44 protein-coding genes, 2 tRNA genes and 2 pseudogenes (1 of these 48 running past the window's edge) are annotated in these 57,671 nt (G+C 68.4%); 19 read left to right on the top strand and 29 right to left on the bottom strand.

The annotated features are described in order from the left end of the window. A protein-coding gene (locus AC1DXI_RS03205) for a diacylglycerol/lipid kinase family protein (protein ID WP_476937407.1) crosses the window boundary here: on the bottom strand, positions 1-316 show its beginning. It extends 578 nt beyond the left edge of the window; 316 of the gene's 894 nt are visible here — the first part of the coding sequence; it begins with the start codon at positions 314-316; its stop codon lies beyond the left edge, outside the window. Between the two features lie 141 nt (positions 317-457). On the opposite strand from AC1DXI_RS03205, the gene AC1DXI_RS03200 reads away from it, so the two are divergent. From AC1DXI_RS03200 to AC1DXI_RS03185, 4 genes are all read left to right on the top strand, one after another. Further along, a complete protein-coding gene (locus AC1DXI_RS03200) occupies positions 458-1,441 on the top strand; it encodes a J domain-containing protein (protein WP_476937406.1) in 984 nt (327 codons plus the stop codon). Between the two features lie 82 nt (positions 1,442-1,523). Continuing rightward, on the top strand, positions 1,524-1,991 hold the full coding sequence (locus tag AC1DXI_RS03195) for a tRNA (cytidine(34)-2'-O)-methyltransferase (protein WP_476937405.1): 468 nt from the start codon (positions 1,524-1,526) through the stop codon (positions 1,989-1,991). Between the two features lie 309 nt (positions 1,992-2,300). Beyond that, on the top strand, positions 2,301-2,906 hold the full coding sequence (gene sigK / locus AC1DXI_RS03190) for an ECF RNA polymerase sigma factor SigK (RefSeq protein WP_018775186.1): 606 nt from the start codon (positions 2,301-2,303) through the stop codon (positions 2,904-2,906). 10 nt (positions 2,907-2,916) lie between these two features. Next, entirely contained in the window at positions 2,917-3,816 is a 900-nt protein-coding gene (locus AC1DXI_RS03185) for an anti-sigma factor (RefSeq protein ID WP_476937404.1), read from the top strand. A 138-nt stretch (positions 3,817-3,954) separates the two neighbouring features. On the opposite strand, the gene AC1DXI_RS03180 is transcribed toward AC1DXI_RS03185, so the two are convergent. The 6 genes from AC1DXI_RS03180 to AC1DXI_RS03155 all read right to left on the bottom strand — a co-directional run bounded on the left by AC1DXI_RS03180 (position 3,955) and on the right by AC1DXI_RS03155 (position 10,587). Further along, on the bottom strand, positions 3,955-5,349 hold the full coding sequence (locus tag AC1DXI_RS03180) for a GntT/GntP/DsdX family permease (protein WP_026538400.1): 1,395 nt from the start codon (positions 5,347-5,349) through the stop codon (positions 3,955-3,957). 53 nt (positions 5,350-5,402) lie between these two features. Further along, positions 5,403-5,933 (bottom strand): gluconokinase, encoded by a 531-nt coding sequence (locus tag AC1DXI_RS03175; protein ID WP_028277966.1) that lies wholly within the window; start codon positions 5,931-5,933, stop codon positions 5,403-5,405. Positions 5,934-6,008: 75 nt separating this feature from the next. After that, a complete protein-coding gene (locus AC1DXI_RS03170) occupies positions 6,009-6,788 on the bottom strand; it encodes a PIG-L deacetylase family protein (RefSeq protein WP_476937403.1) in 780 nt (259 codons plus the stop codon). Positions 6,789-6,792: 4 nt separating this feature from the next. Further along, a complete protein-coding gene (locus AC1DXI_RS03165; RefSeq protein ID WP_476937402.1) occupies positions 6,793-7,743 on the bottom strand; it encodes an electron transfer flavoprotein subunit alpha/FixB family protein in 951 nt (316 codons plus the stop codon). 17 nt (positions 7,744-7,760) lie between these two features. Further along, positions 7,761-8,561: an electron transfer flavoprotein subunit beta/FixA family protein gene (locus tag AC1DXI_RS03160; RefSeq protein WP_476937496.1), complete on the bottom strand. Its 801-nt coding sequence runs from the start codon at positions 8,559-8,561 to the stop codon at positions 7,761-7,763. Between the two features lie 298 nt (positions 8,562-8,859). After that, positions 8,860-10,587, bottom strand: coding sequence for a S1C family serine protease (locus tag AC1DXI_RS03155; protein WP_476937401.1), 1,728 nt, complete (start codon positions 10,585-10,587; stop codon positions 8,860-8,862). Positions 10,588-10,883: 296 nt separating this feature from the next. Between AC1DXI_RS03155 and AC1DXI_RS03150 the strand changes: the two genes are divergently transcribed. The 4 genes and pseudogenes from AC1DXI_RS03150 (at position 10,884) to AC1DXI_RS03135 (ending at position 16,260) form a co-directional block, all read left to right on the top strand. Next, positions 10,884-12,941, top strand: a complete 2,058-nt coding sequence (locus AC1DXI_RS03150; protein ID WP_476937400.1) for a TPM domain-containing protein — start codon at positions 10,884-10,886, stop codon at positions 12,939-12,941. Positions 12,942-13,086: 145 nt separating this feature from the next. Continuing rightward, a pseudogene (locus AC1DXI_RS03145) lies at positions 13,087-13,803 on the top strand (PspA/IM30 family protein); the annotation flags it as partial. 105 nt (positions 13,804-13,908) lie between these two features. Further along, positions 13,909-15,333, top strand: a complete 1,425-nt coding sequence (locus tag AC1DXI_RS03140) for a cryptochrome/photolyase family protein (RefSeq protein ID WP_476937495.1) — start codon at positions 13,909-13,911, stop codon at positions 15,331-15,333. A gap of 345 nt (positions 15,334-15,678) precedes the next feature. Then, on the top strand, positions 15,679-16,260 hold the full coding sequence (locus AC1DXI_RS03135) for a dihydrofolate reductase family protein (RefSeq protein WP_476937399.1): 582 nt from the start codon (positions 15,679-15,681) through the stop codon (positions 16,258-16,260). A gap of 213 nt (positions 16,261-16,473) precedes the next feature. On the opposite strand, the gene AC1DXI_RS03130 is transcribed toward AC1DXI_RS03135, so the two are convergent. The 4 genes from AC1DXI_RS03130 to AC1DXI_RS03115 all read right to left on the bottom strand — a co-directional run bounded on the left by AC1DXI_RS03130 (position 16,474) and on the right by AC1DXI_RS03115 (position 21,601). Then, a tRNA-Met gene (locus tag AC1DXI_RS03130) sits at positions 16,474-16,547 on the bottom strand. 342 nt (positions 16,548-16,889) lie between these two features. Continuing rightward, a tRNA-Met gene (locus AC1DXI_RS03125) sits at positions 16,890-16,963 on the bottom strand. A 277-nt stretch (positions 16,964-17,240) separates the two neighbouring features. Continuing rightward, the gene (locus AC1DXI_RS03120) at positions 17,241-20,240 is read right to left on the bottom strand and encodes a UPF0182 family membrane protein (RefSeq protein ID WP_476937398.1); all 3,000 of its coding nucleotides are present in this window, start codon (positions 20,238-20,240) and stop codon (positions 17,241-17,243) included. A gap of 212 nt (positions 20,241-20,452) precedes the next feature. Beyond that, entirely contained in the window at positions 20,453-21,601 is a 1,149-nt protein-coding gene (locus AC1DXI_RS03115; protein WP_476937397.1) for a YlbL family protein, read from the bottom strand. Between the two features lie 257 nt (positions 21,602-21,858). Here AC1DXI_RS03115 and AC1DXI_RS03110 point away from each other — a divergent pair, with 257 nt between their 5' ends. After that, positions 21,859-23,358, top strand: a complete 1,500-nt coding sequence (locus AC1DXI_RS03110) for a zinc-dependent metalloprotease (RefSeq protein ID WP_476937396.1) — start codon at positions 21,859-21,861, stop codon at positions 23,356-23,358. 7 nt (positions 23,359-23,365) lie between these two features. On the opposite strand, the gene AC1DXI_RS03105 is transcribed toward AC1DXI_RS03110, so the two are convergent. The 3 genes from AC1DXI_RS03105 to nudC form a co-directional block, all read right to left on the bottom strand. Beyond that, positions 23,366-24,028 (bottom strand): M48 metallopeptidase family protein, encoded by a 663-nt coding sequence (locus AC1DXI_RS03105; RefSeq protein ID WP_476937395.1) that lies wholly within the window; start codon positions 24,026-24,028, stop codon positions 23,366-23,368. After that, the gene (locus tag AC1DXI_RS03100) at positions 24,028-26,130 is read right to left on the bottom strand and encodes an ATP-dependent DNA helicase UvrD2 (protein ID WP_476937494.1); all 2,103 of its coding nucleotides are present in this window, start codon (positions 26,128-26,130) and stop codon (positions 24,028-24,030) included. The genes AC1DXI_RS03105 and AC1DXI_RS03100 overlap by 1 nt, the downstream gene beginning before the upstream one ends. Positions 26,131-26,290: 160 nt before the next feature. Next, positions 26,291-27,394, bottom strand: a complete 1,104-nt coding sequence (gene nudC, locus AC1DXI_RS03095; protein ID WP_476937394.1) for an NAD(+) diphosphatase — start codon at positions 27,392-27,394, stop codon at positions 26,291-26,293. A 187-nt stretch (positions 27,395-27,581) separates the two neighbouring features. On the opposite strand from nudC, the gene AC1DXI_RS03090 reads away from it, so the two are divergent. Beyond that, positions 27,582-29,168 carry a macrolide 2'-phosphotransferase gene (locus tag AC1DXI_RS03090; protein ID WP_476937393.1) on the top strand — a complete coding sequence of 529 codons (1,587 nt, stop codon included), beginning with the start codon at positions 27,582-27,584 and terminating at the stop codon, positions 29,166-29,168. A gap of 77 nt (positions 29,169-29,245) precedes the next feature. On the opposite strand, the gene AC1DXI_RS03085 is transcribed toward AC1DXI_RS03090, so the two are convergent. Genes AC1DXI_RS03085 through AC1DXI_RS03075 form a run of 3 tightly spaced genes read right to left on the bottom strand, consistent with a single transcriptional unit; the run spans position 29,246 to position 36,701 of the window. Further along, positions 29,246-32,908 (bottom strand): ATP-dependent helicase, encoded by a 3,663-nt coding sequence (locus AC1DXI_RS03085; protein ID WP_476937392.1) that lies wholly within the window; start codon positions 32,906-32,908, stop codon positions 29,246-29,248. Then, on the bottom strand, positions 32,905-36,246 hold the full coding sequence (locus AC1DXI_RS03080; protein ID WP_476937493.1) for an ATP-dependent helicase: 3,342 nt from the start codon (positions 36,244-36,246) through the stop codon (positions 32,905-32,907). Before AC1DXI_RS03080 ends, AC1DXI_RS03085 begins: the two co-directional genes overlap by 4 nt. A gap of 38 nt (positions 36,247-36,284) precedes the next feature. Further along, positions 36,285-36,701: an MGMT family protein gene (locus AC1DXI_RS03075; RefSeq protein ID WP_476937391.1), complete on the bottom strand. Its 417-nt coding sequence runs from the start codon at positions 36,699-36,701 to the stop codon at positions 36,285-36,287. Between the two features lie 97 nt (positions 36,702-36,798). On the opposite strand from AC1DXI_RS03075, the gene AC1DXI_RS03070 reads away from it, so the two are divergent. The 4 genes from AC1DXI_RS03070 (at position 36,799) to AC1DXI_RS03055 (ending at position 40,355) form a co-directional block, all read left to right on the top strand. Continuing rightward, entirely contained in the window at positions 36,799-37,509 is a 711-nt protein-coding gene (locus tag AC1DXI_RS03070; protein ID WP_018773857.1) for a 3'-5' exonuclease, read from the top strand. A gap of 408 nt (positions 37,510-37,917) precedes the next feature. Then, positions 37,918-38,853: an ABC transporter substrate-binding protein gene (locus AC1DXI_RS03065; RefSeq protein WP_476937492.1), complete on the top strand. Its 936-nt coding sequence runs from the start codon at positions 37,918-37,920 to the stop codon at positions 38,851-38,853. Positions 38,854-38,856: 3 nt separating this feature from the next. After that, the gene (locus AC1DXI_RS03060; RefSeq protein ID WP_476937390.1) at positions 38,857-39,621 is read left to right on the top strand and encodes an amino acid ABC transporter permease; all 765 of its coding nucleotides are present in this window, start codon (positions 38,857-38,859) and stop codon (positions 39,619-39,621) included. Then, a complete protein-coding gene (locus AC1DXI_RS03055; RefSeq protein WP_018773854.1) occupies positions 39,618-40,355 on the top strand; it encodes an amino acid ABC transporter ATP-binding protein in 738 nt (245 codons plus the stop codon). The genes AC1DXI_RS03060 and AC1DXI_RS03055 overlap by 4 nt, the downstream gene beginning before the upstream one ends. A gap of 85 nt (positions 40,356-40,440) precedes the next feature. On the opposite strand, the gene hemL is transcribed toward AC1DXI_RS03055, so the two are convergent. The 10 genes from hemL to hemE all read right to left on the bottom strand — a co-directional run bounded on the left by hemL (position 40,441) and on the right by hemE (position 51,816). Continuing rightward, on the bottom strand, positions 40,441-41,772 hold the full coding sequence (hemL, locus tag AC1DXI_RS03050) for a glutamate-1-semialdehyde 2,1-aminomutase (RefSeq protein WP_476937389.1): 1,332 nt from the start codon (positions 41,770-41,772) through the stop codon (positions 40,441-40,443). A gap of 45 nt (positions 41,773-41,817) precedes the next feature. Continuing rightward, on the bottom strand, positions 41,818-42,918 hold the full coding sequence (locus AC1DXI_RS03045) for an LLM class flavin-dependent oxidoreductase (RefSeq protein WP_476937388.1): 1,101 nt from the start codon (positions 42,916-42,918) through the stop codon (positions 41,818-41,820). Further along, complete coding sequence (hemB, locus tag AC1DXI_RS03040) at positions 42,915-43,898, bottom strand: porphobilinogen synthase (protein WP_476937387.1); 984 nt, start codon at positions 43,896-43,898, stop codon at positions 42,915-42,917. The genes AC1DXI_RS03045 and hemB overlap by 4 nt, the downstream gene beginning before the upstream one ends. Continuing rightward, on the bottom strand, positions 43,895-44,863 hold the full coding sequence (locus AC1DXI_RS03035) for a uroporphyrinogen-III synthase (protein ID WP_476937386.1): 969 nt from the start codon (positions 44,861-44,863) through the stop codon (positions 43,895-43,897). The genes hemB and AC1DXI_RS03035 overlap by 4 nt, the downstream gene beginning before the upstream one ends. Before the next feature lie 19 nt (positions 44,864-44,882). Next, on the bottom strand, positions 44,883-45,881 hold the full coding sequence (gene hemC, locus AC1DXI_RS03030) for a hydroxymethylbilane synthase (RefSeq protein WP_476937385.1): 999 nt from the start codon (positions 45,879-45,881) through the stop codon (positions 44,883-44,885). Next, entirely contained in the window at positions 45,878-47,173 is a 1,296-nt protein-coding gene (locus AC1DXI_RS03025) for a ferrochelatase (protein WP_476937384.1), read from the bottom strand. The genes hemC and AC1DXI_RS03025 overlap by 4 nt, the downstream gene beginning before the upstream one ends. After that, positions 47,170-47,916, bottom strand: a complete 747-nt coding sequence (gene hemQ, locus AC1DXI_RS03020; protein WP_028277195.1) for a hydrogen peroxide-dependent heme synthase — start codon at positions 47,914-47,916, stop codon at positions 47,170-47,172. The genes AC1DXI_RS03025 and hemQ overlap by 4 nt, the downstream gene beginning before the upstream one ends. Before the next feature lie 110 nt (positions 47,917-48,026). Further along, complete coding sequence (locus tag AC1DXI_RS03015; RefSeq protein ID WP_476937383.1) at positions 48,027-48,878, bottom strand: hypothetical protein; 852 nt, start codon at positions 48,876-48,878, stop codon at positions 48,027-48,029. Between the two features lie 246 nt (positions 48,879-49,124). Then, complete coding sequence (hemG, locus tag AC1DXI_RS03010; RefSeq protein WP_476937382.1) at positions 49,125-50,639, bottom strand: protoporphyrinogen oxidase; 1,515 nt, start codon at positions 50,637-50,639, stop codon at positions 49,125-49,127. Between the two features lie 4 nt (positions 50,640-50,643). After that, entirely contained in the window at positions 50,644-51,816 is a 1,173-nt protein-coding gene (gene hemE / locus AC1DXI_RS03005) for a uroporphyrinogen decarboxylase (protein ID WP_476937381.1), read from the bottom strand. Positions 51,817-51,986: 170 nt separating this feature from the next. Here hemE and AC1DXI_RS03000 point away from each other — a divergent pair, with 170 nt between their 5' ends. Next, the gene (locus tag AC1DXI_RS03000; protein WP_476937380.1) at positions 51,987-53,381 is read left to right on the top strand and encodes a glutamyl-tRNA reductase; all 1,395 of its coding nucleotides are present in this window, start codon (positions 51,987-51,989) and stop codon (positions 53,379-53,381) included. Positions 53,382-53,430: 49 nt separating this feature from the next. Here the strand turns inward: AC1DXI_RS03000 and AC1DXI_RS02995 are convergent, their stop codons facing one another. Together AC1DXI_RS02995 and moeB are read right to left on the bottom strand one after the other, a co-directional pair. After that, positions 53,431-54,474: an SDR family NAD(P)-dependent oxidoreductase gene (locus AC1DXI_RS02995; RefSeq protein ID WP_476937379.1), complete on the bottom strand. Its 1,044-nt coding sequence runs from the start codon at positions 54,472-54,474 to the stop codon at positions 53,431-53,433. Positions 54,475-54,575: 101 nt separating this feature from the next. Next, complete coding sequence (moeB, locus tag AC1DXI_RS02990; protein ID WP_476937378.1) at positions 54,576-55,799, bottom strand: molybdopterin-synthase adenylyltransferase MoeB; 1,224 nt, start codon at positions 55,797-55,799, stop codon at positions 54,576-54,578. Positions 55,800-55,882: 83 nt separating this feature from the next. Between moeB and AC1DXI_RS02985 the strand changes: the two genes are divergently transcribed. The 4 genes and pseudogenes from AC1DXI_RS02985 to AC1DXI_RS02970 form a co-directional block, all read left to right on the top strand. Beyond that, complete coding sequence (locus tag AC1DXI_RS02985; protein WP_476937377.1) at positions 55,883-56,602, top strand: TetR/AcrR family transcriptional regulator; 720 nt, start codon at positions 55,883-55,885, stop codon at positions 56,600-56,602. 60 nt (positions 56,603-56,662) lie between these two features. Beyond that, complete coding sequence (locus AC1DXI_RS02980; RefSeq protein WP_476937376.1) at positions 56,663-56,887, top strand: DUF3107 domain-containing protein; 225 nt, start codon at positions 56,663-56,665, stop codon at positions 56,885-56,887. Positions 56,888-56,974: 87 nt separating this feature from the next. Continuing rightward, on the top strand, positions 56,975-57,277 hold the full coding sequence (locus AC1DXI_RS02975; protein WP_018773839.1) for a hypothetical protein: 303 nt from the start codon (positions 56,975-56,977) through the stop codon (positions 57,275-57,277). Positions 57,278-57,423: 146 nt separating this feature from the next. Then, positions 57,424-57,671: pseudogene (locus AC1DXI_RS02970) on the top strand (hypothetical protein); the annotation flags it as partial.

Below are 57,671 nucleotides of genomic sequence, written 5' to 3'. Positions count from 1 at the left end.
TGTGCAGCGGCAGGCCCAGCGCCCGGGCCGTATCGTTGCCCGTCCCGGTGGGAATGATGCCCAGCGGAACCTGACGGCCGGCACCGGCAATCGCATTGAGCCCCAGGTGCACCATGCCGTCGCCGCCCACCACCACGAGGGCATCCACGCCTGACTCCAGCGCATCCTCAACGGCCTGCGCGAGCCCGGCATAGCTGTCAGCGCACAGCAGCAGGACCTCCGCCCCGGCTGCACGGAAGTGCGCCGCCGCGTCCTTCCCGGCGTGCCGCGCCCGGCCAAAGGATGCGCGCGGGTTGACGGCGACGGCGATCAGCATGCGCGCAATTATGCCAGCCGCCGGGAACCATCCCTGTACACGCAGTCGTTATCCCTCCAGCCGGTTAAACTGGGCACGCCGGACGCCCACGAACGGTCCGGCATTCCCACCGCCGGCACCATCAATGAAAAGGATCTCTGTTTGACGCAGGGCAGCAGCTCGCACTACCAGGTCCTCGGGATCCCCGTGACGGCGACGGAGAAGGACATCAAAGTGGCGTACCGCAAGGCCGCCCGGACCGCCCACCCGGACCACGGCGGCGATCCGGCCGCGTTTCGGCGCGTCACCCTCGCCTACGAGACACTCATCGACACCAAGCGCCGCGCGGACTATGACCGCTCCTACGGCAGCGCATCCGGCGGGGCGTATGCGTCTCCCGCCGGCGACGAGGGCGCCCACTTCGACGCGCCGGCCGCGGGCAGCCGGGCCTCGGCCAACGTGCGACGGCCGAACACGCCGCGGAATACGGCCGCGGACCCACCCGTCTACGTTCCGCCGTTCGAGCAGTTTGACGGCGGGTCGGCGGTGCCGCTGATTCCCGCCAGCGTGGCCCGACAGCAGGTCCACGGCATGCCCCGCAAGCGCGGAATCTTCGGCGCCGAAGCCCGGATCCAACGCGAGATGCGCACCGTGCAGCTCATCAGCAGGCAGATCCTGACCACCATCCCGGCGGCGCGCCTCGTCAACGGGCTGCAGTCCCCGGCGGACAACAGCCACATCGACCACGCCGTCCTGGCCGGGTACCGGCTCGCGATCGTGGGATCCATGCTCCTGCCGCCGGGCGCCTATGCATGGAACGGCAGCACGCTGACCCACGGCGGACGCTCCGTCGCCCCGCCCCAACTGGGCCACATCGTGCGCCGGATGCAGGACATATTTCCCGAGCTCAATGTCACCGGCTGGATTGTTGTCCACAGTACGGACGGCAATCTGCATCAACCGGTCATCGACCGGCACCGCCGCGCCGGCGGCCAGGGAAGCGGGTACGGGGAAGGCTCGGGCCTTGTCGAGGTGGTCAATGCCGCGGGCCTGGCCCGTGGCCTCAAGTTGTTCCTCGGCTCGGGACCGGCGCCCAACACGGTCAACGTTCCCGTTCTGGCCCGCCTGCTGGGCGGAATGCACTAGATACCGCCCGGGCACTCCCCTGCGCCCCCGGGACAGAAGGCCCGCGGCGCGTTCGACGCCGGCGGCTCGCTAGGATGGAAAGGTGTTCCGCATCCTCTTCCACACCCCCGAAATCCCCGGCAATACGGGAAACGCCATCAGGCTGGCTGCCATCACGGGCGCCGAACTGCATCTGGTGGAGCCCCTGGGCTTTGACTTCTCCGACGCCAAACTCCGGCGGGCGGGCCTGGACTACCATGACCTCGCCGTCGTGACCGTCCACCCGGACATCGACGCGGCGTGGGCCGCTCTGGAACCGGAACGGGTATTTGCCTTCACCTCTGACGGCGAGACCACGTACACAGACATCCGCTACCGTGCCGGGGACGTCCTCCTGTTTGGTCCTGAATCCGTGGGTTTGCCCGAGGAAGTCAAACACAGTCCCCGGGTGACGTCCCGGGTCCGCCTGCCGATGCTGCCGTCCCTGCGCTCACTGAACCTGGCCAATGCGGCGTCCATCGCCGTCTACGAGGCGTGGCGCCAGAACGGGTTCTCAGGGGCCAAGTTGTAGCGGTCCGCCGCGGAGGCCCGCCAGGACCGGCGGCGGCCCCGTGGGGAGCCCGCGGGAAAGAATTCCCGCGCACCGCGCCCATCCAGGTGCCGGGCTGCGCCGAATCACTTCTGAAGGCGGACACCAAATCCGCCCACTCGGCATTGTGTCTACCAAGCATCATGGGGAGAAACGGAAGGGAGCGAGGAACGGCGGGTGAAAACAGTACATCTGGACAGATCCTCTGCCGGTGCGGCAGGGGCCGGACTCGCAGAGCATGCCGCACCGAGTGGCCCGCGTTGGCCTGCAGGCGCCCTATGCTTGGGAGTGATGGAAACTCCGAATGCCCCGAACCCCGAGGCCGCCGCACCGGCGGGCACCTCAGCCGACATCAACGGCCGGCTCAGCAGCCTGCTGGCACTGATTGCCCAGGGCGACCAGACGGCGTTCGCGGAATTTTACAGCCTTACCTCCAGGCGCGTCTTCGGCATGGCGCGCCGGGTCCTGATCGACACCGAACTCAGTGAGGACACCACCCAGGAAGTCTTCCTGCAGGTGTGGCAGAACGCCGCCAAGTTCAATCCCGCCGCCGGCAGTCCGCTCGCCTGGCTCATGACCATCTCGCACCGCCGCGCCGTTGACAAAGTCCGGTCCTCGCAGTCCGCCACCGACCGCGAAGCCAGATACGGTGCCAGCAGCCAGGAGATCGACCACGATTCCGTCTCGGACGAAGTCGGCAGCCGGCTCGAGGCCGAGGCCGTGGTCCGGTGCATGGAGACGCTGACCGATACGCAGCAGGAGTCCGTCCGGCTGGCATATTACGGCGGCCTCACCTACCGGGAAGTGGCCGAGCGGCTGAATGCCGCAGTACCTACCATCAAGTCCCGCATCCGCGATGGACTCATCCGACTGAAGACCTGCTTGGGGGTGAGCTGAATTGACCGACATGAACGCACCTGAGAACAACAACCGCCTCCCCGGCGGCTTCACCGCCGAGATCGCCACCGATCTGTCGTCCGGCCGCGTCGTGGACCTTGCCGAGGTCTACGCCCTCAACGCCGTGGACGACGCCGAACGCACCGCAATCGAGCAGTTCCTCGCCTCCGCACCGGCAGCAGACCGGGATGCCTTCAACGACCGTGTCCGGCAGGCCCGGGAGACCCTGGCCACCAGCTTCACCGCAGAGGAAGAGCCTCCGGCCGGGCTGCTGGACCGGATCATGTCATCCCTGCCTGCGCAGACGGCAGAGCAGGCCGCAGCGCAGATCCCCGCCGCAGTGCCCCTTCCCGGCAAGGGTCCGCAAGCGACGCCGGTGCTGCCGCATCCGGCACGCGACAGCTCCGCACTGCCCGCCACCGACGAACTCGGTGCGGCCCGCCAGCGCAGGGAAGAACGCCGCCGCCCGCAGGGCATGCGGAACTGGCTTATCGGCGTCGCCGCCGCAGCCGTGATCGCCCTGGGCGGCGTGGGCGTCGGCGCGTACGTGGCCAACCAGAACGATCCGCTGAATCAGGTGATGCAGGCCAGCGACGTCCGCCAGGCCACCGTTGACGTCAACGGCGGCGGCACCGCCACCGTGTCGATTTCCCCGTCCAAGGACGCAGCCGTCGTCAAAATGAACGGCGTCCCCGCTCCGCCCACGGGCAAGGTCTACCAGATGTGGCTGATCCCCAAGGACGGCTCTGCCCCGGTCTCACAGGGCCTCATGGACGCTGAAGCCCTGTCCAAGCCCGCGGTGGTCAAGGGCATCGGTTCCGCTGCCGCGCTGGGCATCACCGTGGAACCCGAAGGCGGATCCGCGTCACCTACCCTGCCGACCGTCGCAGCCGCACCGCTGGACGCCTAGCAACCTGCAGGACAGGGCAAAGCCGCCCGCACACACAAAGCCGCCCGGGCCTTGGCTCCTTCCGTAGAAGGACTCAAGGCCCGGGCGGCTTCTGTGTTGTGGCCGATGGACGTCTTGTCCGGCCGCTTTCCTGCCCGGCTAAATGACCAGCGAGAGCAGCATGACCAGGCCGAAGCTCACCACGGAGATCAGCGTTTCCATGACGGACCAGGTCTTGAACGTCTGGCCCACCGTGAGTCCGAACAGCTCCTTGACGAGCCAGAACCCAGCGTCGTTCACGTGTGAAAAGAACAGCGAGCCCGCACCGATCGCGAGCGCCAGGAGGGCTGCGTGCGTCGGCGACAGCGAACTGGCCAGCGGTGCCACGATGCCGGCGGCCGTCACTGTGGCGACGGTGGCCGAGCCGGTCGCCAGGCGCAGGGCAACTGCCACGATGAAGCCGAGCACCAGGACGGACATGTTGGTCCCCTCGGCCCAAGCCTTCACGGAGTCACCGACACCGGCACCGATCAGCGTCTGCTTGAAGCCGCCGCCTGCGCCGACGATCAGGATGATCCCCGCGATCGGGCCCAGGCTGGCAGCGATCTTGCTCGTGATCTTGGCGCCGTTCAGGCCCACGGCGTAGCCGAAGGTCACCATGGCCAGCAGGACGGCCAGGGTCATCGCCACCAGCGGCTGCCCGACGAAGTCGAAGAACATCCGGATCGCCGGGGCCGTCCTGGGGTCGGGCCAGATGATGTCCACGACGGCCCTGAGCAGCATGAGGACCACCGGGAAGAGGATGGTCAGCAGCGTGACGGTGAAGTTCGGCGGGCGCTTGACGCCCTCCATGTCCGCGCCGTGCACCGTGTCGACGCCGCCGGCGACGGCGGGGGCGCCCACCGGGACCCAGCGGGCCGCCAGACGGGAGAAGAGCGGGCCGCAGATAATCACCGTGGGGACGGCGATGAGGATGCCGAGGGCCAGGGTGGTGCCCAGTTCCGCCTTGACGGCGCTGATCGCAATCAGCGGTCCCGGGTGCGGCGGCACCAGCCCGTGCAGCACGGACAGGCCGGCCAGCGCCGGGATGGCGATGCGCATCAGTGGCATCTTCGAGCGCTGCGTGACCAGGACGATCACCGGCAGCAGCAGGACGAGCCCGATCTCGAAGAACATCGGCAGGCCGATGATCACGGCGACGAGGGTGATGGACCAGACCAGCTTGTTTCCGGTGGCCTTGGCCAGGAGGGTGTCGACCACCCGGTTGGCGCCGCCGGAGTCGGCGAGCAGTTTGCCCAGCATCGCGCCGAGGGCGACCAGCAGGCCGACTTCCTTCAGGACGCCGCCCACACCGTCTTCGAAGTTGGCGATCACCTTGGCCGGTTCCACACCGGCGGCGAGGCCGACGAATCCGGACCCCAGGATCAGGGCCAGGAAGGGGTGGAACTTGAATTTGGCGATCAGCACCACGAGCAGGGCGATGCCCAGGCCCGCAATGAGCAGTAGTTGGGTATTGACGCCGGTCCCGGCCTCAACGGCAGCCGGAAGCTGCATTGCTAACAGTGATTTCACAAAAATTCCTTGGTCGCGGCGGAACGCGGGCAGGCTCAGGGCCTGGCGTCGGCAGCGTCGAGATTAAGTCGGGTGATGATTTCCTGTGCTTCTTCCGCCGGCGTTGCGGAGACGGACAGGGAAATGAAGTTTTCGTCCGCTGTGGGGGCTTCGAGCGCGTCGAACTGGGACTCCAGCAGGGCAGGGGGCATGAAGTGCCCGTGGCGGGAAGCCAGCCGGTCGGAGATCTTGTCCCGTGATCCCTCGAGGAACACGAAGACCACCCCTTCGCCGCGCAGGACGTCCCGGTAGCGCTTCTTCAGCGCCGAACAGGTCACGACGCCGGGATTCCCGGCCCCGGTGTGGGCCCTGATCCAGTCGGCAATGCTTTCGAGCCAGGGCCACCGGTCCTCGTCGGTCAGCGGCTGTCCTGCGTGCATCTTCGCGACGTTTGATTCGGGGTGCAGGTCGTCGCCCTCGGCCAGGTCCCAGCCCAGCCTGCCGGCCAGAAGTCCCGCGACAGTTGATTTGCCGGATCCGGAGACGCCCATGATCACAAGAACGGGGTGTTGCGCAGTCTTCGCCATCAAAGTCTGCCTTCCATCAAATAAATATGATTTAAACAGAGGCCAGCTTATGGCAGAGGTTGTGCTGCAGCAACACTAGAAGCCGGCGATGGTCCCCTGGCCGTTGACTGTTACGACATGGAAGGCCTCGGCGCTGCGCCCGGCGGGAAGTCCGGCGCGGGCCCCGGTGCCGAGCATGAGGCCGCGGACCGTACGCTCCATGGCGTCGACGTCGGGATGCTGGCTGACGTGGATGTGGATGGCGGCCAGCTTGCTCTCCACATGCTCTGTGACGTCCACGAAGTGGTTTTCTCGCTCTTCCGGCCCGGCGAAGAGCCACAGCCAGGGCAATTTGTAGGCCTCCAGCCCGGCCTCGGCCAGTTCCGGATACGCAAACGGGTTTTCCAGCGCGGGGTACACAGCACGGGTCACGGCCTCCCCCACGGCCAGGTGGTCCGGATGGCTCTTCTGGATCCGGTTCCAGTTGCGTTCCGGATGCATGGACACCACGACGTCGGGCCGGAGCTGCCGGATCAGGCGCACCACCTCGCGCATCACCTCATGCGAAGGTTCGAGGTAGCCGTCGCGCTGGTGCAGGTAATGGATGTCCGTGACGCCGACCAGGGCGGCGGCGCGCTGCTGCTCCGCAACGCGCAGCCGCACGATTTCCTCGCGCTGCTCCGGATCAAAGCCGCCGGCATCGCCGTCGGTCATGATGCAGTAGCTGACCTGGACTCCGGCGGCGGTCCATGCGGCAACCGTGCCGGCGGCGCCGAAATCGATGTCGTCGGGGTGGGCCGTGAAACAAAGCACCCGCTCGATCCGGGAGCTCTCCGGGTCGAACGGGCTTTGTGCCGGCATGGCGGTGGTGCTCATGCGGTCAGCCTCTGCGCTTCTTGATTTCGGCGGTGGCCTGCGGCAGGACCTGGAAGAGGTCGCCCACAATGCCGAAGTCCGCGATCTCGAAGACCGGCGATTCGGCGTCCTTGTTCACGGCCACGATCACCTTGGCGGTCTGCATGCCGGCTTTCTGCTGGATGGCTCCGGAAATGCCCGCGGAGATGTAGAGCTGCGGCGCGACGGTCTTGCCGGTCTGGCCGATCTGCGCGTCGTGGCCGATCCAGCCGGCGTCCGTCGCAGCCCGCGAGGCGCCGATGGCCGCGCCGAGGGCGTCGGCGAGTTCCTCCAGCGGACCAAAGTTGCCGTCCACGCCGCGGCCGCCGGCCACGACGATCCGCGCCTCGGACAGATCGGGGCGTCCGCTGGCAGGCTTTTCGGCGCGCGCCGTGACCCGGGCGGCGGCCGCGGTCACGTCAGGGACCTGGACAGTGATGCTCTCCGGCGCCGTGCCGGTGACCGCGGGCTCGGGCGTGACGCTGTTGGGCTTCACGGTCAGCACGGAAACGGGGGTCGTGGCCTTCGCGGTGGTGGTGTACGATCCGGCCAGCACGGACTTGTGTGCCGTTCCGTCGGGGTCCACGGCCACGACGTCGGTGATGACGCCGGCGCCGAGCCTGATGCCGAGCCGGGCGGCGATTTCCTTGCCCTCGGCCGAGTTCTCGGCCAGGACCACGCCGGCCCCGGCGGCGTTTGCGGCCGCGGCCAGGAATGCCGCCTTGGGTCCTACGAGGTAGTCGTCGAGGTCCGCGGCAGACGGGCGGTACAGTGCCTGGGTGCCGTAGGCGGCCAGGGTCGAGGCGGCGTCGTCGTGCAGTTCGCCGTTGACGGCGGCGACGGTCTCGCCCAGGGAACGGGCGATCGTGAGAAGTTCCAGGCTCGACTTCTTCAGCGCCGCACCGGGGTTGTCGATGAAAACGAGTACTTTTGCCATGATTCGGATAATCCCCTTTAGAGCAGCTTCTGGGCGGCCAGGAATTCGACCAGCTGGATGCCGGCGTCGCCTTCGTCGGTGATGATGGTGCCGGCCGTCCGCGGCGGCCGGGCCTCTGCGGTCTCGACGGCGGTCCAGGAACCGGATTTGCCCACCTGGGCCGCGTCGACGCCGATGTCGGCAAGGCTCAAGGTGGTGATGGTTTTCTTCTTCGCCGCCATGATGCCCTTGAAGTTGGGGTACCGCGGATCATTGATCTGGTCGGTGACGGAAACGACGGCCGGCAGTGCGGCCTCAATGGTGTCCGCGTGGGTGTCGCCGTCGCGGCGGGCGGTGAGCTTGCCGGCGTCGAGCTCCAGGGACGCGGCGAAAGTTACCTGCGGGAGCCCCAGCCGTTCAGCGAGCTGTGCCGGGACCAGCGAGGTCTCCCCGTCCGTGGAGGACATCCCGGTGAGGATGAGGTCCGCGGGGACGTCCGTGCCCAGGTGGCGGATCGCGGCGGCCAGCGCCAGCGACGTGGCCGCGGCATCAGAACCGGCCAGGGCCTCATCGCTGAGGTGCACGCCTTCCGTGGCGCCGATCTGGAGGGACTTCTTCACCGCATTGACGGCCCCGGCCGGGCCCATGCTCAGTGCGATGACCTTGTTGCCGGCCGCTTCTCCGCCGCGGGCCTCGGTCAGCTGCAGCGCCGCTTCCAGGGCGTATTCATCCAGTTCGGACAGGATGCTTTCGGAGCGGTCCACCGTGTTGGCCTCACCGGTGAGGTGGCGGTCGAACTGCGCATCCGGGACGTGCTTGACCAGCACAATGATTTTCAGAGTTTCTTCCACTGTGTCTACAGCAGCCTTCCATGCGGGTGGACAGCCGCCCCTGACGGGGTCATGGCCACGGATCGCCCGGCAGCCGGGCTGTTCCTAGCTAACCATATAGCCGCCGGACAGCGCGGCCACGGTTAACGTCTGTGTCAGTGAACGGGCCCGGGACGGCAAAGGCCGGGCCGCACCTTTTCGGTGCCGCCCGGCCTGCCCGCTACTGCGCTGTTTGGCTGCTGCGCTGTTTGCCGCTGCGCTGTTTACTGCTGCGCTGGCCTCTTACTGCTCTGGTTACTGCTCAGCTCTACTGCTCAGCTGCGGCGCCGAGCGTCACGTCGACGTCCTTGAGCTGGCCGCCGCGCAGCACCGTCACCTTGACCGTGGCCCCGGCGGCTTGTTCCCGCACCGCCGCGGTCAACTGGTTGGGATCGCTGATGGTCAGGTTCTGGAACTTCGTCACGACGTCGCCGACCTTGATGCCTGCCTTGTCTGCGGCCGAGCCGGACTCGACGGTCGCGACCTCCGCGCCCACCGAGAACCCGGAGGAGGACGACCCTGCGGCCTTGGGCTTCACGCTGACGCCGAACTGCCCGTGGGAGGCTTTGCCGGCGCTGATGATCTCCTGGGCCACGCGCTTGGCGTTGTTGATGGGGATGCTGAAGCCCACGCCGATGTTGCCGCTGCTGCTTCCGCTGGCCGCGTCGCCGCCGGCGGAGGCGATCGCGACGTTGACGCCGATGATTTCGCCCTTGGTGTTCACCAGCGCGCCGCCGGAGTTACCCGGGTTGATGGCCGCGTCCGTCTGAATCACATTGATCGAGATGGAGCCCTGGTCCGCGGTGTTCGGAGTCTCGCCGCCGCCGGGGGGTGCGAACTGGAAGCCCTGGTCACCGCCCTGGGAGTTGTCCGCACCGTCCTTCGGCGCAGCCGAGGATGCCACGCTGATGGTCCGGTTCAGGGTTGAGACAATGCCGTCCGTGACTGTTCCGGTGAGTCCCAGCGGCGATCCTATGGCGACGGCGGTGTCGCCGACGTTCAGCTTGCCCGAGTCACCAAGCGTTGCCGGGACCAGCCCCGAGGGGTTCTCGATCTTGATCACGGCGAGGTCGGAAAGCGGGTCGGTACCGACGATCTTCGCGGAGAAGACCTTGCCGTCGCTGGTCCGGACCTCCATGGAAGCGTTGGCGGCCTTGCCGTCGAGTGTCACCACGTGGGTGTTGGTCAGCACGTGGCCCTGGGTGTCGAGGATGATCCCGCTGCCGGTGCCGCCGTCGCTGCCGCTGGTGGCTTTGATGGTCACAACACTCGGGGAAGCCTTGAGGGCGGCGGCGGTGATGGCGTTGACGTCGTCCCTGTTGTTGACGATCACCGGACCGGCCTGGCTCGTGTTGCTCGCGGCGGACGGGGCAAGACGGTCGCCCAGCAGGACGTTGCTGCCGGCCACCACGCCGCCGCCGATCAGGCCGGCGGCAACGATGCTGGCCACGAGGGTGGGGACGCCGAATGCCGCCTTGCGCTTGGGGGCGTGCGCCGGGTCGTTCGCAAAGGCCGGGCCGGAAGGGTAGGACGGACCCGACTGGGGCTGGCCGCCGGAGTGGGCACCGTAGGGGTTGGCGCCGTACTGGGACTGGCCGTACGGGGCTTGCTGCGTCTGGCCGTACGGGGTTTGCTGGGACTGGCCGTAGGGCGGGTAGCCGGGCTGGGAGGGCTGGTCTTGGCCGGGCTGCGATGGTCCGCCGTAGGGGCCTGTGTGCTGGGCCGGGGCGCCTATCTGCTGGGTGTCCGCGGCGGGGGGCTGGTGCTGCTGGTACACCGGACGCGGTGCGCCGTCCTCGGTGCGGTCCAGCCGGAGGGTCGGGTTCTCGGGCGCCGGGCTTCCCGCGGCCGGGCGTTCGGATACCGGATTTCCCGGTGCCGCCTCAGGCGTGCGGCCGGCATGCGGCTGCTCCGGCGAGCCCTCCCGCACTCCCGCCGGTTCCTGGTTCTGTTGTGTCGGCTCCGGTGACACACCTGGCACTGGGTTCTCAGTCATGAGACTTCCTTTCGTCCTCGTCTGCCTATAACTATGAACGCTCAGGCTGACACTAGAGCGGACATTTGCTGGGAGGTTCCTGAACGGACAGTTTGCGGCCTGCGGGCCCGTGTTTCCCAGTTTAGGCCCGTTTCGCTGGTGGCATATTCCCCGAGGTGGACTGCTATTTGGGTGCACCATAGAATCAAATGGAAATGCCACAGCGACCTGCGGCTTTACATCTGCGTGGGGGCGCTGCTGCTTTCTGTGACGGCTGGTTCGACCGAACCGGTCCCAGAAGTGCTGAAGGGTTGCACATGCGGTCTAAGTTGAATCGTTTCCTCGCCGTCCTAGGCGTCGCTGGATTGCTGGCGCTCCCCGCCGCTCCAGCCCTGGCCGAAGATCCGGTGACCATTCCGTCCGGGCAGAACATCGTGGACAGTGCGAACGTGCTCGGCAGCCGCAAGGCCGAAGTCCAGGACGCCATCCAAAAGCTCCTGAAGGACCACAAGTACAACCTCTACGTCATCACGGCAAAGACGTTCGAGAATCCGGCCGACCCCAAGGCGTGGGCCCAGGCCGTCGCGACCAACAAGGGCATGGGCAAGGCCGACGTCATCCTGACCATGTCCGACGATGGCAAGTACTACTTCTCACCCAGTTCGGCCAGCGCCATCTATCCCAAGACGTCCAACATCGTCCAGAACGCCATCGTGCCGAACCTGGCTGGCGGAAAGCGCGACTTCTCCCAGGCCGCCATTGATACGGCCGCTGCGGTGGGCGACGCGGCCGGCGGCGGCAGCGGAACGGTGCCCTCCGGCGACGGAGCGGGCAGCGCCGTCCTCGTGGGAGTCGGCGTCGTGGCTGTGGGCGGAGCTGGAACGTACCTGTACCTGCGCAGCCGCCGGAAGAAGGCCCTGCAAAGTTCGGGCGCGTCAGCCGGGGAAGGCTCGCAGCCGGACCCGCTGGCGGGGCTCAGCGTGGCCGAGCTGCGCCGGAAGAGCGATTCGCTGCTGATCGAGGCCGACGACGCCATCAAGTCCAGCGAGCAGGAGCTCGGATTCGCCCAGGCCCAGTACGGCGACGCCGCCGTGGGAAATTTCACCAAAGCGCTGCAGGAGGCCAAGGGCCACATGACGGAATCGTTCAAGCTGCAGCAACAGCTTGACGACCACATCCCCGACACCGAGGAGCAGCAACGGAGCTGGCTCGTTGAAATCATCGGCCGCTCCGAGGCCGCGCTGGCATCGCTGCAGGAACAGAAAGCGGATTTCGATTCCCTCCGGGAGCTGGAAAAGAACGCCCCTCAGGCCCTCGCCGCCGTCGGCGCCGGCGCCGCTGACGCCCAGGCAAAGCTTGCCAGCGCCGAACAGTCCCTGACCGATCTGCGGGCCAAGTACGCCGAGAGCGCCCTGGTCCAGGTTGCGGACAACATCAAACAGGCCAAGGAACGGCTCGACTTCGTGCAGAATGCCTCCACGGCGGCGCACGAAAAGCTCGCCGCGGGTGAGAGCAGCCTCGCCGCGGTCGCCGTCCGCGCCGCCGAGGAAAGCCTGCACCAGACGAACGTGCTGATCGGCGCCATCACCAAGGTGGCCGGCAGCCTCGACGAGGCACGCAACAGCCTGGAAGCCGCCGTCGTCGATACCGCCCAGGACCTGGCCCAGGCGAAGGCTATGATCCAGTCCGGTGCCCATCCGGAACTTGCCGGCCCGGTGGCCGCGGCGGAAGCTGCGCTTGCCCAGGTCAAGGCGGAAATCCAGGGCGGCAAGATTGATCCGATCGCGACGCTGGAACGGGTGGTCACGGCCCATCAGGCACTCGACCAGTCCCTGGCCGGAATCCGCGACCAGCAGGACCAGGCGCGCCGGGCCCAGGCCTCACTGCAGCAGAGCATCATGTCGGCCCAGGCCCAGATCAGCGCGACGTCGGACTACATCACCGCCCGCCGCGGTGGCGTGGGCACCGATGCCCGCACACGCCTGGCGGAAGCCCAGCGGAACCTGGACTATGCGCTCTCCATTTCCCGCACCGACCCTGTCACGGCCTTGCAGTACGCGCAGCAGGCCTACGCGCTGGCGGCACAGGCCGCGCAGCTGGCCCAGTCCGACGTTGACCAATTCGGCGGCTACGCCAACCAGGGCCAAGGCTACGGCCGGGGCGGCATGTTCGGCGGCAGCGGCGGAGGCGGCCTCGGCGGCGCGATCCTCGGCGGAATCCTCATCAACTCCATCCTCCACGGCGGAGGCGGCGGCTGGGGCGGCGGCGGCGGAGGCTGGGGCGGCGGAGGCGGCGACGATTCCGGCGGCGGCTGGGGTGGCGGCGACTTTGGCGGCGGCGGAGACTTCGGCGGCGGAGACTCCGGAAGCTTCTAGCCTGTTGGCCCGCCCCGCAGGTAAACAGTGACGGGAAACTTTACAGACCACGCGCCGGCCGCAACGGCCCGGACAGCGGATAGATGCGATACATCATCGATCACTGGAAGCAGTGAGACAACGGAGCAGGACGAAAGGTAACACCATGGTTAAGCAGTCCATTTTCGGCCGCATGGCGCAGCTGGCGAAGGCAAACATCAATTCGCTGCTGGACCAGGCCGAAGATCCGCAGAAAATGCTGGACCAGATGGTCCGTGACTACACGAACAACATCGCGGAGGCGGAGTCCGCCGTGGCCCAGACCATCGGCAACCTGCGCATGCTCCAGGACGACTACAACGAGGACGTCCGCAACGCCCAGGACTGGGGCAGAAAGGCCCTCGCCGCCTCGCGCAAGGCCGACGAGTACCGGGCTAAGGGCGACGTCGGCGATGCCGAGAAGTTCGACAACCTGGCCAAGGTAGCTCTGCAGCGCCAGATGGGTTCCGAGAACGAGGCCAAGGCTGCCGAGCCGAGCATCGCGTCCCAGACCGAGGTGGTGGACAAGCTCAAGCACGGCCTTGACCAGATGAAGGGCAAGCTCAACGAGCTGACCAGCAAGCGCAATGAGCTGGTGGCCCGGTCCAAGACCGTGCAGGCCCAAAGCCAGGTTCACGACGCCCTCAAGAGCATCAACATCATGGACCCCACCTCCGAGGTGGGCCGCTTCGAGCAGAAGATCCGCCGCGAGGAAGCCAAGGTCCGCGGTCAGCAGGAGCTCGCCGCCTCGAGCCTGGACGCCCAGTTCAATTCGCTGGAAGATCTTGGCGAGCAGACCGAGATCGAGGCCCGGCTGGCAGCGCTGAAGTCCGGCGGCTCCCGGGCGAACCTGACACCTCAGGATCGCCCGCCGGAGCCCGGCCCTTGTTGTGCCCTGGATTCACCGTACCGGCGCCCGCGCCGGCGGCCGCGCGTGTACCGTGGATCCATGTCTGCGACCCTTGTCTGGCTCCGTGACGACCTCCGGCTGGATGACAATCCGGCACTGGCGGAGGCCGCCGCCCTGCACCAACCCCTGACCGTCGTCTATGTCCTGGATGAGGAGTCACCCGGCATCCGGCCGCTGGGCGGCGCGGTGAAGTGGTGGCTCCACCATTCCCTGGCCGGCCTGGCCGCCGCGCTGGAGGCCACGGGCTCGCGGCTGGTGCTCCGCCGTGGCCCGGCCGACCGGATCATCCAGGACCTCGCGGTGGAGACGTCGGCAGACGCGCTGCTGTGGAACCGCCGCTACGGTGGCCCTGAACGCGCCGTCGACGCCGGTCTGAAGAGCTGGGCCAGCAGGGAGGGCCTGAACGCCACGAGCTTCCAGGCGAACCTCATGTTCGAGCCGTGGACCGTGCGCACCGGCAGCGGGGGCCCCTACAAGGTGTTCACGCCGTTCTGGAAGGCCTGCATGGCCGGTGCCGAACCCCGGCAGCCGCTGGCAGCCCCGGACCGGCTGCCGGCCCCTGCACACACCCGCAGCGGCAGCCTGCCGGCGAGCGAAACGCTCGAAAGCTGGGGCCTGCTCCCCCATAGCCCCGACTGGAGCTCTGGACTGGCCGGCACGTGGACACCGGGAGAAGCAGGCGCCCTCAGCCGCCTCGAGGATTTCGTGGACGGACCGGCGGCAGAATATGGCACCGGCCGCGACGTTCCGGGGGTCGAAGGTACCAGCCGGCTCTCGCCGCATCTGCGCTTTGGCGAAATCAGCCCCTTCCGGATCTGGCACACGCTGCGCCACAGCTTTGCGCCGGGGGCTCCGGCCGACGTCGGGATCTTCCGTTCCGAATTGGGCTGGCGTGAATTCTGCTGGCAGCTGCTGTACGAGAATCCGGATCTGGCGACGCGGAACTACCGGCCGGAGTTCGACCGCTTTCAGTGGCAGCCGGCGTCGGGCGACGAGCTCAAGGCCTGGCAGCAGGGCCGTACGGGCTACCCGATGGTGGACGCGGGCATGCGCCAGCTCTGGCAAACGGGCTGGATGCACAACCGCGTGCGGATGGCGGCCGCGTCCTTCCTGGTGAAGAACCTGCTGGCCGACTGGAGGCTGGGCGAGGCCTGGTTCTGGGACACGCTGGTGGACGCCGATGCCGCGAGCAACCCGGCCAACTGGCAGTGGGTCGCGGGCTCGGGTGCCGACGCGTCGCCGTATTTCCGGATCTTCAACCCGGTCACGCAGAGCAAAAAGTTCGACGCCGCCGGTCGTTACCTGCGCGGGTACATTCCCGAGCTCGCCGCGCTGGACGACAAAACAGTCCACGAGCCCTGGAAGGCCGACAGCGCCGCCACCGGCTACCCCGCGCCGATCGTGGACCTTGCCGAGTCCCGGGCACGGGCGCTGGCGACCTATCAGCGGCTCAAGGACGGCTGAGGGCCGGCTTTGTGCCAGCTGGGGCGGCCGGTTCAGGGGCGGCCGTGTCGGGTAAGTCCGGGCCCTGGGTTGCTTTGCCCGCCGAGGGCAGCCACCGAGGACTTAAAGCGGCTCTTCACAATGCAAAATGTGTACGGTGACGCTGATGCGCCGATTGTCAGTTATCGCGGCGACCAGCGGGGGGTGGCGATCGGCGGCCCGGTACGTCGAAGTCCGGCGGCGGTTCCTGCGCGAACATCCCGGCCACGCGCTGGACAGCTGGCCGCTGCCGGACGATGATTTCTCACAAGAGCGAGAGCTCACGACACGCTAATTTGGGGGCAACCCAAAGCAAAGGAGAGCCTCGTGGGCAAGGTGGTCATGTACAGCTCGGTGTCGGTGGACGGCTTTATCGCGGACGAGCACGACCAGCCCGGACCGCTGTTCGACTGGTTGTCCAGCGGTGACGTTCCGTTGGACGAGAGCGGCGAGTTGAAGGTATCGCAGACGTCCTACGACTACACCCGGCCGTACTGGGACCAGATCGGGGCGACAATCGTCGGCCGCCACGTCTTCGATCTGACGGACGGCTGGGACGGGAAGCCTCCGGGCGGGGTCGACCACGTGGTCGTCGTGACGCACCGGCCGAAGCCCGAGGGCTGGGACCCCGAGGGGTCGTTTCACTTCGTCGGCGGCGTCGAGGCAGCCGTGGCCAAGGCGCAGGAGCTTGCCGGTGACCGCATGGTCGAGGTCGCTGCCGGCGACGTCGGTGGCCAGGTGCTTGCCGCGGGCCTGATCGATGAGGTGCGCATGGACGTCGCACCCGTCGTGTTCGGGTCCGGCAAGCGCTACTTCGGGTCGGTCCACGCGCAGCACCTGTTGGAGGATCCTGACGTGGTGATTCAGGGCAACCGGGTGCTTCACCTGCGCTATCAGGTGCGCCGTTGACCGATCTGAGCGGGTACGCAAAGAAGTCCACCGCGAACGATGACACAAGTTCGGGCCTCCAGCAGCGTTTGCGCATCCTCGGAAGACCTCGACACCTACCCCGGGACCGACGCGCCAGTCACCATCCAACCAGCGACTGCACCCTCAACTGTGAAGAGCCCTTAAAGCGAAAGGTCCGGAACACTGTTTCCAGTGTTCCGGACCTTTCTCCAGTTGCGGGGACAGGATTTGAACCTGTGACCTCTGGGTTATGAGCCCAGCGAGCTACCGAACTGCTCCACCCCGCGTCGCTTGATCAACTCTACCCTAGTTTCCGGGCCGCCCTGACCACCTGCCCAGTCCGGCCCAGCCGCCGCCCACCCTCCGGGGCGCCTTTGGGCTCTATTCCGGCCCTCGGGTCCACTGTCCGCGGCGTGTCCGTGTCAAAGTGCCCCCGGACCGCTTCCGCCGGGCGGGAGCAGGGGCACCCGGGCCCGGTAGCTCAGGGTTCCGGCAGGACGCCCCTGGTACGGCCGGGATTTATACACGTCTTGTCCCATAACCCGGCTTCCCGGCTTCCGGACGTCCCCGAGCGGCTTAAAACAAAAGGTCCGGAGCACTGTTTCCAGTGTTCCGGACCTTTTCTCCAGTTGCGGGGACAGGATTTGAACCTGTGACCTCTGGGTTATGAGCCCAGCGAGCTACCGAACTGCTCCACCCCGCGTCGCAAGAACAACTCTACCTGCCGGTGAACATGAGGCCAAATCGAGGTGGCGTGATGTGCATCTCGCCACCGGCGGGCGTCCGCCAGCGTCCGCGCAGGTCCACCCGGTCCAGGCCGGTCCAGGCCGGTCAAGGCCGCAGGGATCGAATCCAGTCCCTCTACGCCACAGGCCGGGCTTGCCTCTCCGGAGAGGGCAAACCCGGCCTGTCGGACCGCGCACAGCCGGCGCCCGGCCCTAGCTCAACGTTAGGAGCCTGCCAGCGTCAGTTGCGGAGCGTTAGCCGCCCGCCGTCGCCGACGGGGTGGCTGAAGGCGTCGGCGTGGCGGTGCCAGCCGGGGCGGCCGGGGTTTCCAGCTTCGCTTCGGCCTCAAGAGCCTTTTGCAGGGCGGCAGCGAGCTTCTTCTGCTGGTCACCGTAGGTCGCAAAGTCGCCCTTCGCGAGGGCGTCCTGGCCGGCCTTGATCGCGGCATTGGCCTCGTCCAGCGCGGCCTTTAGGTCTGCCTTCGCGTCGGTGGTGCCCGGCGGCGTCGCACCCCCTGGCGTGGTGGGCGTGGCCGGCGTTTGTCCCTTGTTCGCCGAGTCCCCTGCCGCGGCCCCCGAATTTCCGCCGAACAGCTGGTTCAAGGCCTCGTCCAGGGTGGGTGCGAACCCGATCTTGTCGCCGAACGCCACCAGGACCCGCTGCAGCGTCGGGTAGGAGGTCTCACCCGTGGAACGCAGATAGACGGGCTGGACGTACGCCATGCCGCCGCCGACCGGCAGGGTCAGGAGGTTGCCGTTGAGCACGGCCGACGCACCCTGGCGCAGCAGGTTGAGGGCCTGCGAAACGGTGGGGTCGGAGTTGAACTTGTTCTGCGCCTGGCCGGGGCCGGGGACCTGGGTCTCCGGCGGGATCTGCAGGAGCCTGAGCTGGCCGTAGCTGTCCGCCTTGACGCCCTTCTGGTTGCCGGCGTCGGAGTCCGCGGCCAGGAAGCCGTAAAGCACGTTGCGGGCGTTGCCGTTGACCACCTGCGGGATGAACGACGACGTCAGCTGGAACGCCGGCTTGTCCTGGTCGGGCATCTTCAGCGACATGTAGTACGGCGGCTGCTTGACCTCGTCCTTGACGGTGGGGTCGTTGGGAACGGACCAGGCGTCAATGTTGGTGTAGAAGCTGTCCGGGTTGGTCACGTGGTAGCGGCCCAGGAGCTCGCGCTGGACCTTGAACAGGTCCTCCGGGTACCGCACGTGGCTCATGAGCGCGCCGGACATCTCCGAATACGGCTTCACCGACGTCGGGAAGATCTTCTGCCAGGCCTTCAGGACCGGATCCTGGTCGTCCCAGGCGTACAGCGTCACGGAGCCGTCATAGGCATCCACGGTGGCCTTGACCGAGTTGCGGATGTAGTTCACCGAGCTGTTCGGCAGGGCTACTGTCCGGTTCGCGGCGGTCTGTGAGTCGGCCGTGGCGGCGGAGAGCTGCTCCTGCTGGGAGTACGGGAAGTACGGGCTCGTGGTGTATCCGTCCACGATCCATTTCACCCTGCCGTCGACGACGGCGGGGTATGGGTTGCCGTCAACGGTCAGGTAGGGCGCCACCTTTTCGACGCGGTCCCGCGGGTTGCGGTCGTAGAGGATCTGGGACTCGGCGTTCACGCCGTCGGAAAGCAGCAGGTCCGAGGACTGGAACTTGATCGCGTAGAGGATCTTGTTGAAGAAGCTGCCCACGTTCGGGCCGCCGTTGCCGGTGAAGGTGTACTGCGTCTCGCCGTCGCCTTCCTTGGCCGCGGGCCGGTCCTGCTCACGGTGCGGTGCACCGTCCGGGGCGCCCACGATCGAGTAGTCGGGCGAGTCCTGGCCGAAGTAGACGCGGGGCTGATAGGTCGAATCGTTGCCGAGCGCACCGGTGGACGGGATGCCCGCCTGCAGGAAGTCCGGCTTGCCGTCCACGGTGAACTTGTTGCCCTTGGCGGCGACGACGCCGTAGCCGTGTGTGTACACCACGTGCCGATTCAGCCAGGACTGCTGGTTCGTGGCCAGCCCGTCCGGGTTGAGTTCGCGTACGGCGATGACCGTGTCCTGGATCTTGCCGTCGATCTCGTAGCGGTCCACGTTCAGGGCGCTGGGGAACTGGTAGTAGGGCCGGTACTGCTCGAGCTGCGAGAACGCATCCGAGATCAGGTTCGGATCCAGCAGCCGGATGTTGGCGGTGGTCTGCGCGTCGGGGGCCAGCGCGCCGGTGGTGGCGTTGGTGGTGGCGTTGTACCGCTTTTCCTGGACCTTATCCAGGCCGTAGGCGGCACGGGTCATCGCGATGTTCCGCTTGATGTATTCGTTCTCCAGCGTCTGCTCCGAAGGCCGGACCTGGAACTGCTGGATGACCCACGGGTAGACGCCGCCGGCCAGGATGGCCGTGATGATGAGCATGGCGGTGCCGATCACCGGAAGACGCCACTTGCCGATCACCGCGGCGACGATGAACAGCACGGCGACGATGGCCGCGGCCACGGCCAGGATGGCCTTGGTCGGAATGACGGCGTTGACGTCCGTGTACAGCGCGCCGGCCCAGCGCCCGCCGTTATTTTGCACCGTGGAGTAGCGGTCCAGCCAGAAGTTGATGCCCATCAGCACCAGGAAGGCGGCGCCCGTGACAGCCAGGTGGATCTGCGCGGCGCGGCTGGTGAAGATCCCGCGTTCCATGATCCGGATGCTGCCGTACAGGTAGTGGGTGAGGATACCGGCAAGGCCGGCGATCACCGTGACACTGATGAGGAACCCGGTGACGAAGCCAAGGAAGGGAAGCGTCATGAGGTAGAAGCTGATGTCGAGTCCGAACTGCGGATCGTTCTGGCCGAACGGCTCCTGGTTCAGGAACAGGAGCACTTTCTGCCACTGGCTGGCCGCGGCGCTGCCGGCGAACAGGCCAAAGAGGATGGGAAGCCCCACCATCACGACGCGCCGGATCGGTTCCAGCTGGGCCTGGTAGCGGTTGAGGTTGTCCCGGATTTCCGAGTCTGGGGCGTACACCGGCCGCGCATGGTAGGCAATCCGGATGGCGAAGAAGACGGCCGTGAACATGATGGCGAAACCTGTCAGGAAGATCACGATCCTGGCGAGGTTCTCGGTCATGAACACTCCGAAGTAGCCCAGCTGCTGGTACCAGAGGACATCCGTCCAGACATTGGCGAAGAAGATGAATCCGACCACGATCAGGGCCACGATGATCAGCGTCGGCGTCAGGGCGCCGCGTCGTGTCTGGGGTCTTCCGGGCGGGACAGTGCTGGCGGGACGGGACAAACTCGGTACCTCATAGCTGGTCGTACTGCTGGTTTTTAGTTATCAGTCGCTGCTGTGGCTCAGTCTGGCGACCAAGTGCCGGTGTAGCCGGGTTGATGCATTCTAACGGCCGTCGCCGCCGTTCCGTCAGGGCCCTGCAGCAGGGTCACGTCTGGACGGCGCGGCCGTCATTAGTGCCACGAGTGGGGGCGGCGCTTAGTTCCGCGGCCAGTCTAGTTGTTGGTGCAGACCGGCAGGCCGGATGTGTCGCCGCCTGACGCGGCCAGTTCAACTGCTTTGCGTGCCTCGGTGAGGTTCTCGACCCGGACCACCTGCAGTCCGTCGGGGATGTGGCCCAGGACGTCTTCGCAGTTGGCCGCCGGCGCCAGGAACAGCGTGGCCCCGCCGGACCGCGCCCCCTGCATTTTCTGGGCGATCCCACCGATGGGTCCTACGGCACCGTCCGGGGTAATGGTTCCGGTCCCGGCGATGTGCTTGCCGCCGGTCAGGTCCCCCGGAGTGACGGTGTCAATGATGCCAAGCGCAAACATCATGCCCGCACTCGGGCCACCGACCTTATCGAGCGAGATGGTGACATCAAACGGGAACGTGAACTTGTACTGCAGCAAGACGCCGAGGATGTAGCGGCCCGCGCTGTTCTTGGCCGGCGTAATGGTAACGGGCACCCGTGCGCCGGCGCGTTCCACGATGACCTTGGCGGGTTTGCCGTTGCCGGCGGCCAGTTCCGCCTGGACCACGCCGAGCGCAGTAATCGGCTTGTCATTGATGGAGACAAGTTCGTCCCCTGCCTGCAGCAGCCCCTTCGAGGCGGAGTCGTCCGGGAGGCCGGCCACCTGCATTTTCTGCCCGAACGGAATCTTCAGTTCCTTCAGTGCCGAGGCGATAGCGTTCTCCTGGGAGGTGGTCATCGCGGTGGCGCTCTCCTGCTGGGACTGCTCCTTAGTGACGCCGGTCGGGAACAGCAGTTCCTGGGGGTAGACGGCTTTGGTCCCGTTCAGCCATGCCGAGAACGCCTCGACGACGCTGACCGGGCCGTTGGGACCGCCGTCGACATAGACAGTGGTGAGGTCCAGGCTGCCTTTGGCGGGATACGACTCATGGCCGCTGACGCTGATGACCGGTTTGCCGTTGTCCTGGCCGATGGTGTTGAAGGTGGGGCCGGGAGACTCGATCACGTAGGGCACCGGCAGGCTCACCGCTGTGATGCCCAGGGCGGCGGCAAGCAGCCCCGAGACCAGCATGGCCGAAGACCGGTTGTTGCGCGGGCGCCGCACGCCGGCGCCGGCCAGTCGCGCCCTTCTGCCCCGGGCAGGGCCGGCCGCTGGGTCGCTGGCGGGCTGCTCACCGTGGGTGATTGTCATTGAACGACCTCTCCGTGCCGGCACGAGATGCTGCGGCCCCGCCGGGACAAGCCCGAGAGGACACCGCAACCACGCACCAGGGCCGCAGCCTAACCCGAGGCTGCCGCGTGCAAATATTCCAACTTCCAAGCCTACGCGCTTGGGACCCCGGACCGCTCTTTGCCTACAGCGAACGTGGCGCGGTTTCGGCAGACAGCCACTCTTGCACAGGGGTACCGTGAAGTTGAGAAGCAGCCACACCGACGATCGGCGGGATCATGACCTCCAACCCACTCAATCCGTCCAATGGCGACGAGGAACCCAAGGATCCCCTGGCCGAAATGCTCAAGAACCTGATGGGCGGGCAGGGCATGGGCAATATCGACCCAGCCGAACTCGCCAAGGCAGCAGGCCTCCCGGACGATCCCAACCTCCTGGCCCAGATGTTCTCCCAGGTGCAGGCGATGATGAGCGCCCCCTCGGAGGGGCCCGTCAATTGGCAGCTGGCGCATGAGAACGCCCGGCGGGTCGCCGCCAGCGGATCCGATCCCTCGGTCACTGCGCAGCAGTCGCGGGAGGTCGATGAGGCCCTTCGGCTGGCCGAACTGTGGCTTGACCAGGTCACCGGGCTTCCGGCCACGGGACTGATCGGCCGGGCGTGGTCCCGCGCCGAGTGGGTCGAGGAAACCCTGGGGACGTGGAAGCGGCTGACCGAGCCTGTGGCCAACAGCATTGCCAATGCGCTCTCGGCCGCCATGACCGAGCAGATGCCCGAGGAAATGAAGTCCATGATGGGCGGCGCCTCCTCGATGATCCAGAACATGGGCGGGGCGATCTTCGGCATGCAGCTCGGCCAGGCGATCGGCGCGCTCTCGGCTGAAGTGGTCAGCTCGACGGACATCGGCGTGCCCCTGGCAGACCTTGAAATGGCGCTCCTGCCGGCCAACGTGGCGAAATTCGGTGAGGGCCTCAGCCTGCCGGAGAACGACATCCGCCTGTTCCTGGCCGTGCGCGAGGCGGCGCACGCCCGCCTCTTCGTCCAGGTCCCCTGGCTGCGCGGGCACCTGCTCGGCGCGATCGAGGCCTACGCCCGCGGCATCCACATCGACACGTCCAAGATCGAAGAACTGGCACGCGAGATCGATCCCAGCAACCCCGAGGGCATCCAGGAGGCGCTCTCGCAGGGTGTCTTCATGCCGCAGCGCACTCCCGCCCAGGAGCAGGCCCTCGAAAAGCTGGAAACGGCGCTGGCCCTGGTGGAGGGCTGGGTGGACGAACTCACTTGGGGTGCCACCGAGAAGCTGCTGCCCTCCGCCGCTGCGTTGCGCGAAACCGTCCGGCGGCGCCGCGCCACCGGGGGCCCCGCGGAGCACGCGTTCTCCTCCCTCGTGGGGCTCGAACTGCGGCCGCGCCGGCTCCGCGAGGCCGCCACGCTGTGGGCCTTGCTCAAGGACGAGCGTGGGGTGGACGGCCGCGACGCCGTTTGGCAGCATCCCGACCTGCTGCCCACGGCCGAGGACCTGGAAGATCCGCAGGGCTTCAGCGAACGCCGCAAACTCGCCGAAGCCAGCGACAGCGAAGTGGACGACGCCCTGCAGAAGCTGCTTAGCGGAGGGTTCGACGAGCCGGCCGGCACCGACGCCACGGAAACCGAGGGCACCGCAGAGTCAGAGGGCACCGCGGAGCCCGGCGCGTCCGGCCAGGAATCGGCGGCCAAGGAGGACGAAGACGACCGTCAGGACGGCGGCCCGGAAGACGGCGGCACGCCCAAGGCCTAACCAAACGCTAGTAGGCCCCGGCCGGGATTTCGGTTCCGTCTGGGGCTTCGTCGTATCCGCCGCCGGGCACGAGGCCGCGTGAGGTCGCGAACGAGACCCCTTCCAGGAAGGCCTTGGCGCGCTCAGTCTCCGGGTACGCCGTCAGCAACCGCCAAAAGGCGGCATCGTGGCCGGCCACCAGGAGGTGGGCCAGTTCGTGGAGCAGCACGTAGTCGATCACCCACTGCGGCATGGGCTGCAGCTTCGCCGAGAGCCGGATGGTCCCTTCGGACGGCGTCGCGGAACCCCAGCGCGAATTCTGGTTGGTGACCCAGCGGACCGAGGAGGGCACCGCCCTGCCGCCCAGATACTTCGCCGACAGGGCGGCGGCGTGGGCGGCCAGGTCGGCATCGCTGCGGGGGCGCCGCCGGCCGGAACCAGGCGCCGCCCGGTCCCCCTGGCGCCGGAGTTTTTCCAGCATGCGATGGACCCACTCCCGTTCCTGGGCCCTGCTGAAGGAGGCGGGGATGGCGACGACGGCGGTGCCGTCCTCCCAGAACGCGGCGACCGTGCGGCGTCGGCGGGCAGAGCGGCGCACCACCACCGGGGCGCCGTCGGCGGTGGTCAGCGGTGTGGCCGCCGGAGCTGCGCCGGACTTCGCTGAACCCCCAGACTTCACTGAACCAGGCATCACTGAACCGTGCTTTCGGCCAGGACCGTCAGGACGGCCTCGCCGTACTTCTCCAGTTTGGATGGACCCACACCGGCGAGTTTGGCCAACTGCTCCAGCGATTCGGGGCGTGCCTCGGCGATGGCAGTCAAGGTGGCATCGGTGAACACGACAAAAGCCGGGACGTCCGCCTCAAGGGCCACGTCCTTCCGCCATTGCCTGAGCGCGTCGAACGTCTGTTCCTCGTAGCTGGGCGGGCACTGGTTGCAGCGGCCCACCTTGCGCTCCGCGCCGCTGGAGAGCATGCTGCCGCAGACCCGGCACGACGCCGGGACGGCCGCCTTCCGGCGCGGCGCCGGCCCCTTGCCCCGCAGGTGGGAGCTGGCCACGGAGTCGGGCCGCAGGCCGTCCAGGAAGCGCGAAGGCTTGCGGTTGGCGCGCCCGCCCGGTGTCCGGGCAGTGGACCAGGACAGCGACAGGTGTTCGCGGGCGCGGGTGATGCCGACATACAGCAGCCGGCGTTCCTCGTCCACCGCTTCCGGGGAGTCCGCGAACGAGATCGGCACGAGGCCCTCGCTCAGCCCGACCAGGAACACGGCGTCCCATTCCAGGCCCTTGGCGGCGTGCAGCGATGCCAGGGTGACGCCCTGGACGGTCGGTGCGTGCTGGGCCAGGGACCTTTCCTGGAGCTCGTTGACGAAGTCCGGGAGCGCGAACTGCGGGCCCCTGCTGATCACGAGTTCGTCGGCCAGCGCCACGAGGGCGGCCAGCGATTCCCAGCGCTCCCGGAGCGCGCCGCCGCTGTGCGGCACCGCGTCCGTGTAGCCCAGGGAGGCGACGATGTCCCGGACCAGCTGCCCGAGCGGCTCGGGCGTGGCGGTTTCGGCCACGGCCCGGGTGGCGGCCCGGAGCTGCAGGATGGCATCCCGGACCTCCTTCCGCGCGAAGAACCGCTCACCGCCGCGCAGCTGGTACCCGATCCCTGCCGAGGCCAGCGCCTGTTCGTAGGCTTCGGACTGCCCATTGGTGCGGAAGAGCACGGCGACCTGGCTCGCCGGAGTTCCGGCGTCGAGGAGTTCGCGGATCCGCGCGGCGACCGTGGCGGCCTCCGCCTCGTCATCCGAGCATTCGGTGAACCGCGGCACCGGGCCCGCCGGCCGCTGCGCCACGAGCTGCAAAGGCGTGGCCCAGGCGGCGTCGGCCACCGGGCCGCCGCTCCGCCGGCCGGCGAGGAGGTCGTTGGCGAGCCTGACAACCTGGGGCGTGGAGCGGTAGTCCCGGATCAGCTTGACGACGTGGGCCTCGGGATACATCGCTTTGAAGCCGAGCAAGTGCTTCGGGGAGGCGCCGGTGAAGGAGTAGATGGTCTGGCTGGCGTCACCCACGACGCAGAGCTCGTCGCGCCCGCCGAGCCACAGCTCCAGGAGCCGCTGCTGCAGCGGCGAGACGTCCTGGTACTCGTCAACGACGAAGTGCCGGTACTGTTCCCGGACGGTCGCTGCCACCTTAGGGTCCTCCTGCAGGATCCCCACGGTGATCAGCAGCACGTCCTCGAAGTCGATGACGTTGCGGTCGGTCTTGACGTCCTCATAGGACTGGAAGACCCGCGCCACGGCCGTCAGGTCGAAACCGCCCGGGTTGCCGCGGCCCTGGGCATTTTCCAGATAGTTCGCCGGGGTCAGCATGGATACCTTGGCCCACTCGATTTCGGAGGCGAGGTCCCGGATGGAGGCGCGGTCCGTGCTGAGCCGGAGCCGCCGCGCGGCCTCGGCAATCATCTGTGCCTTGTGGTCGAGCAGGTTGGGCAAGGTGCCGCCCACCGCCTGCGGCCAGAAGAACTGCAACTGGCGCAGCGCCGCGGCGTGGAAGGTGCGGGCCTGAACGTTGCCGACGCCGAGGTCACGGAGCCGGCTGCGCATCTCGGCGGCAGCCCGGGCCGTGAAGGTGACAGCGAGGAGCCGTTGCGGGCTGTACACCCCCGAGTGCACGCCGTAGGCGATCCGGTGCGTGATGGCGCGGGTCTTGCCGGTGCCGGCACCGGCCAGGACACACATGGGCCCCTGAAGGGTGCTGGCGACCTCGCGCTGCTCGGCGTCGAGGCCGCCGAGGATCCGTTCCTCCAGCGAGCGGCCGTCAGGTTCGGGGGCCTCACCGGCCGGGGCATCGCCCGACGTCGTGCCGCCGGACGGTTCCCCGCCGGGGATGGTGCTGAAGTTCAATTTCTCTGTGGTCACTTTGCTGCTTAGTCGGTAGTCGGTGTCCTGCGGATGGGGGCAGGCCTGGTCAGGCGCTGTCCGCGGCGTCCTGAATGACGCCGCCGTACCAGTGTTCAATAAGGGACCGGGCGATGGAGAGCCTGCTGGAAATGACGATCTCGCCGCTGAGGACGGCGTCCTGCAGTTCGCTCCGGCTGAACCAGCGCGCCCTGGTGACCTCGACGCCGTCGGGCCGGGCCTCGGTGTCCGGCGTGGTGGCCGTGAAACCGAGCATCAGGGAGGCGGGAAACGGCCAGGACTGCGATCCGAGGTACTGGGACGCGGTGACGCGGACTCCGACTTCCTCGCCGATTTCGCGCTGCACGGCCTGTTCGAGCGACTCCCCAGGCTCGACGAAGCCGGCGAGGGTCGAATAGTTTCGGGCGTCGAGCGGGCCGCCTCCGCCCAGCAGCAGTCTCCCGTCGGGGCCCACCACGGTGACGATGATGGCCGGATCCGTCCGGGGGAAGTGCTCGGAGTTATCGGCCGGGCAGCGCCGGACCCAGCCGCCGGCTTCCGGCTGCGTGGGAGTGCCGCAGCGCGGGCAGTGCGTGTGGGTGGAGTGCCAGTTGGCGATGGCGCTGGCTTCGATGAACAGCGCAGTGTCCGTGGCGTTCAGGCGTGCCGCGACTTCGCGGAAACCCACCCACTGCGCATCGCTGGGAACGCCGGCCACGTGGGCCTCGAATTCCTCGGCCTGGACTTCGAACTGAACGGGGAGGACAAAGAGGACGAGTTCGGTGCCGGCGTCGAGGTCCGAGCCCGCCAGGGCGGAACCGAGGTAAATCACGTGTTCGGGAGCATACGGGGTGTTGGCCAGGTGCCCGGAGAGCTCGGCCGCGTTGAGGAGCACGAGGCTGTTGCCGCTGACGAGGGCCTGCCGGCCGGAGAGCACCACGGCCTGCGCCGAACCTGAACCGACCAGCTCCGCGAGCATTCCGGGTTTCCCCCGCGCCACGGATCCACGGTCGATCAGGGCCGGGCGCACCGGAAGGACAGTCTCCATGAGGTGGTTTGCCGGCAGGAGATGTACCGGCGGGGCCGCACCGTCGGGTGCCGGGGATTCGGAGGGGGTTTGCTGTGATGCCGGTGACGATCCCGGTGACGATGCCGGTGACTCCGCAAGACTCATATACCCACCGTACTGACTCGGGCAGACAATTGACATTTGCCGGCCATGCCGCCGGGCGCTCCACGGCGTCTGCGGGACAGGCCGTTTACCCCGGGTTCAGCGCCGATTTAGCGCCGATTTGTCCCCGATCTCAAGACTCGCCGGAGTACATCGCCGTCTTGGGCGCCGCTCAATCTACCGTGGAAGGGTGAGAAGGAAACCAATCGAACTGGCAGCCGTAGCAACGGCGGCGGTACCCGGCCTGACCCCGACCGCCGTCAGCTCTGCGCCCGACGATCCGGCGGACTTCGACGCGGCCCTCCTGCTGGACTCCGAAGGCAAGCGTTGGCGCGTCCGCTCCCCCCGGCATGCCGAAGCCAGTGCCCGGCTGGAAACCGAATTCCTGGTGCTGCGGGCCTTCGCTCCCGGCATCCGGGCCGAGCTGCCGTTCCTCATGCCCACGGTGGCGGGAACGGTCCGGCAAGGCCAGCTCAGCACGTTCGTCTATTCACACCTGGCCGGCGCCACCCGCTCCTTGGACGAGCTCAGCAGCGGCTCCCCCGCGCTGGCCCGCGAAATCGGGGCGGCGCTGGCCGCGATCCATGACCTCCCGCGGTCGATCGTGAGCAACGCCGACCTGCCCAGCTACACGCCCAACGAATTCCGCCAGCGGCGCCTCAACGAACTGGATCAGGCGGCCACGACCGGAAAGATCCCGCCCCTGCTGCTGCGGCGCTGGGAACACGCCATGGAAGACGTCTCGCTCTGGCGCTTCAATCCCTGCGTCGTTCACGGCGATCTGCATGAGGACAACCTGCTGGTCGAGGGCGAGCGTGTGACCGCAGTGACGGGCTGGACCGACCTGCGCATCGGAGACCCGGCGGACGACATGGCCTGGCTCGTCGCCTCGAACGAACAGGACTTTGTGAACGCGGTCCTGGATCACTACACCTCCAGCCGGCGCGATGCGCCCGACGCGCACCTGTTGCGGCGGGCCGCGCTGTCCGCCGAATTCGCCTTGGCGCAGTACCTGGTCAAGGGCATGGCCGCCGGCAACCAGGACATGATCGACGAGGCAGAATCCATGCTCGCCACACTGGCCGAGGACGTGGCGGAACACGGCGGCCAGCCGATCAGCGTGGAACCGCTGCCGGCCGCGGCACCCATACCCGGCACAGAACAAGCCAATGCCGAGACCGGCGTTCATGTCGACACGGCGACGGCGACGGTCCCGGCCGCGCCCGTCCCTCCAGCCAACGGGGCTGCGCCCGCCGTCAGCAAGGTCACGCTGCTGCCCATGGAGCCGGTACCCGGTACCGCTCCGGCTGGCGATGCCACTGCCGGCATTAGTGCGCGGCCCGCAGTGCATGTCACCCCTATCCCCCGGGAATCGGAGACTGACGAACCGACGGCTGTCCCGCAGCCTGCCGCAGAGACAGCGCAGCACACAGACGCATCCAAGGACACAGCCGCCGACGCAGGCGCCCAGCCAGGCACCGGTGAGGCCGCCGGCGCTGCCGCCCAGCCGGGCGGGTCCGCCGACATCTCCAGAGACCACGACGCCCAGGCTTCCGAGGCTGGTATCTCGCAGGACGACGCCCCGCAGTCAGCGGCCCCGGACGCCGGAGCAGCCGGTACGGCCAGTGAAAGCGACGCCGAAGCCGGGGTTCCCGCCGGCGGCGACACGTCGACGCAATCGATCGCCGTCGTACAGCCGGACTCCGCTGCGGAGCCCGGGTCCGCTGACAACACGTCGACCGCCGCCATCACGGTGGTCGACTCCGCCTCCCGCTAGCCCCGGCTGCCGGCCGGATTGGGTGCACTACCCCGGCCGGCTCGTTCGGCGGATCTTCCCTGGCCGGCTGACATCCGCTAGGTGCCGCTCGCCGCTGCCGTCCTTCCCAGCGCCGCCGCCACGATTTCCTCAAGCTTTTCCGCTGATCCGAGGTCGTGCGGGCGGACCACCTGGTTGTCGGCCACGTAGTAGAAGGCGGCCCGGACATCCTCCAACGGGACCCCTTTAAGGCGGGCCCAGGCCAGGCGATAGACGGCGAGCTGGACTGCTTTCACCTTCAGCTGGGCAGCCGAGGGGCGGCGGCCGGTCTTCCAGTCCACAAGGTCCCAGCGGCCGTCGGCATCGCGGAACACGGCATCGATCCTGCCCCGGACCACGACGTCGCCGATCCGCGTCTCGACCGGGACCTCAACGTGGGCGGGGGCGCGGTGGGCCCACTCGGACTGGCGGAAAGTTTCCACCATGGAATCCAGGCCGTAGGCCTCGTCGATGTGGTCGTCAGCGCCGGCGGCCTCACCCAGGTCCAGCATCCCTGCGGCGCCGAAGTATTCCTCCACCCAGGCGTGGAAGGCCGTGCCCTTGCGGGCCGACATCCCCGGTTCGCGCGGGACCGGCCTGCGCAGGCGGGCCACAACGGAGCCTGCGTCATCTTCCAGGTCCACGAGAGTCGACGCCGAGATATGCCCGGGCAGATGCACATCCTGGAGCACCGAACGCCGCGAGCGGCGTTCCAGCAACGTGGCCGCCTCCTGCGCCCACCCCGCTGCAGGACCGCGCAGGACGGGACGGTTTCCGACCTCCGCGCCGCCCGCCGCGCCGGGGCGCGTCGGGGACGCAGCCGGGTCACCATCACGGTCCCACTGCTGGCCGCTGCCCAGGCCAAGGCCCGGCTGGGCGTCCGGGCCGGCGTCCATCGCCTGCAGGACGCGGGCCGCGGCGGATTCCATGGCCGCCCGCCGGCCCGGGACCAGCCGCAGCCGCTTCCCCGTCCGGGGGTCATGCGGGCCCTCCAGGGGATCATAGGGCCAGGCGGCGACTTCGAGTTCAGAGGTCAGGGGGCTTTCGGCCGGCAGCGCGTCCTCGCTGACGGACAGCGGGTGGATTTCGGCCGCGCCGTCCGCGGTGAGGCCCTCGAGCCCGGCAAGGAAAGGAGACATCTCCGCCAAACCGGCCCGGGACCCCACCCACGCGGCACTGGACATCCAGAGCACATGTTTGGCACGGGTGTACGCCACGTAGGCCAGGCGCCGTTCCTCGGCCTCGCCGTGCGCCTGAACGGCAGACTTGAACTCCTTCTCGGCGTCCAGCCAGCCTTTCTGGTCCGGCTGGTCCAGGTCCCATTGGGGCAAATCGGTGCGATCGCCGCGCAACGGCCACGGCAATGCCGCACTGCCGCTGCTCCACCGCGAGTCCCGGCTGCTGGGGAACGCCCCGGAATTGAGCCCGGGAACGAACACCACATCCCATTCCAGCCCCTTGGAGGCATGCACGGTCAACAGCTGGACGGCTTCGTGGTTCACTTCCGGCGCTGCGGCATCCAAGCCGTTTTCCTCGGCCGCCGCGGCTTCCAGCCATGCGAGGAACGCCAAAACGTCGACCCGCTGGGAGGTGTGCAGGAACCCGGCCGCTGCGTCCTGGAAGGCGTCCAGGTTGCGGCGGGCCTGATGGATGCTGATCCCGGGCCGCGCCGCAACTTCGATGTCCAGGAGCATCGCCCGTTCCACCTCGCCCAGCAAAGTGGTGAGGTCGTCGCCGATGTAACTGCGCAACTGCCGGAGCTCGTCCGAGAGCCGCTGCAGACGGTCCCGGGCCTCCGGGCTCAGTCTGCGCCCGTGCGCCGACGTCCAGCCGTCGCGGGGCAGCCAGTCCAGAGCCTCGACCAAGCTGGCCGAATCGGTGATATCGCCTTCAATCACTGCGTCGTCGTCGTTCTGGCCAGTATCCTCGGCGGCACGCCCGGCGTCGTCGGCGTCCAGGCCGCCGGGGCGGCCCCGACGGCGGGCCAGGAAACTGGACCAGTCCCGCAGGGCCATCAGGTCCGCCGGGCCGATCCGCCACCGCGCGCCGGCCAGCAGGCGCATGAGGGAGTCCGAGCGGCCCGGGTCGGCCAGGACCCGGAGCGTAGCGACAAGGTCGATGATTTCCGGCGTGTCCAACAGCCCGCCGAGCCCAACGATCTCATAGGGAATGCCCCGGACTTCGAACTCGCGGCGAATGCATTCCATCTGCGCCCGTCGCCTGCACAGGACGGCCATGGCCGGCGGAACCGGGTCCGCGGAGTGAGCGGCGTCGAAGTCCGTCACGCGAAATTTCAGCACGTCGCTGGCGATGGCCGCGGCCTCGGCTTCGTCCGTGGCGAACCGTCCCATCACCACCCTGCCGTCCACCGCTGCGGGGCTGGGCTGCAGGGGCGGGACCTCGACGGCGTCGGCGCTTTCCCGGGCCCCGGCGGCCCCGAGGTTCGCCGCCGCCTTGCTCAGCGGCGCCGAAATGAGGTTGGCCGTGGCCAGGATGTTGCGTCCGTTGCGCCACGCCGTAGTCAAGTAGGATGTGGGCGCCACGGCAAAGCGCCGGGTCTGCCCACTGCTCTGGTCCCCGCTGCCCTGGTCCCCCTCGCTGCCGCGGCCGGTGCAGGTACCGTCCCCGCTGACGCCGACGAGGACCGGGAATTCGCGGACGAAATGGAAGAGTTGCCCGGCGGACGCCCCCCGGAATCCGTAGATGGACTGGTTCGGGTCCCCCACCGCGGTGACCGCATGGCCGTCGCCGAACAGCCGGGAGAACAGCACCAACTGGGCGTGCGAGGTGTCCTGGAACTCATCGAGCAGCACCACCTTGTAGCGCTGGCGCTCCGTTTGGGCAGCGACCGGAATCTCGTTGGCCACCCGCGCCGCCAGGGCCACCAGGTCACCGAAGTCCAGGGCGCCGCGGGCGCGCTTCGCCTCCGAATAGCGGCCCACCATGTCCGCGACGCTGGCCCGCGTGCGCAGCATCGCGCTGAGCTCGCCCGCAGCCTGGGTGGGGTTCTTCTTGGCTTCTGCGACGTACGGGAGCGACTCGAACTCGGCGACCCGTTCCAACAGCCAGCCACGGACCTGGGCCGGGTCCTGCAGATGCTCCGAGCACTCTCCCGCCAGTTGGATCACGGCCTTGACGAGCGTCGATTTGGCGGACCGGAAGTGTTCGTAGTCCCCGTCAAAGGCTTCCACCACCTCGCTGGCGAGCTGGAACGACTGGGCGCCGCCGAGCAGCACGACGTCGCGTTCGACGCCGAGGCGGAGACCATAGTCGGACACAATGCCGCTGGCATACGAGTGGTAGGTGGAGACTTTGGGTTCGAGCGCATCCGCGCTCAGCAGCCCGGCAGGGAAGAGCGTGTTCCCGGTGTCGGCCGCCGCAATGCGCGCCAGCGCGGCAAGCTTGGCCCGGATCCGCGAGGCGAGTTCACCCGCTGCCTTACGGGTGAAGGTGACGCCGAGGACTTCCTCCGGCCGGACCCAGCCGTTGGCAACGAGCCACACCACCCGGTCCGCCATGGTGGCGGTCTTCCCCGACCCCGCCCCGGCGATCACGAGCCGCGGCGTGAGGGGCGAGGAAATGATCAGGGACTGTTCAGCCGTGGGGCTGTTCCCCTCCCCCAGCAGTGCCGACAGCTCTTCCGGGCTGAACCGCGGGGCGGGAAGGGGAGCGGGTGCCGGATGCGGGTCAGTCGGGCCGGGTGCCGGCGCCTCGGGGCTCATTCAGTAACCTGCTTTCCCCGCACGCACAGCGGGCACACTTCAGGGAGCCGGCAGCCGTGGCCGCCGTGGCCTCCCTTGGACGGATCGTGGCGGGCCTGGAAAACGCTGCCGGACATCACGCGGGCGGCGTCGCCGACCATCTCCAGTGCCCAGTTGTCCTGCGGATCCAGCGGTGCCTGGGCCTGGATGCCGGGGCTCTTGGTGGTGGTGCCCAGCTGGGCCAGGACGGCCCCGCCCGGCAGCGGCGGCGGACCGTCGTCGGGACCCGCGAAGCCGCCGGCCAGCACGGCGGCCTGATAGGCGCCGAGCTGCGGGTGCCGGTCCAGATCCGCTTTGCCGGGCTGGCGTTTGCCGGTCTTGAGGTCGATGATCACCAGCCGGCCCTCGGCGTCGATCTCGAGCCGGTCGACCTGGCCCCGGAGCACGGCGGGCCGCGCCGGACCGGTGCTCCCGCCGTCGCCGGACTCGGATTCGGCCTGCGAGCCAGCGGCCTCCGCCGGAACGTCCGGCAGCTTCACCTCAAAATCCTGTTCGACGCCGACCAGGCTCCGGCCCTCGCTGCGCATCACGAGGACGTACTGGGCGAGCTTGCGGACCATGGACTCGGCTCGCTGGAAGTCCAGTTTGCCTTCCCAGTTGTCCTTCATCCCCAGTGTGGGCCAGCGCCGGACGAGTTCGGCAACGTATTCGCTTCCCGAGGCGTCCGGCATGTCCTGCGCGATGGCGTGGACCAGCGTTCCCAGGCTGCGGGCAAAATCGGTTGCGGCTTCTCCGCCGGCGGCCTGGACGAACCAGTCCAGCGGCGATTTCTGCACGGTTTCGACCTTCGAGGGCGACACGAACACGGTACCGCCCGGCGGAACCACGGGCTCCGCCGAGGACAACTCCGCCAACCCCCACCAGCTCGCGGGATGCGCGCCCGGAACCGGAGGCTGGGCCGTGGCCAGGCCTCCCAGCACGGCCGCGGCTTCCGCCGATTCGGCCGCCCTCGGGTCGAGCTGGGCGTACTGGCGCAGCTCCGCGACCAGCGCCCGGAGGGTCAGCGGACGCTCGACCGGGGTAAAGCCCCGGCGGTCCTGCCCCGGCCGCAACGGCGCCACATAATCCAGGAACGAGGACGGCTGCTCATCCTCCGAGGACACCGCGGTGCAGATCAGCACCTCCCGGGCGCGGGACACTGCAGTGGAAAAGCTCCGGAGCTCGTCATAACGTATTTCGCGCAGCCGGCTCTGGGGATCCAGCCGCAGCGCATACTCCACGCCGTGCTCGACGGCGTCGGCGAACAGCGTGCTGCCGAGCAGCTCGCCGCGCAAACGCGTGTTGGGCCACACACCTTCCTGCAGTCCGGGCACAATCACCACCGGCCACTCGCGGCCGGCCGCGCTGGCAGGGGTCATGAGCTCCACCGCGTCTTCCAGCTGCGCCCGCGCCGCAAGGGTATCCATGGGAAGTTCCTGGCTGAGGAGGTATTCAAGGAACTGCTCTGGGCCGGACCCCGGCAGCTGGTCCACAAAGCGTTCCGCGGTATGGAACAGCGCCATCATGGCGTCAAGGTCACGGTCGGCCCGGGCACCGGCCGATCCTCCCGCGAGGGCTGCGTCGGTCCAGCGGGAGGCCAGGCCGGTGGAATGCCAGAGCGCCCAGAGCACCGTCTCGGCGTTGCCTCCGGGGGCCCCGGCGGCGTCCCGCCCCGCGGCGATCATCCGGGCGATCCGGCGGGCCGAGTGCCCCTCGATGCCCAGCGTTGCCAACGCTCCCGGCTCCAGCAGGGCCTCGACCAGGAGGGCGTCGCTGGTGCGTCCGCCGCCGCCCAGGAGTTCCTCCCGGCGCAGCGACTGCCGCAGCCTCCGCAGTTCAATCGACGTGGCGCCGCCTATCCGGGACGTCAGCAGGGACACGGCTGACTCGGGTGTGAGCGCGGCAGGGTCCAGGGCCACCGCATAGGCATCGAGCAGCGGACGGACCGCGACCTCGTCCCGGACGGCGGATTCGGCGACGGGAATCCGGACCGGAATCCCCTGCCCGGCCAGGTACCGCTGCAACTGGCTGAGCTGGCCGCCGTTGCGCACTATCACGGCGATGTCCCCGAGTTCCCGGGCGTCGTTCAGCTGGGCTTCGAGGATCCGCTGGGCCACATACCGCAGCTCATGGACCGGGGACGGCAGCAGGTGGGCCTCGACGGTCCCCGGGCGGCCGTCTGCTGTTCCCTCCGGCGTCGGGACTGGTTGCCCGTCCGGCGCCGGTACTGGTTCGGGCTGTTCGAGCCGGCGGGCGGACTGGCCGCCGGACCTGCGGGAGATGCGCCCGGCCACCGACAGCCAAGCCTCTGCTACCGCCGGTACCTGCCGATGCGCGGTCCACAGCGGACGTTCCAGGATCGCTCCGTCAGGGGCCAGGAGGCCGGGAAGCTCCGCTACGAGATCGGGGCGTGCCCCGCGGAAGCCCTGAACCACGGTGTCCGGCGAGGCAGTGATGATGGCGTCCTTGCCGGCGGCGATGTCTGCGAGCAATTCGAAGACCGCCGGGTTCGCCTCCTGGATGTCGTCGACGAGAATCAGCTGGAGGCGGTCGCGTTCGGCGGCGAGGAAATCGGGCGAGTCCTGGAAGATCTGGCGCGCGGCAGTGATGATGCCGGCGGGGTCGAAGGCCTCGGGCATGCGCAGGTCCAGGACATCGCGGTACTCGGAGTACAGTGCGGCCGCCGGAATCCAGTCCGGCCGGTTGCACTGCCGCGCCAAGGCTACAAGGTCCTCGGCCGTCCGCCCGGATTCGATAATCCGGTCAAAGAGCTGGCGCACTTCCTGCCGGAAACCGCGGGTCCGCAGAGCGGCGTCCAGGTCCTCGGGCCAGGGCAGTTCGAGGCCGGGCAGCGCATGGCCCTCCAGCAGTTCCTTGATGATCAGGTCCTGTTCCGGGCCGGAGAGCAGCTTCGGCTGGCGCGGAAGCGGCAGGAGGCCTTCGGCCTTGGCACGGCGAATCAGATCGAAGGCGTATGACGCCCAGGTCCGCGCCGGCGTCGTGCTCAGGCTCCGGTCCAGGCGGGCCGTGAACCGGTCGCGGAGCGTATCCGCGGCGAGCCGCCCGGGAGCCAGGATAAGCATCCGCTCCGGATCCAGGCCGTCGCGCAGGGTGCGGCGGACGGCGGCCTCGACCAGGACCGTCGACTTGCCGGTGCCGGGTGCGCCGGGCACCAGGACGGGGCCGGAGCCGGGCGGGACCTCGACGGCGGCGAGCTGGTCCGGCGACAGCACCGGGACCGCACTGTGGTGGGTCCGGGGCGGCAACAGGCGCAACCCTGCTCCCGTTGCGTGCCCCGCCCCGGGGAGGGGACGGGGCACGGACCGCTGCAGGCTTGGTTCGAGGTGGCTGGGGGTACTCACACAGTCATTTCATCATCGGGTACCGACAATTTATGCGACTCCCGCTCGAGCCGCTCCGCGATGGCATCGATCCGGTCGAAGTCGGCCTCGGAGGGCGCCCACCGGCCGGAGGCCAGGTCAACACGCCAGCGTCCCTCGCCGGTCCGGCGGAAGTCGTCGTAGCGGCCCAGCAGCGGCGTCCCCTCCTGCAGATAAAGGCTCAATGCCTCGTGCTCCAGGCCGGGCGGGGCGTCCCCGCTGGACTTCAGGACGCGCCACCAGGGCACGCTGCTGCCATAGTGGCTCATGACCGAACCGACCTGGCGCGGGCCACCGGCGCCGAGGAGTTCCGCAACGTCGCCGTAGGCCACCGCCGTGCCGGCCGGGATCAACGCCACGAGCTCCAGCACCGCCTCCACATACTCCGTCCGCATCGGTCCAGCCTAGCCGTTCCGGACTCCGGAACCATGTCCGGGCGGCACGCGGGCACGGCGGTCAGGAACTGTCAGTGGCAGCAGTTACCGTTGAAGCATGAGCACTTGGAACACCCTCCCCCGCGCAGCCTTCGACCTCGAAACCACCGGGCGGAACTCCCGCGCGGCGCGGATTGTCACAGCATCCATCACCGTGGTGGACTCCGACGGCGGGATCGTCCAGGAACACGAGTGGCTCGCCGACCCCGGCGTTGAGATTCCCACCGAGGCCAGCGACATCCACGGCGTCACCACCGAGAAGGCCCGCAGCGAAGGCCGCCCCGCCGCGGAAGTGACGCGGGAGGTCGCCGCCGTGCTCCAGGAGCTCTTCGACACGGGTGTGCCGGTCATCGCCTTCAACGCCAGCTACGACTTCACCGTGCTCGCCGCCGAGTCGGCCCGCTACGGCGTCCCGCAGTTGAGCCGCTTCCCCGTGCTGGATCCATACGTCATGAACAAGCAGGTGGACCGGTACCGCAAGGGCAAGCGCACCCTCACCGCATTGTGCGAGGAGTACGGCGTCAATCTGGACAACGCGCACACCTCCGCGGCCGATGCCCTGGCAACCCTTCGGATGCTCGATGCCATGGCCGGAAAATTCCCCAAGCTCAGGATGCCGGCGAGCAACCTGCACCAGCTCCAGGTCGAATGGGCCTCGGCCCAGGCCGCGGACTTTCAAAGCTACCTGCGCAAGACGAAGCCGGCCGCTGTGATCGAAGGCGACTGGCCCGTCCTGCCTCCCGAGGATGCCAGCCGGGGCGACTTCTAGGATTTCGGAACGCCGGGATTCCGGACGCCCGGGCGCCGGGCGGGAACACTTCTTAAAACGAAACGTTCGCCGGCGGAACGGCTTAACTAGTCCCCCGCTGCGCGCAAATCCAGTGATTGCGACGGAGGTCACACCGCCCGTGGCGTCCACCTGCCGCCCGCTCCGGCGCCGATGATTCCGCGCCACCCCGCCAGCACTATCAGGATCACCGCCGATCATGCATGTCCCTGAAGATAGTTCGCAGAACGCACACACCAGCTCTGATTTGTTCGGATTGAATGGGCGCCCACGTCGGATGACACAATTATCTTTCGCGGCGTGTCTGCTCCACCCGGCGCCCAAGCCAGCGGCCGGGGGCCCGATGAGCCTCCCGCGACCCACTGAATTTCAGACGAAAGTGATTGCGTGATGAAAAGCAAAGCCTTGAAGTGGCTGACCACCGTTCCCGTGGCCATCGCCGTGGCGGTTTCCCTTGCAGCCTGCGGCGGCGGTTCGGCCCAGTCAACGGCGTCACCGACGGATGCCCTCCAGGGCAGCGACCAGAAGTCCTTGGACAAATACACCACCAAGGACGTCACTCCCCTGGACCAGATCGACAAGTCCAAGCTCGGCCTGATCACCGATGGAACCCTGACAGTGGGAACCCTTTCGGACGCGCCGCCGAACATCTACATCGACCAGTCGGGCAAATTCACCGGCTACGACAACGAGCTCCTGCGCGCCATTGCGGACAAGCTGGGCCTCAAGGTGGAGTTCAAGGCCACCGGCTTCGCCTCGCTGCTCGCCCAGGTCCAGAACAAGCAGTTCGACCTCGGGTCCTCCTCAATCTCCACCACTGACGCCCGCCGCAAGACCGTTGGCTTCACCAACGGTTACGACTTTGGCTACATGGCCGTGGTCGCCAAGAAGGACTCCAACATCAAGGGATTCAAGGACCTGACCAAGGACACCCGCATCGCCGTGGTCCAGGGCACGGTGCAGGATGACTACGTCACCAACACCCTCCAGATCGAGCCGGTCCGCTTCGAGGACTACAACACCGCCTACGCCAACGTGAAGAACGGCCAGGTCGACGCCTGGGTCGCTCCGTCCCAGCAGGCCACCGGCCAGGTCAAGGAAGGCGACGGCACTGTCATCGCCGAGTCGGTGGTAAACACCCAGAACTTCACTGCATACGCCGTGAACAAGGAAAACCAGCCGCTCATTGACGCGCTGAACTCCGGCCTCGACGCCGTAATCGCCGACGGCACCTGGTCCAAGCTGACCAAGGAATGGTACCCGGACCGCGAGACCCCGGCCACGTGGTCCCCGGGTTCCAAGGCCGTCACTGTTCCGAAGTCCTAGTCCATGGATGCACTCGATCAACTCATAGGCAGCTTCTTCGACTGGGAGGCGATAGCAGCCGTCCTGCCGCAAATGCTTACGGTCGGCCTGCGCAACACCCTGATCCTGGCGATCGCCTCGGGAGTGCTCGGGTGCATCCTGGGCATGGTCCTGGCCGTCATGGGCACGTCCCGCAGCACGCCGCTCCGGTGGCTGTCGCGGATCTATACGGATGTGTTCCGCGGGGTCCCCGCGATTGTGGTCATCCTGCTGATCGGCATCGGGCTCGGGCCCGTCGTCCGGGAACTGACCGGATCCACGAACCCGTTCCCGCTCGCCATCTTCGCCCTGACGCTCATGGCGTCGGCCTACATCGGCGAAATCTTCCGCTCAGGCATCCAGAGCGTGGAAAAGGGCCAGCTGGAAGCCTCCCGTGCCCTGGGATTCAGCTATAACTCATCCATGCGCCTGGTGGTGATTCCGCAGGGCATCCGGCGCGTGCTGCCGGCGCTGGTCAACCAGTTCATCACGCTGATCAAGGACTCCTCCCTGATCTATCTGCTCGGCCTGCTCGCCAGCCAGCGCGAGATCTTCCGGATCGGTAACGACGCCGCCGCCAACACGGGCAACCTGTCGCCCCTGATGGCCGCGGCGTTCATGTACCTTATCCTGACCGTTCCGCTCACCCACTTGGTCAACTACATCGACAACCGCCTGCGCACCGGCCGTCCGGAGAAACAGCAGCCGGACGACGCCGCCGCCCTGATCGGGAAGGGAGCACAGCCTTGAGCGAATTCGCCTCCGGCTCGCTGACCGGCAAGAACCTGCACTTGTCCTTCGGCACTAACCATGTCCTCCGCGGCATCGACCTGGACGTCCCCACGGGCACCACGGCCTCGGTGATCGGGCCCTCCGGCTCAGGGAAGTCCACGCTCCTGCGTGTCATGAACCGCCTGATCGAACCGGACCAGGGCGACATCCTGCTCGATGGCCGCTCGGTCCTGAAGGACAACCCGGACGAGCTGCGCCAGCGGATCGGCATGGTGTTCCAGCAGTTCAACCTGTTCCCGCACAAGACCGTGGTGGACAACGTCTCGCTGGCGCTGCGGAAGCTGCGCAAGCTGCCGGCCGAGCAGGCCCGGGCCGAGGCGCTCGAGCAGCTCGACCTGGTGGGGCTCAAGCACAAGGCCGACGCACGTCCTGCCAACCTTTCCGGCGGCCAGCAGCAGCGCGTCGCCATTGCCCGCGCCCTGGCCATGAAGCCGGAGGTGATGTTCTTCGATGAGGCCACCTCCGCCCTCGACCCCGAGCTCGTCAAGGGTGTGCTGGCGCTGATGGCCGACCTCGCCAAGGGCGGCATGACCATGGTGGTGGTGACCCACGAGATGGGCTTCTCCCGCAATGTCTCGGACACCGTGACGTTCATGGACGCCGGCGTCGTCGTCGAGTCCGGTCCGCCGGAACAAATCTTTACCAGCCCGCGGACCGAGCGACTGCAGGGGTTCCTCGCGGACGTTCTGTAGTTCGCCAGCGCCAAGGCAGCTTTAATGACTGATGGCACCCGCAACAGCGGGTGCTATCAGTCATTAACTCGTTAAGAGCTGCAGGCTACGGCTTGGCGCCGGCCGCCGCCTTCGCCGCGGCCGGGAGGGCGTCGAAGATCCGGTTCATCGCGGCATCGTCGTGCGCGGCGGAGAGGAACCAGGCCTCGAAGACTGACGGCGGCAGGTAGACGCCGGAGTCCAGCATGGAGTGGAAGAACGGGGCGTAGCGGAACACTTCCTGGCCCTGGGCGTCGTCGTAGTTGTGGACACCCCGGGCGCCCGTGCCGAAGGCCACGGAGAACAGGTTTCCTGCGCGCTGGATGGAGTGGTCCACGCCGGCTGCATCGAGTGCGGAGGACAGCGCCGCGGAGAGTTCCAGCGAGCGGGCATCCACGAACGAATAGACCTCGGGGGTGGCGTATGTGAGGGTTGCGACCCCGGCGGCCATGGCCACCGGGTTACCGCTCAGCGTGCCGGCCTGGTAGACGGGGCCCAGGGGCGCCAGGTAGTCCATGACCTCCGCGCGCCCGGCGAGGGCCGCCGTCGGCATGCCGCCGCCAATCACCTTCCCGAACGTCAGCAGGTCCGGGGTCCACGGCTCGGCGGCGTCGGCGGCGCCTCCGGTGAGGCCCCAGTAGCCGGAGTAGCCGGTCCGGAAGCCGGTCAGGACCTCGTCGAGGATCAGCAGGGCGCCGTGCTCGCGGGTGATCCGGGAGAGGCCGGCGTTGAAGCCGTCGCCGGGGGTGACCACGCCCATGTTGGCGGGAGCGGCTTCGGTGATGACGGCGGCAATGCTGTCACCGTGCTTGGCGAAGGCGGCCTCGACGGCGCCGAGGTCGTTGTAAGGCAGCACGAGGGTCTCCGCGGCGGTCGCGGCCGTGACCCCGGCCGAGCCGGGCAGCGCGAGGGTCGCCAGGCCGGAGCCTGCGGCGGCGAGGAGGCCGTCGAGGTGGCCGTGGTAGCAGCCGGCGAACTTGATGATCAGGTTCCGGCCGGTGAAGCCGCGGGCCAGCCGGACGGCGGTCATGGTGGCCTCGGTGCCGGTGGAGACCATCCGGACGCGTTCGGCGGCCGGGACGCGCTCCTTGATGATGGCGGCGAGGTTGGCCTCGTCCGGCGTGGAAGCTCCGAAGGAGAGCCCGCGGTCGACGGCGGCGTGCACGGCTGCCAGGACCTCCGGGTGGGCGTGCCCCAGCAGCGCCGGGCCCCAGGAGCAGACGAGGTCGACGTAGTCGGCACCGTCGGCGTCGGTCAGGTAGGCACCCTTGGCGGACACCATGAACCGCGGCGTCCCGCCCACGGAGCCGAAGGCGCGCACGGGTGAGTTCACGCCGCCCGGCATCAGCTGGCGGGCTCGGTCAAAGAGTTCCTCGTTGCGAGGCATGCTGGAAGTCATGGTTCCTATTCTTTCAGTTCGCGGCCAGGTCAGTGCGCGGCCAGCTCAGTTGGCGTTAAGCAGCGCGGCCACGCGGGGCGCCACTTCGGTGCCGAACAGTTCAATGGAGCGCATCATGGCCGGGTGCGGCAGGGTGCCGTTGCTGTACTTGAGATCAAAGCGGTCCACGCCAAGGTTCTTTTTGAGCAGGGCGATCTTCGCGGCCACGGTTTCCGGCGACCCGACATAGAGGGCACCCTCGGGCGTGCACATCGCGTCGAACTCGCCCCGGCTGGCCGGGCCCCAGCCGCGTTCGGCCCCGATCCTGTTGCGCTGATCGAGCCAGTGCGGGAAGAACTCCTCCCGGGCTTCCTCATCCGTGGCGGCAACGTGGCCGGGCGAATGCGTGGCCATCTGCTGCATCGTGTGCCCGTACTTGGCCATGGCCTCCCGGTAGAGGTTGGCCAGGGGCGCGAAGGACCGCGGCTGGCCGCCGATGATCGCGAAGATGATCGGGTAGCCGTACTCGGCGCATCGCAGGACCGACTCGGGGGTGCCGCCGACGCCGATCCAGGTCGGCAGAAGGTGGTGTTCCAGCGGCGGATAGACGCTCAGGCCGCTGATGGCCGGCCGGGTACGTCCTTCCCAGTGGACCGGTTTCTGCGCCCGGACCTTGTCGAAGAGCTCGAGCTTTTCCTCGAAAAGGACCTCGTAGTCCGCGAGGTCCAGGCCGAACAGCGGGAAGGACTCGATGAAGGACCCCCGGCCCAGCATGACCTCTGCCCGGCCGCCGGAGATGGCGTCCACGGTGGCGAAGCGCTGGAACACGCGGATCGGGTCATCGGAGCTGAGCACGGTCACGGCCGAGCCGAGCCGGATGTTCTTCGTGCGGGCGGCCGCCGCGGCCAGGAAGACCTCCGGGGCGGAGACCGCGAAGTCGCGGCGGTGGTGCTCCCCCACCGCGAAGGCGTGCAGTCCGATCTGGTCCGCGAGTTCAGCCTGTTCCAGGAGCTGGCGAAGCACCTGGGCGTGCGGGACGGGATGGCCGTCCGGGAAGACCCCGACGTCGCCGAAGGTGTTCAGGCCCAGGAGGATGCGGTGGGGTCCCACCGGCGCCGTGGGTGTGGAATCGAGCGGGGCGTTCGGGGTTTCGGGTGCCGTGTTCATCGGGATTCCTTCAGCCAGCCGGCGAGCTCGCTCGCCCAGTAGGTCAGCACCATGTTGGCGCCGGCGCGTTTGATGCCCAGGACGGACTCGGTGATGGCGGCCCGGCGGTCGATCCAGCCGTTCGCGGCGGCAGCCTCGATCATCGAGTACTCGCCGGAAATCTGGTAGGCGGCCACGGGGACCGGGCTCATGGCGGCGACGTCGGCGAGGATGTCCAGGTAGCTCATGGCCGGCTTCACCATGACCATGTCGGCGCCTTCGGCCAGGTCCAGGTCGACCTCGAGGATGGCCTCCCGACGGTTGGCGGCGTCCATCTGGTAGGTGCGGCGGTCGCCGGTCAGCTGCGAGTCGACGGCCTCGCGGAACGGGCCGTAGAACGCGGAGGCGTATTTCGCGGCATAGGCCACGATCGCGGTGTTGGCGTGCCCGGCGTCCTCCAGGGCCTGCCGGATCACGGCGACCTGGCCGTCCATCATGCCGGAGGGGCCCAGGACGTGGGCGCCGGCGTCGGCCTGGGCAACCGCCATCCGGCCGTAGATTTCCAGGGTGGCATCGTTGTCGACGTAGCCGTTGGCGTCCAGGACGCCACAGTGGCCGTGGTCGGTGAATTCGTCGAGGCACACGTCGCTCATGACCACGAGTTCGTCGCCGACCTCGGCGCGGACGTCCCGGATGGCTTTGTTCAGCACGCCGTCGGGGTCCAGCGACGCCGTCCCGCGCGCGTCCCGGACGGCGGGGACGCCGAACAGCATGATGCCGCCGACACCCAGCTGCACCGCCTCGGCCGCGGCACGCCTGAGCGAATCGGTGGTGTGCTGCTGCACGCCGGGCATCGAGGCGATCGGGTTGGGCTCGGTCAGGCCTTCGCGGATGAAGGCCGGCAGGATGAGCTCCGAGGCTGAGAGCCGGTGTTCGGCCGTCAGCCGGCGCATGGCCGGGGTGGTGCGGAGCCGGCGGGGGCGGTGGGTCGGGAAGCTCATATGGTGTCCTTTGCTGAGGGCTCTGCGACTGACGGATGCGTTGGTGGCTGCTGGTGGTCAAGGGACCGGACGACGGCGGCAACCAGCCCGGACGCCGTCGGCTCTTCGGCGACGGCGTCGACGGTGAGTCCGAGGGAAGCCGCCTCGGCCGCCGTCGAGCGTCCGATGGCGACGAAACGGCAGTTGCCCAGCGGGGCGAGGTCCGCGTGGATGCGGCGGGCGGCGCTGGGCGAGGCGGCGACGACGGCGTGCAGCCGGCCGGCACCGATTTCGGCTTTGGCCTCGGCCGCGGTGAGCACGGCGGGCGGCGGAGCGTCCTGCCCGGCTGGACTGCTTCCTTGCGTCAAGGCCGCCTGCGGTGGGGCCGGCGGGGAGGCGGGCAGGGCCCGGCGCGGATCGGCCGGATAGTCGACGGTGTTGTACGCGGTGACGGCCTGGACGGCGGCACCGCGGGCCTCGAGGCCCTTGCGCAGCCGGGGGTCCGCAATGTCCGCCTGGGGCAGGAGCACGCTGCCCTGGTTCGCGGGCCAGATGTCGAGCAGGCCCGTGCCGGATTGCTGGCCCGTGGGTGCGAGGTCGACGCTGATGCCCCGGGATTCCAGCACACGGCGGGTCGCCGGGCCGATCGTGGCCACGAGGATGCTGCCGGGCAACCAGCTGCTGAGGGAGGCACCGCGTTCCGCGGCTTTCGCTTCAAGTGCCTGGACGGTGGTCACGCTGCTGACCACGAGCCACGTGTAGGCCCCGGCACCGAGGGCGTCGAAGGCGACGTCGAGGGAGTGCTGGTCGCTGGCCTGCTCGAAGTCGATCAGCGGCAGCAGCAACGGCTCGGCACCGACACGGCGGAGGGCCGTGACGAGCTCCCCCGCGCGGTCCGGGCTGCGGGCAACCAGCACGCGGGCGCCCTCCGGCACGCTCATGCCGGCTGGCCCGCCCGTGTTGTTGCGGTCGCTGTGCCGTCCCATGAAGTGTGGAATCCGCGGTTCAGGAAGCTGCCAGGTCCGCGATGTCGGCGGCGCCGCGGGCCAGCAAGACTTCCGCCAGCTCGATCCCGAGCAGCGTTGCCCCGACCTCGGTGAGACCGTCGGTGGCCTTCTTGTCGCGGACGGTTGCCGTGCCGTCGACCGCGCAGACCACCGCTTCGAGGTGGAGCATGCTCCCCTTGCGGTAGGCGTAGGCGCCCACGGGGGCGGCGCATCCGGCCTCCAGGCGGGCCAGCAAAGCGCGTTCGGCCGTGACCGCGAGCCGGGTGTCCGGATCATCGAGGGCCGCGAGGGCCTGCGCCAGGACGCCCTGGGAGCCTTCCGTGGACCCGGCCCTGCGAGGCGCGTCGGCGGTGCGGCATTCGATCGCCAGGGCACCCTGCCCGGCGGCTGGCAGCATGATGTCCGTTTCGAGGTACTCGCTGACAGCGTCGAGCCGGCCGATCCGGTGCAGTCCGGCGGCGGCGAGGACGACGGCGTCGAGGTCGTTCGACTTGCCGTCAACGACAGCGTCGTTCGTGTTGCCCGACAGGCCGGGGACGCGCCCCAGCCGGGTGTCCACGTTGCCGCGGATGTCACGGATGTCCAGGTCCGGACGCACGGCGCGGAGCTGCGCCGCGCGGCGCGGCGAGCCGGTGCCGACGCTCGCGCCGCTCGGCAGGTCGGCAAGTTTGAGCCCGTCGCGGGCGCACAGCACGTCCCGGACGTCGACGCGTTTGGGTGTGGCCGCCAGGCTCAGGCCGAGGGCCGGACCGGTCGGGAGGTCCTTCATCGAATGCACGGCGATATCGCAGGAGTCCTGCAGCAGGGCGTCGCGGAGCGCCGCGACGAAGACGCCGGTGCCGCCCATCTGGGACAGCGAGCCTTTGAGGACATCGCCGTCGGTCCGGACGTGGACGAGCTCGACGGGGAACCCGCCGACGGCGGCCAGCTGGTCCGCGGTCTGTTGGGTCTGGGTCAGGGCGAGCTTGCTGGCGCGGGTGCCGATCCGGACGCTCATGCGGTCCCCCGGCCTGCCGCCGTATCAGCCGTGCCCGCCGCCGTGCGCGAAGCCACCGCTGCGGCCGGGTAGGGATCGTGTCCGGTCCCTACGGTCGTGTCGGCTCCGGCGATGGTGGGCTTTTCGCCGCGGAAGTTCGCGCAGCAGCCGGGACGGCAGACGTCGTACCAGGGGCCGAGCTTGGTCAGGTGCGGCCGGTCGGCGATGTTGTTCGCGACGGTCCGCTCGCAGATGAGGTCCACGAGCCCGGCGACAAACTTGCGGTGCGTTCCGGGCGTGGGGACGCGGGTTGCGGCCAGCTCCAGCCGGGCGCAGGTCTCAAGCGCCTCCGTGTCCAGGTCCCAGACCACTTCCATGTGGTCGCTGACAAAGCCCAGCGGCACAATCACGATGCCCTTGACGCCCTGGCCCGCGAGCTCCTCGATGGCGTCGTTGATGTCCGGTTCGAGCCACGGCACATGCGGGGCGCCGGAGCGGGACTGGTAGACGAGGGACCAGGGTGCGGTCAGGCCCGTCTCATCTTCCACCCGGCGGATGATCTCAGTGCCGGAGGCCAGGTGCTGCGCGGCGTACGCGGAGTCTTCCTCAAAAGTGCGCGGCTCGCCCTCGGACCGGCCGGCGGCCTCGGCGTCGCGGGTCGGGATGGAGTGCGTCGCGAACAGGATGTGCACGGGGGCGTCCGGGGTGCCGGCCGCGGCCAGCTGGGCGCGGACGTCGGCGAGTCCGGCGGCGGTCCCCTCGATGAAAGGCTCCACGAAGCCGGGGTGGTCGAAGTACTGGCGCACCTTGTCGACCTCAAGCTTGCCGTCGAGTCCGGTTTCGGTCAGCGCCATGCCGATGTCCTCGCGGTACTGGCGGCAGCTGGAGTAGCAGGAGTAGGCGCTCGTGGTGAGCATGAGGACCTTGCGGTGGCCGGCGTCGTAGATCTCCTGCAGGGTCTGCGGGATGTACGGGTCCCAGTTGCGGTTGCCCCAGAACACCGGCAGCGCGATGCCGCGGGCGGCAAGTTCGGCCTCCAGGCCGGCCTTGAGCTGACGGTTCTGTCCGTTGATGGGGCTGATGCCGCCGTTGGCGCGGTAGTGGTGCGAGACCTCTTCGAGCCGTTCGTCGGGGATACCGCGGCCGCGGGTGACGTTGCGGAGGAACGGGAGGACGTCCTCCTGGCCTTCGGGGCCGCCGAACGAGGCGAGGAGCACGGCGTCGTACTCCTTGGGGGCCATCCGGCCGGCCTCGGTGACGGCGTTCACGGCCGTTACTGAGGCGGCGGATTCCTGGGGATCCAGCGGGCTCATGCCAGGACCTCGGCAATCTCGGCGGCGGTGACGCGGCGGCCGGTGTAGAACGGGATTTCCTCGCGGACGTGGTGCCGGGCTTCGGTGGCCCGGAGGTGGCGCATCAGGTCCACGAGGTCCACGAGCTCGGGGGCTTCCAGTCCGAGGATCCATTCCCAGTCGCCCAGGGCGAAGGAGGAGACGGTGTTGGAGATGACCTGGGGGAAGTCGCGGCCCAGCATGCCGTGGTCGCGGAGCATGGCACCGCGCTCGGCGTCCGGGAGGAGGTACCACTCATAGGAGCGGACGAAGGGGTAGACGCAGAGCCACTCTGCCGGTTCCACACCGCGGGAGAACGCCGGGGTGTGGTTCTTGGCGAACTCGGCCTCGCGGTGCACGCCCATGGCGGACCAGACGATCTCGGTGCCGGCGAACAACTTGCTGCGCCGGATGTCCCGCACTGCCCGCTGCAGCGCTTCCGGCCGGGGACCGTGCAGCCAGACCATGATGTCCGCGTCGGCCCGCATCGCCGAGACGTCGTAGCTGCCGCGGTGGACAACCCCGGCGTCGGCGAGGCTTTTCATCAAGGCCTCGAAGTCCTCAGCGGCATCGGCGCCGCGCAGGATGTCCGCTGACCGCTTGAAAACGGTCCAAAGGGTGAAGAACTGCTCAGTTGAATCCTCCGGCGCCGATGCCCCGGCGACTGATTCTCCGGGGGCTGACATTCCGGTTTTAGTGACAGATTCGGCAGAAGTGTGGCTCATGCATACCAGTCTGCCTCCTCTCCCCAGCTAAGTCGAAAAAAAGCACTTCTACAACGCGTAGAAGTGCTTTATTTCACATGCGGGAGGCGGGTCCGCGGGGAAGGGTCCTGTCAGCTCCGGCGCATTCGAAGGACCGCGACGCCGGCGCCGAGCGAGAGCGCTACCAGAGAGATGCCCCAGCCGACCAGCGGGGACGGCCCGGCCGGTTCCAACGTCGAGGTTGCCTCGAGGGAGGTGTTGCCGGAGTGGCCCCTGGCCGGGGCCTGGGTCTGGGTCTGGGTCCAGCCGGTTGTGTTTGAACCGGTTGGGGACGGATGCGGCCTGGCCGGCGTCGAGGCCGTCGGCTGCGTGCCGGTACCGCTGCCCGCGGCCGGCACCGCGGTGCCGGACTGGGGTTCAGCCGCCGGGTCGGCGCCCGCGCTGCCCGGTGCCGGCTGGCCGGGGGCCTGTTCGGTGGGAGCGGTCCCGGCGGGAACTCCCGGAGCCGGGGCCGCGGGCGGCGCGCCGGGGTCCTGCGGTCCGGTGGGCGGTGCAACTTTCGCGGACGGCGTGCCCGACGGCGGCGGGGTGCTGGTGTGCGGGGCCGTGGGTTCGGGATTGCTGGGCTCGGGGTCGCTGGGTTCCGGGTCGCTGGGTTCCGGGTCGCTGGGCTCGGGGTCGCTGGGTTCCGGGCTGCTGCCCGGCGACGGGGTGGCCTCGCCCGGGTCGGCGGACGGCGAGGGGCTCGGAGTCTTTGAGGAGCCGAGCAGGCTGTCCAGCACGTCGTCGAGGCCAAGGGTCAGTGAACCCTGCGCGGACGGTGCGGTGGACGCCGCCGCGGACAACCCGGTGGCCGCCTGTGAGGCAGGAGCCCCGACGGTGGCAGCCAGTGCGGCCCCGAGCGCGACCGCCGCCGCACCGCTTCGAAGGCCCCGATGGCTCCCGGTCTTCGTTGTTGACACCTTGGACCTGAAAGTAAACATGGTCATCGAGCCTAGCCGGAATCGATCGGCAGGAAAAACTTGCAAAAACCGCGAATTTCCGGCACGAAACCACCGGGACCGGAGGGGTTCAGGGTGCCTTTGGAGCCGCTGGGATTCCTGTGACTGAAGGGGCGTTTGGGACTCGGGGAGCCGCGTTGTGGGCAGCCAAATTCAGTGCAACCAACTGAACTCAGCGGCGGTCAGCGCAAGCCGCGTTCAGGGCAACAGCCTTCAGGGCAACAGCCTTCAGGGCAACAGCCTGCGGACCTGCTGCGGGGTGTCGGCGACGATCGCGGCCAGGCCATTGCCGGACAGCCAGCCGCCCACCACGGCAAGCGTGCCGTCCGCGGCACAGATGCTCCGGACGGCCGCGACGCGCTGCCTGTGGCCCAGCGACGCAAACGGCAGCGCACCAGCCCAGCGGACCACGTCCCAATCGGCCACGTCCCCGGCGCCGACGGGCACGGCCAGCAGAGCCGAGGCATCAGCCAGCGCTGCGCGGAAAAGTTCATCGTCGGAGCGCGGCGCTGTGGCCAGTCCGCCGCCGCGGGACTCGGGCATTGCCCGGGGAGTAACAGCCCTGGGAGCTGCGCTCCGTCCGTAGGAGAGCCGGAGCACATGCCTTCCCGGGCCTGCCAGCTCCGCCAGCCAGGCCCATTTGGCGGTGGCGTGCGTCAGCGCCTTGGCCTGCACGCCCGGGCTCTGCGGCGCAACAAGCACGCCGGTGCCGCGTGGCGCCACGTCAAGGGCCGGCAGGTCCACCACGAGCGTGACAAGGCTGACGTCGGGTCCGGCATCGGGGCGGTGGCCGGCAAGTTCCGGCAGGGACTCCTCAAGCAGCCCGACGGCGGCGGGACCTTCGACCGCAACCACGAGGAGCCCGGCGTCGAATGTGGTCTGGTCTGTGGCCACGCGCCAGCCGTCGGCTGTGCGCCGCACTGACCGGGCCGGGGTACGGGGCAGCAGGGTGACGCCGCGCTGACGCAGATCGGCCAGCAGGGCGGCGACGAGCGTGTGCATGCCGCCGCGCAGCCCGGCGACGGCGGAGCCGGCCTTCTGGAGCCCGGCGGCCTGGGGCTTCGCCGCCCCTGACGGTCCGGCCATGGCGGTCGCCGCTCCCCTGCGCTGGGCCGCGACGGCGGCGGCGAGGGAACCGTGCTGACGGATGCCGGCCCGCAGACCGGGGGCCACCATGTCGACGTCGAGCGCTGAGGGATCGGCCGAGTGGACGCCGCCGACCACGGGTGCCACGAGCCGGTCCAGGACCCGCCTGCCCATCCGCCGGCGGACCAGGGCTGACACGCTCGTGGCCCCGGCAGCGGTGCCCAGCGAGGCCGGCAGCACGGCGTCGACGGAGGCGCGGAGGGAACCCAGCAAGCCCAGCGACCGGCGGACTTCCGGGTCCCACGGGCTCGCCGGGATGCCCAGCACACCGGTCTTGGGCAGTTCCCGGGGACCGTCAGGCAACTGGACCCAGGCCCCGCCGGGGTTCGGCGCGACGATCTCGCCGGCCAGCCCAAGCTCCGCGGCGAGATCGGCTACGGCGGCGGTGCGGGTGGCGAAAGACTCCGCGCCGCTGTCCAGGGTCAGTCCGGCCACGGCATGGCTGCCGACGCAACCGCCCCAGTCCTTGCCGGCCTCCAGGACGGTGGTGCGGACCCCGGCCCGGGCGAATTCCCGTGCCGCAAGCAGCCCGGAGATCCCGCCCCCGATCACGACGGCGGTGCCTTCCCCGGGAGTCCCGGCGGCGCCTGCGTCCACGCCGCTACTCCGGAGCGATGGAGTGGATGAGTTCGACCACGCGCGTGAGCACCTCAGGATCCGTCTCCGGCGGCACCCCGTGGCCGAGGTTCACGACGTGCCCTGGCGCAGCGGAGCCGGCCGCGATCACCTCGCGGACGTGGGCTTCGAGGACTTCCCACGGCGCCGAAAGCAGTGCCGGGTCGATGTTGCCCTGCAGCGGAACGGTGCCGCCGAGGCGGCGGTTGGCCTCGTCCAGCGGCAGCCGGTAGTCGACCCCCACGACGTCGACGCCGACGTCGCGCATCGCGACGAGCAGTTCCGACGTGCCGGTGCCGAAGTGGATCAGCGGTGCGCCGAGGTGCCGGACATGGTCCAGGGCACGGGACGACGCCGGCGCAACGAAGCGCTGGTAGTCGGCCAGTCCCAGCGAACCGGCCCAGGAGTCGAAGAGCTGGCCGGCGGAGGCGCCGGCCTCCAGCTGCGCGCGGAGGAACATCCCCGAGGCATCGGCGGCCCAGTTGGCCAGGGCAGTCCAGGTCTCGGGGTCGGCGTGCATCATGGTGCGCGGGCCGAGGTGGTCGCGGGAAGGCTTGCCTTCCACCATGTACGCGGCAAGGGTAAACGGCGCACCGGCGAAGCCGATCAGCGGGGTGCTGCCGAGCTCGGCCACCGTCAGCCGGACGGCCTCGCGGATGGGCTCCAGGGCCTCCCAGGTCAGCTGCGGCAGGGCGGCAACGTCCGCTGCCGTGCGGACCGGCTTGTCCAGGACGGGTCCGACGCCGGGCACGATGTCCACGCCGACGCCGGCCAGCTTGAGCGGGATGACGATGTCCGAGAAAAAGATGGCGGCATCGACGTCGTGGCGGCGGACCGGCTGCAGGGTGATCTCGGAAGCCAGCTCGGGGCGCAGGCAGGAGTCCAGCATCGCGACGCCCTCACGTACCTTGAGGTACTCGGGGAGTGATCGGCCGGCCTGGCGCATGAACCAGACCGGACGGCGGGAGGGCTTGCCGCCGCGGTAGGCGGTGATCAGCGGCGAATCCGCGGTGCGGCCGTCCATCAGCGGGTGCCCGGCATCGAGGCCGCGGGCGGCGGCGCCCGCGGTGGGGCCATCATTGGCGGCATTGCCGGCTGCGCCGTTGTCGGACGTACTGAATGTGGTCGTGCCGGCACGGGCCGCAGCGCTTGGAGTCATGACTTCGATTGTGCCCAAATTTGTGCCCAAAAGATAACGACAGCCTGTCACGCCGGCCCTGACACTGGCCATGAGTGCCGCGCCGTGGCGGGAATCACAGGCCAGGGTGCCTGAGCCCACGCCCGGACAGTTGTTCTACGAGGGCACGAAAAAGCTATGATGGTGATGCTGTGGTTCTTTTTTCATTGGTGGCTACACACGCCGACATCGACCTCGAAACCGTTGCTCAGTTGAGCACCGGCGCTTCAGGGATCGCCACATCCGCCCTCGCCGGATCGCCGGCCGTGGCGGGTGCCGTTGTCCTTGCCACCTGCAACCGTCTTGAAATCTATGGTGAAGCCCCCCATCCGGACGCCGTCGCCGCGGCCCGGGCGGCCCTCATCGCCCACATCAGCGGCGCCAGCGGACTCAACGATCAGCTCGTCTCCCGCGCTTTCAGCACCCGCACTGGCGCCGAGGTCAGCCAGCACCTCTTCTCCGTCAGCTCCGGGCTGGACTCCGCAGTGGTGGGCGAACGGGAAATTGCCGGGCAGGTCCGCCGCGCCTTGATCACGGCCCAGCACGAGGGCACCGCCAGCTCCGGCCTGGTCCGGCTGTTCCAGGCCGCGTCCAAAACTGCCAAGGACGTCGGCGCCCAGACGGCGTTGGGTTCGCGCGGGCTCTCCATCGTCTCCGTGGCCCTGGACCTCGCCACTGACCTGTCGGAAAACCCGGACTGGTCCGCCAAGAAAGCCGTCGTCTTCGGGACGGGCGCTTACGCCGGTGCCACCATGTCCCTGCTGCGCGAACGCGGCTGCACCGACGTCTCTGTCTATTCCTCCTCCGGCCGCGCCGCCGGCTTCGTCGCCACCCGGGGCGGCACGGCACTGGACGAGGACACGCTTCCGGGCGCAGTTGCCGCGGCCGACGTCATGATCGGCTGCAGCGGCTCCGACAGCCGGGTCGAGGCGGACGAAATCGCCCGGATCCGGGCGAACTCGCCCCAGCCGCTGATCGCGATCGACCTCGCCCTGACCCATGACTTCGACCCCGCTGTCGGCGACCTCGACGGCGTCGAACTGCTTACGCTGGAATCGGTCCGGCTGGCCGCACCGCAGGAACAGGCCGAGTCGCTCGAACAGGCCAGCAGCATCGTGGCCGGGGCGGCCAGCGCCTTTGAGCAGGAGCGCGAGGCCAGGAGCGTCGACTCGGCGATCGTCGCCTTGCGCCGCCACACGATGAACGTCCTGGACGCGGAAATGGAAAAGGTCCGGGCCCGGCACGGCTGCACGGCCGCCGCCGAAGAAGTCGAATTTGCCCTGCGCCGCATGGTGAAACAGCTGCTGCACGTCCCCACCGTCCGGGCCCGCGAACTGGCCTCCAACGGACAGCAGGACGCCTACATTGCCGGTCTTGAGGCGCTGTACGGCATCGCGGTGGAGCCCACCGCCGGCGCAACGGTTCCAGGTGCCGCCGGGTCCGCGGCCGCGTGCCCCGTGGACCACAACGCTGTTGTCCATAACCCCGGTGTCCATAACCCCGGGGACCTCGGCCCCGCTGCCGGCGACATCCGCGAAACCGCGTAGCTACTCCGCGCGTTCCCGCACCGCGGCTTATCCCTGGATAATCCGGGGATTATCCGGGGAAAGCGTTGATTCCGGTCATTTCGGCCGACACCTGCCACAGCCGTGTGGCAGCCTCCCGGTCCACCGCGTGGGCATCCACTCCCCTGACCCTGGCCTCGGGCGATCCGGGCACCGTGGCTTCGGCGATGTCACAGTCCTCGCAGTAGACGCCGCCCATTCCTTCGAGCGCCGGCGCCGTCGCGGCCCAGACCGAGGTGGCCGCGCCCTGCGCGGGTGTCTTGAAGCGCGGGTCGAGCTTGCCGTGTTCGTCCATCCATCCCGCGGCGATCATCTCCTCCCGCGGCAGGTGCCGCTGCAGCTCCGTCATGATCCCGCCGGGATGTACTGCGAAGGCGCGCACGCCAAAGTTCCGGCCCAGGGCGTCGAGCTGGACGGCGAAGAGCGCGTTCGCCGTCTTGGCCTGGCCGTAGGCACGCCACTTGTCGTAGCCGGCGTCGAAATTGATGTCATCGAAGCGAATGGCCGAGAGCTTGTGGCCGGTCGAGGACAGCGCGACCACGCGGGCCCCCTGCGCCGCGGCAAGCGCCGGCCACAGCAGGTTGGTCAAGGCAAAATGGCCCAGGTGGTTCGTGGCGAACTGTGATTCCCAGCCGGGTCCCACCCTGCGCTCCGGACTCGCCATGATGGCTGCGTTGTTGATGAGGATCTCCAGGCTGCGGCCTGCGCCAGACGCCGAGCCGGGCGCCGAGCCGGGCGCCAGGCCGGCCAGGAAGCCGGCGGCGAACTCCTTCACACTGGCCAGGTCCGCGAGGTCCAGCTCGGCGACGCTGACGCCGCCAGTGGTTGCCGGCGTCAGACCGGCCGCGGCGAGGACGTCGCGGGCATGCTCCGGCCGCCGGGCCGGCACCACGACGGCGGCGCCGGCGGAGGCCAGCGCCCGCACGGTCTCCAGGCCCAGCCCCGAGTACCCGCCCGTGACAATGGCGGTCTTCCCGGTCAGGTCGATGCCGGCAATGACGTCGGCCGCCGTCGAATCCCGGCCGAACCCGGAGCCGATCTTCCGCTGGGGCGTCACTGTATTTTCCTCGCTCATGACATTTTCCTCGCTCACGACCAAGCCTTTCGGTTAAGGGCGCCGCTCAACGGAGCGTTCATTCGGGTGCCGCGACCTGGCCGCCAATGGCCAGCCACGGCTCAGTACACCGGTTTCCCGGGTTCCACGTCCCTTACCCAGGCGAGAATGCCGCCCTCGAGGTGGCTGACGCGCTCGTACCCGGCGGCGCGGGCTGCGGACAGGACGGCGGCGGATCGTGTTCCGGCCTTGCAGTGGAAGACAATTTCGGCTTCCTGGGGCAGTTCCTGCCACGCCTCGCCGGCAAGGATGCGGCCTTGCGGGATCAGCTCCGACCCCTCAATGCGGACGATTTCGTATTCTCCCTGCTCGCGCACGTCCACGAGGCGGAAGTCCTTGAGGCCGGCCTTGCGGGAGGCCAGCATGGTGGCGAGCTGGGTCGCCGTCACGGTGTGCTCGGTACCGGCATCCGCCGTTGGGGTGATCCCGCAGAAGGCCTCGTAATCGGTGAGTTCGGTGATCCGCGCCGCCGCCGGGTCCCGGGTCACCTTGATCTCGCGCCAGGTGCCGCCCAGCGCGTCATAGAGCGCCAGCCGGCCCAGCAGGGAGCGGCCGACGCCGGTGATCAGTTTGACGGCCTCGGTCACCATCAGCGCTCCGACGGCGGCGCACAGCATGCCGAATACGCCGCCTTCGCCGCAGGACGGCACGGATCCGGGCGGCGGCGCCTCCGGGTAGAGGTCCCGGTAGGTGGGCCCGAACTGTTCCCAAAAGACGCTGACCTGGCCGTCGAAACGGAAAATCGATCCCCAGATGTAGGGCTTGCCGAGGATGGCGGCGGCGTCGTTGACGAGGTACCGGGTGGCGAAGTTGTCGGCGCCGTCCAGGATCAGGTCGTAGCCGGCAAAGAGTTCCAGTGCGTTGGACGCGTCGAGGCGGACGTTGTGGCGCCGGACGTCCACGAGCGGGTTCAACGCCGCTATGGCATCGCGGGCGGACTCGATTTTTGGCCGGCCCACATCCGCGACACCATGGATGATCTGGCGTTGGAGGTTGCTGAGGTCGACGTCGTCGTCATCGACGATGCCGAGGGTGCCGATCCCGGCGGCGGCGAGATAGAGCAAGGCCGGGGAGCCGAGGCCACCGGCACCGATCACCAGGACTTTCGCGTTCTTGAGGCGTCGCTGGCCGATCGCACCGATCTCCGGAATGATCAGGTGGCGCGAGTAGCGTTCCACCTCCTCCGGGCTGAGGTCCGCAGCCGGGTCAACCAGCGGTCCGGGCCGCGGATCCAGCTGCGTCTTGGGGGTTGCGGGGGCACCGGCGGCGGTGAACTTGGAAGCCATACTTCAATCTATGCCCGAAGATACCACCAGGTCATATTACCCGCGCGTAAGGTGTAATTGAGTGCAAGGTAGTTCAGTACGAAATGCAGATGAGTGCCATTGCGCGCAATGGGGTGAAAAGGGAAAGAAGGCCGACAGTGGTTCATCAGGCACCGTTGGAGCGGGACGAGTCCGGTAAGCCGCCGGCAGGGCAGGCTCGGAGCGGACAGCGCTCGGCCCGCCTCCCCCGCGACGAACGCCGGGCGCAGCTGCTGGCGGCCGCGCAGGAAGTTTTCGTGGCGAACGGCTACCACGGTGCCGCCATGGACGAGATCGCCGAGACTGCCCACGTCAGCAAGCCGGTGTTGTACCAGCACTTCCCTTCCAAGCGGGACCTCTACCTGGCTCTGCTGGACAGCCACCTCAGCAAGCTGACCGACCTGCTGCTTGGCGCCCTGAACTCCACCACCGACAATGACGAGCGCGTCCAGGCCGTCATGCGCGCCTACTTCCGCTTCATCGCCCACGACGACCAGGCGCACCGGCTCGTCTTCGAGTCGGACCTGATTAACGATCCTGACGTCAGTGCGCGGCTGGAAACGTTCAACAAGACCTTCGCCGACGCCGTCGCGCATGTCATCGCCGAGGACACCAAGCTTCCTGAGCTGGAGGCCCAGCTGCTGGGCCGCGGGCTCGCCGGAATGGCCCATGTGAGCGCCCGGTATTGGCTGGAAACGGACGGGAACCTGGATCTCGATGTAGCCAGCGACCTCATCTACCGTTTAGCTTGGCGCGGAATCTCCCGCTTCCCCAAAGAGACCTAGAGTACAACTAGAGATTGACCTTAGACATTTTTGGACGTTGATTGGCTGGGAGGCCTTGCTGTGGAAGTAAAGATTGGTATTCAGAACATTGGCCGCGAAATTGTCCTCGAATCGGCCCAGGACGCCGACGCCGTCGCCAAGGTAGTCGGCGACGCGATCACCAAGGGCAGCGAACTGCGGTTGAAGGACGACAAGGGCCGCCTCGTGATCATCCCCGCCAATGCCCTGGGCTACGTGGAAATCGGGGCAGAAGAGGCCCGCCGCGTCGGCTTCGGCGCCCTCTAGCCCCGTTCTTCTCACTGCCGCTTCTCTACTGGCTTTTTCATCATCGTTTCTTCGTCATCGTTTCTTCACCAGCGTGAGGTGTCCTGAATGCTTTCCCTGATTGTGGTCGCCTTGGTGACCGTTGCTGCGGGTTTCGTGGTGTGGGCCAACGACAAGCGGCACCAGAAGTACGGCGTCGCCGTCCCGGCGGGAGTCGCTGCGTCCGTCGGCATGCTCAGCTGGATCATCTTCATTGCGGCCGGGCTCGGCTACCAGCCGGGCCTGACCTGGATCCCGTGGATCCTGCCGATGGTCCTGGGCACCGCAGCCTCGATCGCGGCCGTGGTGTACCTCGGCAAGGCCCGGACCCGGCAGGACACCGAGCGGCTCACCAGCATCCTGAAGCTCTAGCTCGTTAGACCCGCGCAGCCGGTTTCCGCGCGCATCCGTGACCACGCACCCAACAGGGTGCGTGGTCACAGTTCGTTTGGGGTCCGATCACGCCGCACGGAACCGTGTCCATCATCTTTGTCGTACCCCAGAAATAGACTCGAGCCATGGAAGCCGTCAGGGATTTCATCAGGGATTTCGCCGCTTGCGAGGACGAGGCGCAGGGCACGGACCGGGGTGCAGCCCCGGTCCGGCCATCCGGTATCGACGCCGCCGTGGCCGCGCTGCGGGCGGTGAGTTCGACGGCGGTGGAGGATGCGGGCTCGTGGGGCTTCCGGGCCGCGGCGGACTTCGCCGGCAGCGTGGAGGAACTCTCCCGCACGGTGGAGTATCTGCAGCTCGTCGCGGCCGCCGC

The organism is Arthrobacter sp. P1_H7, from assembly GCF_056405215.1.
The sequence above is the reverse complement of the archived record's forward strand: the minus strand, read 5'-3'. Positions and strand labels throughout refer to the sequence as shown.

Coding starts and splice junctions, on each gene's coding strand:
- AC1DXI_RS03045 (WP_476937388.1), bottom strand. CDS start 42,918: ATGAACACGGCACCCGAAACCCCGAACGCCCCGCTCGATTCCACACCC.
- AC1DXI_RS03140 (WP_476937495.1), top strand. CDS start 13,909: ATGTCTGCGACCCTTGTCTGGCTCCGTGACGACCTCCGGCTGGATGAC.
- AC1DXI_RS02985 (WP_476937377.1), top strand. CDS start 55,883: ATGCAGATGAGTGCCATTGCGCGCAATGGGGTGAAAAGGGAAAGAAGG.
- sigK (WP_018775186.1), top strand. CDS start 2,301: ATGGAAACTCCGAATGCCCCGAACCCCGAGGCCGCCGCACCGGCGGGC.
- AC1DXI_RS03110 (WP_476937396.1), top strand. CDS start 21,859: ATGACCTCCAACCCACTCAATCCGTCCAATGGCGACGAGGAACCCAAG.
- hemL (WP_476937389.1), bottom strand. CDS start 41,772: ATGACTTCCAGCATGCCTCGCAACGAGGAACTCTTTGACCGAGCCCGC.
- moeB (WP_476937378.1), bottom strand. CDS start 55,799: ATGGCTTCCAAGTTCACCGCCGCCGGTGCCCCCGCAACCCCCAAGACG.
- nudC (WP_476937394.1), bottom strand. CDS start 27,394: ATGAGTCTTGCGGAGTCACCGGCATCGTCACCGGGATCGTCACCGGCA.
- AC1DXI_RS03185 (WP_476937404.1), top strand. CDS start 2,917: ATGAACGCACCTGAGAACAACAACCGCCTCCCCGGCGGCTTCACCGCC.
- AC1DXI_RS03170 (WP_476937403.1), bottom strand. CDS start 6,788: ATGAGCACCACCGCCATGCCGGCACAAAGCCCGTTCGACCCGGAGAGC.
- hemC (WP_476937385.1), bottom strand. CDS start 45,881: ATGAGCGTCCGGATCGGCACCCGCGCCAGCAAGCTCGCCCTGACCCAG.
- AC1DXI_RS03115 (WP_476937397.1), bottom strand. CDS start 21,601: ATGACAATCACCCACGGTGAGCAGCCCGCCAGCGACCCAGCGGCCGGC.
- AC1DXI_RS03155 (WP_476937401.1), bottom strand. CDS start 10,587: ATGACTGAGAACCCAGTGCCAGGTGTGTCACCGGAGCCGACACAACAG.
- AC1DXI_RS03075 (WP_476937391.1), bottom strand. CDS start 36,701: ATGCGGACGGAGTATGTGGAGGCGGTGCTGGAGCTCGTGGCGTTGATC.
- hemB (WP_476937387.1), bottom strand. CDS start 43,898: ATGAGCTTCCCGACCCACCGCCCCCGCCGGCTCCGCACCACCCCGGCC.
- AC1DXI_RS02975 (WP_018773839.1), top strand. CDS start 56,975: ATGCTTTCCCTGATTGTGGTCGCCTTGGTGACCGTTGCTGCGGGTTTC.
- AC1DXI_RS03180 (WP_026538400.1), bottom strand. CDS start 5,349: ATGCAGCTTCCGGCTGCCGTTGAGGCCGGGACCGGCGTCAATACCCAA.
- AC1DXI_RS02995 (WP_476937379.1), bottom strand. CDS start 54,474: ATGAGCGAGGAAAATACAGTGACGCCCCAGCGGAAGATCGGCTCCGGG.
- AC1DXI_RS03175 (WP_028277966.1), bottom strand. CDS start 5,933: ATGGCGAAGACTGCGCAACACCCCGTTCTTGTGATCATGGGCGTCTCC.
- AC1DXI_RS03035 (WP_476937386.1), bottom strand. CDS start 44,863: ATGGGACGGCACAGCGACCGCAACAACACGGGCGGGCCAGCCGGCATG.
- AC1DXI_RS03065 (WP_476937492.1), top strand. CDS start 37,918: ATGAAAAGCAAAGCCTTGAAGTGGCTGACCACCGTTCCCGTGGCCATC.
- AC1DXI_RS03060 (WP_476937390.1), top strand. CDS start 38,857: ATGGATGCACTCGATCAACTCATAGGCAGCTTCTTCGACTGGGAGGCG.
- AC1DXI_RS03105 (WP_476937395.1), bottom strand. CDS start 24,028: ATGCCTGGTTCAGTGAAGTCTGGGGGTTCAGCGAAGTCCGGCGCAGCT.
- AC1DXI_RS03150 (WP_476937400.1), top strand. CDS start 10,884: ATGCGGTCTAAGTTGAATCGTTTCCTCGCCGTCCTAGGCGTCGCTGGA.
- AC1DXI_RS03015 (WP_476937383.1), bottom strand. CDS start 48,878: ATGTTTACTTTCAGGTCCAAGGTGTCAACAACGAAGACCGGGAGCCAT.
- AC1DXI_RS03070 (WP_018773857.1), top strand. CDS start 36,799: ATGAGCACTTGGAACACCCTCCCCCGCGCAGCCTTCGACCTCGAAACC.
- hemQ (WP_028277195.1), bottom strand. CDS start 47,916: ATGAGCCACACTTCTGCCGAATCTGTCACTAAAACCGGAATGTCAGCC.
- AC1DXI_RS03085 (WP_476937392.1), bottom strand. CDS start 32,908: ATGAGCCCCGAGGCGCCGGCACCCGGCCCGACTGACCCGCATCCGGCA.
- AC1DXI_RS03025 (WP_476937384.1), bottom strand. CDS start 47,173: ATGAGCCCGCTGGATCCCCAGGAATCCGCCGCCTCAGTAACGGCCGTG.
- AC1DXI_RS03165 (WP_476937402.1), bottom strand. CDS start 7,743: ATGGCAAAAGTACTCGTTTTCATCGACAACCCCGGTGCGGCGCTGAAG.
- hemE (WP_476937381.1), bottom strand. CDS start 51,816: ATGACTCCAAGCGCTGCGGCCCGTGCCGGCACGACCACATTCAGTACG.